General features: G+C 39.6%; 52 protein-coding genes, 2 tRNA genes, 1 other RNA gene and 3 pseudogenes (2 of these 58 running past the window's edge). 16 read left to right on the forward strand and 42 right to left on the reverse strand.

Annotated elements, in window-relative coordinates:
- The 5 genes and pseudogenes from MR181_RS00565 to MR181_RS00585 all read right to left on the reverse strand — a co-directional run.
- Nucleotides 1-683 carry the start of an ABC transporter ATP-binding protein gene (locus MR181_RS00565; RefSeq protein WP_242333671.1) on the reverse strand. 1147 nt of this gene lie to the left of the window's left edge, so 683 of the gene's 1830 nt are visible here — the first part of the coding sequence; the start codon lies at nucleotides 681-683; the stop codon falls past the left edge of the window.
- Entirely contained in the window at nucleotides 676-2418 is a 1743-nt protein-coding gene (locus MR181_RS00570; protein ID WP_242333977.1) for an ABC transporter ATP-binding protein, read from the reverse strand. The genes MR181_RS00565 and MR181_RS00570 overlap by 8 nt, the downstream gene beginning before the upstream one ends.
- On the reverse strand, nucleotides 2402-2884 hold the full coding sequence (locus MR181_RS00575) for a MarR family winged helix-turn-helix transcriptional regulator (protein WP_242333674.1): 483 nt from the start codon (nucleotides 2882-2884) through the stop codon (nucleotides 2402-2404). Before MR181_RS00575 ends, MR181_RS00570 begins: the two co-directional genes overlap by 17 nt.
- Before the next feature lie 168 nt (nucleotides 2885-3052).
- Nucleotides 3053-3877 carry a hypothetical protein gene (locus MR181_RS00580; RefSeq protein ID WP_191911201.1) on the reverse strand — a complete coding sequence of 275 codons (825 nt, stop codon included), beginning with the start codon at nucleotides 3875-3877 and terminating at the stop codon, nucleotides 3053-3055.
- 258 nt (nucleotides 3878-4135) lie between these two features.
- A pseudogene (locus tag MR181_RS00585) lies at nucleotides 4136-5224 on the reverse strand (tyrosine-type recombinase/integrase).
- 195 nt (nucleotides 5225-5419) lie between these two features.
- On the opposite strand from MR181_RS00585, the gene MR181_RS08825 reads away from it, so the two are divergent.
- The 5 genes from MR181_RS08825 (at nucleotide 5420) to MR181_RS00605 (ending at nucleotide 10419) form a co-directional block, all read left to right on the forward strand.
- Entirely contained in the window at nucleotides 5420-5800 is a 381-nt protein-coding gene (locus MR181_RS08825) for a DUF669 domain-containing protein (RefSeq protein WP_304421356.1), read from the forward strand.
- Nucleotides 5801-5802: 2 nt separating this feature from the next.
- On the forward strand, nucleotides 5803-8244 hold the full coding sequence (locus MR181_RS00590) for a phage/plasmid primase, P4 family (RefSeq protein ID WP_242333677.1): 2442 nt from the start codon (nucleotides 5803-5805) through the stop codon (nucleotides 8242-8244).
- Nucleotides 8234-8722: a hypothetical protein gene (locus tag MR181_RS00595; RefSeq protein WP_242333679.1), complete on the forward strand. Its 489-nt coding sequence runs from the start codon at nucleotides 8234-8236 to the stop codon at nucleotides 8720-8722. The genes MR181_RS00590 and MR181_RS00595 overlap by 11 nt, the downstream gene beginning before the upstream one ends.
- Nucleotides 8723-8935: 213 nt before the next feature.
- A complete protein-coding gene (locus MR181_RS00600) occupies nucleotides 8936-9844 on the forward strand; it encodes an IS982 family transposase (protein ID WP_242333682.1) in 909 nt (302 codons plus the stop codon).
- Nucleotides 9845-9921: 77 nt separating this feature from the next.
- The gene (locus MR181_RS00605) at nucleotides 9922-10419 is read left to right on the forward strand and encodes a GNAT family N-acetyltransferase (protein WP_098045105.1); all 498 of its coding nucleotides are present in this window, start codon (nucleotides 9922-9924) and stop codon (nucleotides 10417-10419) included.
- Nucleotides 10420-10455: 36 nt separating this feature from the next.
- Here the strand turns inward: MR181_RS00605 and MR181_RS00610 are convergent.
- Together MR181_RS00610 and MR181_RS00615 are read right to left on the reverse strand one after the other, a co-directional pair.
- Nucleotides 10456-11138 (reverse strand): annotated as a pseudogene (locus MR181_RS00610) (PHP domain-containing protein).
- 237 nt (nucleotides 11139-11375) lie between these two features.
- Complete coding sequence (locus MR181_RS00615) at nucleotides 11376-12479, reverse strand: hypothetical protein (protein WP_242333685.1); 1104 nt, start codon at nucleotides 12477-12479, stop codon at nucleotides 11376-11378.
- 730 nt (nucleotides 12480-13209) lie between these two features.
- Between MR181_RS00615 and MR181_RS00620 the strand changes: the two genes are divergently transcribed.
- A complete protein-coding gene (locus tag MR181_RS00620; RefSeq protein WP_242333688.1) occupies nucleotides 13210-14622 on the forward strand; it encodes an arylsulfotransferase family protein in 1413 nt (470 codons plus the stop codon).
- A gap of 106 nt (nucleotides 14623-14728) precedes the next feature.
- On the opposite strand, the pseudogene ltrA reads toward MR181_RS00620, so the two are convergent.
- From ltrA to MR181_RS00645, 5 genes and pseudogenes are all read right to left on the reverse strand, one after another.
- Nucleotides 14729-16103, reverse strand: a pseudogene (ltrA, locus tag MR181_RS00625) (group II intron reverse transcriptase/maturase).
- A 635-nt stretch (nucleotides 16104-16738) separates the two neighbouring features.
- A tRNA-Glu gene (locus MR181_RS00630) sits at nucleotides 16739-16811 on the reverse strand.
- 147 nt (nucleotides 16812-16958) lie between these two features.
- Entirely contained in the window at nucleotides 16959-17288 is a 330-nt protein-coding gene (locus MR181_RS00635; protein WP_242333691.1) for a hypothetical protein, read from the reverse strand.
- A 100-nt stretch (nucleotides 17289-17388) separates the two neighbouring features.
- Nucleotides 17389-17461: transfer RNA gene (locus MR181_RS00640), tRNA-Gln, on the reverse strand.
- Nucleotides 17462-17539: 78 nt separating this feature from the next.
- A complete protein-coding gene (locus MR181_RS00645) occupies nucleotides 17540-17995 on the reverse strand; it encodes a DUF7679 family protein (protein WP_242333694.1) in 456 nt (151 codons plus the stop codon).
- Nucleotides 17996-18138: 143 nt separating this feature from the next.
- On the opposite strand from MR181_RS00645, the gene MR181_RS00650 reads away from it, so the two are divergent.
- The 3 genes from MR181_RS00650 to MR181_RS00660 all read left to right on the forward strand — a co-directional run bounded on the left by MR181_RS00650 (nucleotide 18139) and on the right by MR181_RS00660 (nucleotide 20244).
- Nucleotides 18139-18873 (forward strand): matrixin family metalloprotease, encoded by a 735-nt coding sequence (locus MR181_RS00650; RefSeq protein WP_242333697.1) that lies wholly within the window; start codon nucleotides 18139-18141, stop codon nucleotides 18871-18873.
- A gap of 83 nt (nucleotides 18874-18956) precedes the next feature.
- Nucleotides 18957-19874: an EamA family transporter gene (locus tag MR181_RS00655; protein WP_242333700.1), complete on the forward strand. Its 918-nt coding sequence runs from the start codon at nucleotides 18957-18959 to the stop codon at nucleotides 19872-19874.
- Between the two features lie 19 nt (nucleotides 19875-19893).
- Nucleotides 19894-20244, forward strand: coding sequence for a hypothetical protein (locus tag MR181_RS00660; protein WP_242333704.1), 351 nt, complete (start codon nucleotides 19894-19896; stop codon nucleotides 20242-20244).
- Nucleotides 20245-20390: 146 nt separating this feature from the next.
- Here the strand turns inward: MR181_RS00660 and arcC are convergent, their stop codons facing one another.
- Complete coding sequence (arcC, locus tag MR181_RS00665; RefSeq protein WP_102168037.1) at nucleotides 20391-21323, reverse strand: carbamate kinase; 933 nt, start codon at nucleotides 21321-21323, stop codon at nucleotides 20391-20393.
- Nucleotides 21324-21336: 13 nt separating this feature from the next.
- Complete coding sequence (gene argF, locus MR181_RS00670) at nucleotides 21337-22344, reverse strand: ornithine carbamoyltransferase (RefSeq protein ID WP_102168036.1); 1008 nt, start codon at nucleotides 22342-22344, stop codon at nucleotides 21337-21339.
- A 301-nt stretch (nucleotides 22345-22645) separates the two neighbouring features.
- Between argF and MR181_RS00675 the strand changes: the two genes are divergently transcribed.
- Complete coding sequence (locus MR181_RS00675) at nucleotides 22646-23488, forward strand: DNA-binding domain-containing protein (protein ID WP_242333707.1); 843 nt, start codon at nucleotides 22646-22648, stop codon at nucleotides 23486-23488.
- Between the two features lie 58 nt (nucleotides 23489-23546).
- On the opposite strand, the gene MR181_RS00680 is transcribed toward MR181_RS00675, so the two are convergent.
- Together MR181_RS00680 and MR181_RS00685 are read right to left on the reverse strand one after the other, a co-directional pair.
- Nucleotides 23547-23750, reverse strand: a complete 204-nt coding sequence (locus MR181_RS00680) for a hypothetical protein (protein WP_242333710.1) — start codon at nucleotides 23748-23750, stop codon at nucleotides 23547-23549.
- Nucleotides 23751-25109 carry a glucose-6-phosphate isomerase gene (locus MR181_RS00685; protein ID WP_242333713.1) on the reverse strand — a complete coding sequence of 453 codons (1359 nt, stop codon included), beginning with the start codon at nucleotides 25107-25109 and terminating at the stop codon, nucleotides 23751-23753.
- A 168-nt stretch (nucleotides 25110-25277) separates the two neighbouring features.
- Here MR181_RS00685 and MR181_RS00690 point away from each other — a divergent pair, with 168 nt between their 5' ends.
- Nucleotides 25278-26210, forward strand: a complete 933-nt coding sequence (locus MR181_RS00690; RefSeq protein ID WP_242333716.1) for an Rpn family recombination-promoting nuclease/putative transposase — start codon at nucleotides 25278-25280, stop codon at nucleotides 26208-26210.
- Nucleotides 26211-26287: 77 nt separating this feature from the next.
- On the opposite strand, the gene MR181_RS00695 is transcribed toward MR181_RS00690, so the two are convergent.
- The 3 genes from MR181_RS00695 to MR181_RS00705 all read right to left on the reverse strand — a co-directional run bounded on the left by MR181_RS00695 (nucleotide 26288) and on the right by MR181_RS00705 (nucleotide 30768).
- Nucleotides 26288-26914 (reverse strand): hypothetical protein, encoded by a 627-nt coding sequence (locus MR181_RS00695; protein ID WP_242333719.1) that lies wholly within the window; start codon nucleotides 26912-26914, stop codon nucleotides 26288-26290.
- Nucleotides 26915-26938: 24 nt separating this feature from the next.
- On the reverse strand, nucleotides 26939-28342 hold the full coding sequence (locus tag MR181_RS00700; RefSeq protein WP_242333722.1) for an AbiH family protein: 1404 nt from the start codon (nucleotides 28340-28342) through the stop codon (nucleotides 26939-26941).
- Nucleotides 28343-28503: 161 nt separating this feature from the next.
- Entirely contained in the window at nucleotides 28504-30768 is a 2265-nt protein-coding gene (locus MR181_RS00705; RefSeq protein ID WP_242333725.1) for an LPXTG cell wall anchor domain-containing protein, read from the reverse strand.
- Nucleotides 30769-31138: 370 nt separating this feature from the next.
- On the opposite strand from MR181_RS00705, the gene MR181_RS00710 reads away from it, so the two are divergent.
- Nucleotides 31139-31915 (forward strand): LytR/AlgR family response regulator transcription factor, encoded by a 777-nt coding sequence (locus MR181_RS00710; protein ID WP_242333728.1) that lies wholly within the window; start codon nucleotides 31139-31141, stop codon nucleotides 31913-31915.
- Between the two features lie 195 nt (nucleotides 31916-32110).
- Here the strand turns inward: MR181_RS00710 and MR181_RS00715 are convergent, their stop codons facing one another.
- The 13 genes from MR181_RS00715 to cdaA form a co-directional block, all read right to left on the reverse strand.
- On the reverse strand, nucleotides 32111-32971 hold the full coding sequence (locus MR181_RS00715) for a GRP family sugar transporter (RefSeq protein WP_191911174.1): 861 nt from the start codon (nucleotides 32969-32971) through the stop codon (nucleotides 32111-32113).
- Between the two features lie 169 nt (nucleotides 32972-33140).
- Nucleotides 33141-34601: a sensor histidine kinase gene (locus MR181_RS00720; protein ID WP_242333731.1), complete on the reverse strand. Its 1461-nt coding sequence runs from the start codon at nucleotides 34599-34601 to the stop codon at nucleotides 33141-33143.
- On the reverse strand, nucleotides 34601-35317 hold the full coding sequence (locus MR181_RS00725; protein WP_242333734.1) for a response regulator transcription factor: 717 nt from the start codon (nucleotides 35315-35317) through the stop codon (nucleotides 34601-34603). Before MR181_RS00725 ends, MR181_RS00720 begins: the two co-directional genes overlap by 1 nt.
- A 190-nt stretch (nucleotides 35318-35507) precedes the next feature.
- Nucleotides 35508-35881, reverse strand: a transfer-messenger RNA (tmRNA) gene (ssrA, locus tag MR181_RS00730).
- 415 nt (nucleotides 35882-36296) lie between these two features.
- Complete coding sequence (gene apf / locus MR181_RS00735) at nucleotides 36297-36854, reverse strand: aggregation-promoting factor (protein ID WP_191911171.1); 558 nt, start codon at nucleotides 36852-36854, stop codon at nucleotides 36297-36299.
- Between the two features lie 316 nt (nucleotides 36855-37170).
- A complete protein-coding gene (locus tag MR181_RS00740) occupies nucleotides 37171-37977 on the reverse strand; it encodes a Cof-type HAD-IIB family hydrolase (RefSeq protein WP_242333737.1) in 807 nt (268 codons plus the stop codon).
- Entirely contained in the window at nucleotides 37970-38431 is a 462-nt protein-coding gene (locus MR181_RS00745) for a MarR family winged helix-turn-helix transcriptional regulator (RefSeq protein ID WP_242333740.1), read from the reverse strand. Before MR181_RS00745 ends, MR181_RS00740 begins: the two co-directional genes overlap by 8 nt.
- Before the next feature lie 3 nt (nucleotides 38432-38434).
- Nucleotides 38435-40288: an acyltransferase family protein gene (locus MR181_RS00750; RefSeq protein WP_242333742.1), complete on the reverse strand. Its 1854-nt coding sequence runs from the start codon at nucleotides 40286-40288 to the stop codon at nucleotides 38435-38437.
- Between the two features lie 105 nt (nucleotides 40289-40393).
- Nucleotides 40394-40705 (reverse strand): hypothetical protein, encoded by a 312-nt coding sequence (locus tag MR181_RS00755; protein WP_102169171.1) that lies wholly within the window; start codon nucleotides 40703-40705, stop codon nucleotides 40394-40396.
- 275 nt (nucleotides 40706-40980) lie between these two features.
- Complete coding sequence (glmS, locus tag MR181_RS00760) at nucleotides 40981-42801, reverse strand: glutamine--fructose-6-phosphate transaminase (isomerizing) (protein ID WP_191911167.1); 1821 nt, start codon at nucleotides 42799-42801, stop codon at nucleotides 40981-40983.
- A gap of 201 nt (nucleotides 42802-43002) precedes the next feature.
- Nucleotides 43003-44358: a phosphoglucosamine mutase gene (gene glmM, locus MR181_RS00765; RefSeq protein WP_242333745.1), complete on the reverse strand. Its 1356-nt coding sequence runs from the start codon at nucleotides 44356-44358 to the stop codon at nucleotides 43003-43005.
- 24 nt (nucleotides 44359-44382) lie between these two features.
- On the reverse strand, nucleotides 44383-45225 hold the full coding sequence (locus MR181_RS00770) for a CdaR family protein (RefSeq protein WP_242333748.1): 843 nt from the start codon (nucleotides 45223-45225) through the stop codon (nucleotides 44383-44385).
- A complete protein-coding gene (cdaA, locus tag MR181_RS00775; RefSeq protein ID WP_102169175.1) occupies nucleotides 45218-46063 on the reverse strand; it encodes a diadenylate cyclase CdaA in 846 nt (281 codons plus the stop codon). Before cdaA ends, MR181_RS00770 begins: the two co-directional genes overlap by 8 nt.
- Nucleotides 46064-46208: 145 nt before the next feature.
- Here cdaA and MR181_RS00780 point away from each other — a divergent pair, with 145 nt between their 5' ends.
- Nucleotides 46209-46868, forward strand: coding sequence for a DUF1361 domain-containing protein (locus MR181_RS00780; protein ID WP_242333751.1), 660 nt, complete (start codon nucleotides 46209-46211; stop codon nucleotides 46866-46868).
- Between the two features lie 89 nt (nucleotides 46869-46957).
- Here MR181_RS00780 and murB read toward each other — a convergent pair whose 3' ends face one another.
- Entirely contained in the window at nucleotides 46958-47854 is an 897-nt protein-coding gene (gene murB / locus MR181_RS00785) for a UDP-N-acetylmuramate dehydrogenase (protein WP_191911163.1), read from the reverse strand.
- A 131-nt stretch (nucleotides 47855-47985) separates the two neighbouring features.
- Here murB and MR181_RS00790 point away from each other — a divergent pair, with 131 nt between their 5' ends.
- The gene (locus tag MR181_RS00790; RefSeq protein ID WP_191911162.1) at nucleotides 47986-48522 is read left to right on the forward strand and encodes a 3'-5' exonuclease; all 537 of its coding nucleotides are present in this window, start codon (nucleotides 47986-47988) and stop codon (nucleotides 48520-48522) included.
- A gap of 15 nt (nucleotides 48523-48537) precedes the next feature.
- Nucleotides 48538-48969, forward strand: a complete 432-nt coding sequence (locus MR181_RS00795) for a PAS domain-containing protein (RefSeq protein WP_191912225.1) — start codon at nucleotides 48538-48540, stop codon at nucleotides 48967-48969.
- A gap of 46 nt (nucleotides 48970-49015) precedes the next feature.
- Here MR181_RS00795 and MR181_RS00800 read toward each other — a convergent pair whose 3' ends face one another.
- The 4 genes from MR181_RS00800 to MR181_RS00815 form a co-directional block, all read right to left on the reverse strand.
- Complete coding sequence (locus MR181_RS00800) at nucleotides 49016-49504, reverse strand: GNAT family N-acetyltransferase (RefSeq protein WP_242333754.1); 489 nt, start codon at nucleotides 49502-49504, stop codon at nucleotides 49016-49018.
- Nucleotides 49505-49506: 2 nt separating this feature from the next.
- Nucleotides 49507-49959 carry a tRNA (adenosine(37)-N6)-threonylcarbamoyltransferase complex ATPase subunit type 1 TsaE gene (tsaE, locus tag MR181_RS00805; protein ID WP_242333757.1) on the reverse strand — a complete coding sequence of 151 codons (453 nt, stop codon included), beginning with the start codon at nucleotides 49957-49959 and terminating at the stop codon, nucleotides 49507-49509.
- Between the two features lie 131 nt (nucleotides 49960-50090).
- Nucleotides 50091-51065 (reverse strand): phosphate acetyltransferase, encoded by a 975-nt coding sequence (gene pta / locus MR181_RS00810; RefSeq protein WP_242333760.1) that lies wholly within the window; start codon nucleotides 51063-51065, stop codon nucleotides 50091-50093.
- 24 nt (nucleotides 51066-51089) lie between these two features.
- Nucleotides 51090-51788: a uracil-DNA glycosylase gene (locus MR181_RS00815; RefSeq protein ID WP_003717611.1), complete on the reverse strand. Its 699-nt coding sequence runs from the start codon at nucleotides 51786-51788 to the stop codon at nucleotides 51090-51092.
- A gap of 142 nt (nucleotides 51789-51930) precedes the next feature.
- On the opposite strand from MR181_RS00815, the gene MR181_RS00820 reads away from it, so the two are divergent.
- Entirely contained in the window at nucleotides 51931-52506 is a 576-nt protein-coding gene (locus MR181_RS00820; RefSeq protein ID WP_242333763.1) for an LURP-one-related/scramblase family protein, read from the forward strand.
- A 246-nt stretch (nucleotides 52507-52752) separates the two neighbouring features.
- Here MR181_RS00820 and smpB read toward each other — a convergent pair whose 3' ends face one another.
- The 5 genes from smpB to MR181_RS00845 all read right to left on the reverse strand — a co-directional run.
- A complete protein-coding gene (gene smpB, locus MR181_RS00825; RefSeq protein WP_191911156.1) occupies nucleotides 52753-53220 on the reverse strand; it encodes an SsrA-binding protein SmpB in 468 nt (155 codons plus the stop codon).
- Between the two features lie 25 nt (nucleotides 53221-53245).
- Nucleotides 53246-55651, reverse strand: a complete 2406-nt coding sequence (gene rnr / locus MR181_RS00830; protein ID WP_242333766.1) for a ribonuclease R — start codon at nucleotides 55649-55651, stop codon at nucleotides 53246-53248.
- Nucleotide 55652: 1 nt separating this feature from the next.
- A complete protein-coding gene (locus MR181_RS00835; protein ID WP_242333770.1) occupies nucleotides 55653-56408 on the reverse strand; it encodes an alpha/beta hydrolase in 756 nt (251 codons plus the stop codon).
- 62 nt (nucleotides 56409-56470) lie between these two features.
- Entirely contained in the window at nucleotides 56471-56710 is a 240-nt protein-coding gene (gene secG, locus MR181_RS00840) for a preprotein translocase subunit SecG (protein ID WP_040531604.1), read from the reverse strand.
- A 65-nt stretch (nucleotides 56711-56775) separates the two neighbouring features.
- Nucleotides 56776-57671 carry the 3' portion of a ClC family H(+)/Cl(-) exchange transporter gene (locus MR181_RS00845; protein ID WP_191911153.1) on the reverse strand. 649 nt of this gene lie beyond the right edge of the window, so 896 of the gene's 1545 nt are visible here — the last part of the coding sequence; the start codon falls outside the window, past its right edge; its stop codon occupies nucleotides 56776-56778.

Genomic DNA, 57671 nt, shown 5'->3' on the forward strand with positions numbered 1-57671 from the left:
TTAATTTTACCAAGCTCTGCCTGCTGGTTACTAAAAAGTCGTTGGGCAGTTGGTGCTACAAAAGCAACAATTAACGCACTCAGCGGTAACGTAATCAGTGCCACCAGTGTTAGCTTCCAACTAATCGTAATCATCAACGCTAAAACCCCGACAAAGGTAATAATGCTCGTAACAATTTGAATTAGACTTTGCTGAAGAGTCCCCGCAATATTATCCATATCATTAACCATCCGGCTCATAATATCACCGTTACTATGGGTATCGTAAAATTTAACCGGAACCCGTTGCATTTTCTCCTTTAAATCACCCCGAAGATTAAAAACAACTTTCTGGGAAATCCTCGTCATAATAATCTGCTGAGCAAAACTAAATAATCCCGAGAAAACATACAGTAAGATTACAGTTAAACCGATCTGAAAAATCCGGTGAAAGTCAATTGGCAGGCTAGTAAGGTGGACTCCCTGCTTCATTTCCGAATAGCCACGCATTACCCCATTATAAATAATGGTGGTTGCTTCACCAAGAATTTTTGGCGCTAAGATTGATAAAATAACGGAGATGATCGCTAATATTATTGAGATGATTAAGCCAAATCGCCACGGCCTAAGGTAAGCGAACAGCCGCTTTGTCGTTGGCCAAAAGTGTTGCGCCTTTTTCACTCGTCCACGTGGTCCGTTATGCATTCTGGTCATCCCCCTTTGCTATCTGTGAGTAAACAATTTCTTGATATACCGGATTATCCTTCATTAATTGCTCATGGGTTCCCTGGCCGACTACTTTACCATCGTCTAAAACAATAATTAAGTCAGCATTAGCCACTGTCGATACCCGCTGAGCTACAATTACACTAACAGCATTTTGTAATTGCGAATCTTTCTTAAGCGCTTGTCGTAATTCAGCATCTGTCTTGAAATCAAGAGCGGAGAATGAATCATCAAAGATGTAAATTGAAGCCGGCTTAATAATTGTCCGGGCAATTGCTAATCGTTGTCGCTGGCCACCAGAAAAGTTACTTCCCGATTGCTCAACCTTAGCATCTAAGCCACCAGCTTCCTTAACAAAGTCAGCTGCCTTAGCAACTCTTAATGCTGACCACATTTCGTCTTCCGTCGCGTTGGGGTTTCCAAATTGAAGATTTGAACGAATCGTTCCGGTAAAGAGAACCGCTTTTTGCTGGGTAATTGAAATAACCGAGTGGAGTTCCTGCTGGCTTAATTTATCAACCTCAACACCGTTAACCTTGATTTCACCACTCTCAATATTAAAGAGCCGGGGAATTAAGTTAACAAGGGTCGACTTTCCAGAGCCCGTCCCACCGATAATCGCTAGTGTCTGCCCAGCCGTCACTTTAAAATTAAGGTTTTCCAATGCTAGGCGTTCAGCACCTGTATACCGAAAATTAACGTGATCAAAACTTAATGAAGCTGAAGTCTCTTCTGTAAGATGTTCCTGGTCTGCCACAGGAAGATCTTTAACACTTGGCTGATGTTCAAGAACTGCATTAACCCGCGCTGCTGAAGCAGATGCCCGAGGGACAAAAACGAAGACCATGGATAACATCATGAAACTAATCATAATCTGCGTAGCGTAGGTCATAAATGCAATTAAGTTTCCGACCTGCATCGTCATATTTGCGATCAAATGACTTCCTAAAAGGATAATCCCAACATTTGTCAGGCTTAGAATTAAAGTCATTACGGGGAATAAGAACGAGACTAGTGTATATGCTTTAATTGCCGTATCTGTATAATCGCCATTAGCCGCTTTAAATCGCTTTTGTTCACGCTGATCCTGACGAAATGCCCGAATTACCCGTACACCTGTCAGTCCTTCCCGAAAAATCAAGTTAATTCGGTCAGTTTTAAACTGAATGCTTTTAAACAGAGGAACTGCAAAGTACATTACAATGCCAATAACGATTGCCAAAATCGGTAAACTGATTAAAAATACCTTAGTCAGTCGCGGCTCACGAATATAGGCTAAGACACAAGCGGCCACCAGCATAATCGGTGATTGCAGCATCATTCGCAAGACCTGCATCATAACGTTTTGAATTTGCACAATATCGTTGGTCGACCGGGTAATTAGTGACGAGTCGCCAAACTTACTCATATCGCGACTAGAAAACTTCATTACGTGGCTAAATACCTGTTTACGAAGCTTTTCACCAACCTGCATTGATTGAGTAGCCGCAAAATAAACATTTCCTGCCGCCGCAACGACACCAATCCCGGCAACAATTAGCATTAACCCACCGGCATGCCAAATATAACCTAAATTTTGCTTCACGATCCCATTGTTTACTAGATCGGATGTGATTGTTGGCAAGTATAAGTCACAAGCAACCTGGACTAATAAGAACAGCACCGCCAAGGTTGTCGCCCATTTAGCAAGGTTATCTCTAGCAATTTTGATCAAACCGTTCACCTTTCCCTTCTCTTGGTAACCGATCACCGTAATAACGATGAAGGTTCTTTTCCATCATATTGACTACCTTAACAAAACGCACTAGATCCTCCTGATCAATTTCTTCTAAAAGGTGACTGCCAAATTCATGCCGCTCTTCTACAATCTTTTGGTAAGCCTTTCGTCCCTTCGCTGTCAACCGAACGTGGATTACTCGGCGATCATTGGCAAGTCGTTCCCGCTTTATAAGGTTGTCTCGTTCTAATCGCTCAAGAACTTCCGTTAAAGAACCCGGCTTAATATTTGCCATATCCGCTAATTCTCGTTGTGATAACGGCTGATCCCGCATTGCTAGAATATGAATTATTCGTCCTCGCCCAAGGAACATCCCCGAATGCTTAATGTTTCTTTTGGAGAGATTATGCATTTGCCTAATTAAACTAAACAACCGAGGAAATACTTCATCATCAGTGATCATTCTTCCATCTCCTATCGTTAGGTGCATAATTGTTAGGTACATAACTATTATATAATAACCACGTTTTCCATAAAAAGCAACGCTCATGGATGAATTTTAAAAATAAAGACTCAGGTCTCACCTAAAGTGAAATACCTGAGTCTTTAATAATCTCAATAAAAAACGTAATTATTGGTTACCAATAGTTGGCTGGGTACTAATTGTCGGTTGATTACTAATGGTACTACCGCCACCAGTATGGCCACCACCATTATAAGAGTGGGATGGTGTATAGCCGCCACCTGTATTACCACGGTAACTACTACCGCCGCCATTATAAGATGCTCCGGAATTATTATTTCCACCAGCATTATTGTTCCCGCTATTATTGGAATTACTGCTTGAAGAATGAGATGAGCTATGACTAGAAGACGAGCTGCTAGAAGAGCTAGAACTACTTGCAACGGACGAGGATGAAGAAGATGATGAATCATTCTTTTGTTCCTTAATTGTAATGGTCTTCTTAACCTTCTTATCACCACGAGTTGCGATAATGTCATACTTAGCGGCATATTCAAAGTCATACTTAATCGTTACAGGACCGTCACTCTTTTCCGCCTTGAAGGTCTTGTAAACTTTACCGGTATCATGACCAACGATTTTCACCTTTGTATTTGGTGAAACAATAATTTTCATCGGTGCTACACCATCACTATTCAATCGCGCCTTCTTCTTATCGAAGTTAATATAAACCTGGTCTGCTTCCTCGTCATTATCATTGGTGATTGCCTTAGTTTCTGTTATATCAGAATCCGCCTTTGAGTGGTGATCTGCATAGACAGTCCCACCAATACTACCAATAATAATGAACAACAATAACCAGTTAACAAATGCTCGACCGCGACTAACAAAATTATCGCCTTGGCGCATTCGTCTAACTTGCCCAACATACTGGATAATTAACAAGATTAGTGCAATTACCCCAACAATTATAAGTACATTTTTTAAATTCATAATTAAAACACCATTTATTTTGCAAATTTAAAAATAACACTATCTTAGTGTAACACGTTTCACCATTATTCTTAATCATTTTCATTAAAATAATTGTGAAATTCAAAAAAGCGCTAAAAGAAGTGATTAGCTTGCCTCCCTTGCGCTTTCTCATGGTTAAATATTATTTACCAATACTAATAGTTGAAAATAAAAAATCACCCGCACGGGGATCTTTTATGTTGATACATCAGTAGTTTAGACTGCCCGCGCAACAGTTTAAATCACATCTAAGCATTTAACAATCTGGCTATCGTTCCGATTACGAAATTCATCAATCAAGTAAGAATATGTTTTTAACGTAATTGTTATATTTGAATGACCAAGTCTTCTACTAATTGCGTAAATATCAATACCCTTGCTTAAAAGGTAGGCTACATGCACGTGCCTTAAAGAATGAAAATGAAAATCACGTTTGGATAGGTGGCTATTTGAAAGAATTCTTCGCAAACATTTATTAAGAGCGTTAGATGTGGGAATCGTTAAACGTGAGTTTTGAAAAACCATAGTCGAACTATTAGCTTACAATGCTCTCAAATACCTTAGCAAGCAGGAATTCACCTTAATGGTTCGATTGCTAGATTTAGTTTTAGTCTTTTTAAACGATTTTGTTCGTTCATCCCAAGACTTATTTACGGTAATGGTATTACTAGCAAAGTTAATGTCTTTCCATGTTAACGCTTGGATTTCGCTTTTTCGCATTCCAGTATAAATAGCCGTAAGAATCATGTAGCGGCTAGTATTATTAATATTTAGACCTTCAACTGTACTATGAACTAAATTTTTAAGCTCATTCGTACTTAAATACTCCACTTTCATCGAATTATTTGAATTGTAAGTCAGCTCCGCACGATCAGTAAAATTTTTACGAATCACATCGTCACTAACGGCATAACTAACGCATGTATGGATCACACCCTTTAATTTCCTGGCACTCTCATATCCGTGGTTATCACCATACCAATTCAAAAATCGTTGGTATTCTATCGGACGAATATCTTGCATCTTTTTATCTTTAAAGTAGCGTTGGATCCATTTGCCAATCAACTCATATTGATAACGTCCACTATGACTTGTAACTTTTGGCACTTTGTAAGTCATCCGCCATTTATCGTAATAATCAGCAAATGAAATGTCAGAAAGTGATGGGTCAAGACTATCAATTTTGAGTTGTAATTCCATTGCGGCGCGTTGAGCATCTTTTTTTAATTTAAATAATTTCCCAGCAGTTTTTTGCTTACGCTTACCGTTCCGATAATAAACTGCATAGGCCGCATAACCAGTTTTTCTTTTTCTAACGAATGACATAATTAATATCCCCTTTACGAAATCGTTCAAGATTCCGGCATGGGCATGTTGGGAAAAAGCTAATATTATTACTGAAAATTCAAAAGGAATAGTGTTAAAAATGCATTACAACAAATCACCTTAATGTAGTCAACTTCTAGTTCCCGCTAATTATTAAATATATAGAAGAAAAAGAGTGAGTGTTATGTTAAAAACATTCCTAATGGTGAGTACGAAGTGGAGATCTTCCTTCTCACATTAAATGCTTCGCCACGAGGAGCCGAATTTCTGGATTTCAATCTATTAATTCGCTCCGATGTCCCGCAACCGCAGCAGGGTACTCATGTCCACGTGCCACTTTGGCGCAACCAAAAGAACAACTCTTACGATTTGAACATGATGACTGTGATTGCAGAGGCCTGTGGCATTCCCGACAACCTAGTTTTCGCGAATCTCGATGAAGTCATTCGAGCATTTCAGGGACGCTACGTCCGAGTGAAGCTAATAACAAAAAGGCATCTTTACCACGATAAATGGTATTCCAACATTGACGTGGTTAAGTGGCTACCTACTGAATATCCCAAAGGAGAAAATTAATCATGACTAAAAAAGAAACGTATCAAAAGAATCTACCAGACTGGCTCCAAAGCCAGCGCTGCTTCGGCCTATTCGGCAGCAGGTGGAACGACACTAAAGGCAAGTATGATAAGTGGCCAATTAACGCCAAAACTGGAAAGAACGCAAGTGTCAGCGATCCCACGACTTGGTCAACCTTTGCCAAAGCACTGACAGGGCTTCACAAATATCATGTTGCTGGTATTGGCATCTTCCTAACCCTCGATTTAGGGATTACCTGTTTAGACGTGGATCATGTACTTGACCGACAAACGGGCCAACCACTGCCAAACTTCCAGGATCAGGTAAAAGACATTCTTGAACATTCTGAAAACACTTATTTAGAGCGATCAATGAGCGGTAATGGTTTCCACCTGCTATTCAAAGGACGAATTCCTGGTCAACGAAAGCGGCACAACAATTGTGAGATGTATTCCGATAGACGGTTCATTTCATTAACTACTGATGTGATTGACGACCGTAATGAAACTAAAACCTTGAGTGAAGAGAATGTTGACTATCTTTATCAGCACTACATTGAACCGAATCAGCCTAAACAAGCTAATCAAGCATTCGTAGATGAAGGCCAGCTAACCTTATCCGACCAGGATTTGGTTGCTAAAGCTAAAACTAGTCACAACGGCGAAAAATTTGATCAACTGATGGCTGGAAAATGGCATACAGCAGGCTTTCAGAGCCAGTCAGAAGCTGACCTGAGTTTGTGCTCATTGCTAGCCTTCTGGACCAATGGAAATGCTAAGCAGATAGATCGAATTTTCCGGCAATCTGGATTGATGCGAGAAAAATGGGACGAACAGCACGGTGAGCAGACGTATGGTCAGATGACCATCAGCCGCGCACTGGAAGCAGTCACTGATCGCTATAACCCAGACCTGGAGGATCTATCGTGGACAGATCAAGGCGTGCGTAACCGCTTTTTGAAGCGGTTCGGTAAGTTAGTCAAGTACAGTTACCAGCAGCAAGCCTTCCTGTATTTTGATGGAAAGGTTTGGATTGTGGACACGACTGGTCAAGTCAACCATTGGTTAGACAATGTTGTCAATGAACTAAAAAAAGAGCTTCCTGATTATCTTTCTCAAGAAGCTCATCTAGACAACTGCCTTGAATCCAATGGTAATGAAGCTTCTTCTGACAGCGATCGCCAAAAAGCCAGTGAAGAAGCTCAAAAGAACTTTGAAAAGTTCGTTCACCATTATCAAAACACAGCTGGTAAAACAGCCGTGTTGAAACAAGTCAAGGCTTATTGTACCTCTGATGATAGCATTTTCGACAGGAAAGCGAAAGTGATTAATTGTGACAGTACGCTATATAACCTCGAAGATGGCACACAACGTCCAGTAGTAGCTAGTGACAACATTACTCGTTTAATTTCGGCCACCCCACAAGATGCTACAACTCCTGTCTTCAATCAATTTATGCAAACTGTTTTTAAGGCCCATCCAGAGTTGATTAAGTTCGTGCTGAAAGTGTTTGGCTACGCCTTGACTGGTACCAACCAAGAACAGACCATGCTTATCCTCTATGGGCCAGGGTCGAATGGGAAGAGCGTCCTGTTAAGTTTGATGTCGCGAATTTTCGGGGACTATGCCACGCAAATCAGTCCAGCAGTAGTCTCCCATAACGGCTTCTCTCGGCAAGACAATACCTACAATGACCAGCTGGCAAGGGTTGAAAATGCCCGCATGGTCACTACTTCCGAGCTGGAAAAGGGAGCATTCCTGGCTGAAGCAACGGTTAAGCAGCTAACAGGTGGGGAGCGGATCGTTGCTCGCCCACTACGGGAGCGTTCTCGGGAGTTCATGCCAAAAGCGGTTTTGTTTATGACTACCAATTATTTGCCAACGGTTACTGGATCAGACAACGGTATTTGGCGGCGGATCGTGCCAATTCCGATGACCACAGTAATCAAGGATAACGAAACAGACCCGGCTATCGGTGATAAGCTTTTCGCTGAACGCAACGGCATCCTCTACCAGCTAATCCAGGCGGCAAAGGACTACCAGCAGCATGTTTTACAAATCCCAACCGTCTGCGAAAATGCCCGGCAACAATACCGCTCCGAAATGGACACAGTCAAACAGTTCCTTGATGATGTAGCAGACATTACCAACAATCCTGACGATAAAGTGTCTAACCGCGACCTCTATAATGCCTTCGATCGCTGGAATGCTGATGTGGAGACCCACTTAACCCACCCAGGATTGAGCAAGGAATTACAGCGACGGGGATTCGGCAAGTGCAAAAGTAACGGCAAGCACGGCCGGCGGGGCTTAAAACTAAAGCCTGAGTACCAGCCCAAAGACTACTCAAATAGTTTCAAGAATGTCCCAGAGATTGGAACCAAACCGTTAACGATGGAAATGTTTGGCATCAAGTATACCGGAGGTAATAATAATGAACGATAAGATTTTCTATAACAACATTAGTGACGCTTGTCGAAATGGGCATGAAAAAGACTGGGTGCAACGATATGAAGAACGCCTTAATCTGACTGACGAGCTAAACGTGACCAACGCAATGGGCGCTGAGCCAACCGTTGCTGACCTAACCGCAGTCCCTAAAGCAGCTCTTGATACCTTCAAAGCTCATCACGCAGGGATCATTCTTTTGCATATTACACAGACCCAGCGAGAAGTTGATTTTATCTTTACGGAACGCGCAACTAGTGCTGATCCATTTGATCAGTTAGAAGTAGATCACGATAATAAACACTTCTTAACTTGGCGTGATCCTAAGTTTCCATCGCTCAGGCGTGTTCAAGCTCTTCGATATGACGTTGACCAAAATGGTTATGAGATTGCTCCGATCAACGTTAACATTTATGGAAAGGATAAACTTGGACTAATCGACCCTTGGTTCGGCTACGAGCCATTCCTAATTTAACCTAACTAAAAGACGGCAGAAATTTTCTGTCGCCTTTTTTGCGTATAATAACTTAAAACGATTTTGTCAACAAACGTTTTAATATAATTATCAAATCAATCAACCCGTGGTGCTAGTTAATTTTTTCTAGAGGAAAATGTCTAAACATGTTAGTAAATCAACAAAAAAACGCATATAGTAGTTTCAAAACTCCCAAGAAATGAGGACTACTATATGCGTTCATCAAAATATACTGAACATTATACAGATACTTTTATAACATTCAAGAAAATTATGAGAACTGTTTCTAACATATACCACAATTGTGTACCAGATAAGATTAAAAACCGAAGAAATACTGATCAACTGAAGCAACGCGATACAGTGATTATTGCTTGTGTTATATGGGGCATAATTAATGGCTATACTAGCCAAAGAGCCACGTATAGAGCGGTTTGTTCCGTCTTATTTCCTAATGGTGACTTTCCTAGTAGGAGGCGATTCACTCGCTTAAGTTCAAACTTAGCTTACATTATCAAGATTATTCGATACTTTTTCATCAAGAAGCTCACCAAAGGTGAACTAGTCGGAATTATAGATAGTTTTCCTAGTCCATTATGTAAACCAGTTAGAAATAGACAAGTAAAACTATTGAATCAAATAGCCAAAGTTGGCTATAACTCAACAAAAAAATCTTATTTTTATGGTCTTAAAATTCATATGATCGTTACTAAGACTGGCTTTCCGATTACTTACTCAATCACGAATCCAGGTGTCCATGACGTGAAAGTGTTAGAGACTTTATCGGAAGAAGCGAATCTTCCCAATATCCTAGGGGACAAAGGATATATTAGCCATAAAATCCATGAAAAGCTTGCCCTTAAGGGCATTACTATATCCCTTCCGCCACGTAAAAACATGGATAAATCAGAAAAACTAGACCACAGCTTACTTGGAAAACAAAGAAAAACAGTTGAGACTGTTTTTTCTTCCTTAGAAAAATTAGGTTGTCAAAATTTCAACTCACGTTCTGTTAAAGGGCTAGAGAGTAGATTTGAAAGCATATTACTGGTTTACAGTGCTCTATTAAGTCGAGTACAACGACGTTTTGAAGGAACTTTGAGATATTCTTTAGGATATTAAAATTAACTAGCACCACGGAATTAACTAGCACCACGGGTGGGTGATTTATAGTATACTATGTCAAAAGGAGGAGTTAGATGAACAATCAAATCACACTAGCGTATTTAGATTATGATGATCTAGATGCTTTACAAGTTGTAAGTGTTGTCAGTTTTTATGAATCGTTTATCGATGGCGCAGATCCACTTGATATGCAAGAATATTTACAGACACAATTGACAACTGAAATATTGGCAGTAGAATTGGCACAGTCAACCAGTAAATTTATTGGTATCAAGGATCATCAAATACTCATTGGTTATATGAAAGTCAATGATGAAAAAGATGCTATAGAGATTCAACGGATCTATCTGCTCAAAGATTATCAAAACAAAGGATTAGGGCAACGGTTACTCGATGAAGCGAATCGTTATGCTAAAACGAAACAAAAACGTTATTTACGTTTGGCTGTTTATGAAAAAAATCATGCAGCTATTCGTTTTTATGAACGTTATGGATTTAAAAAAATCGGGATCAAACATTTTCTTTTAGGAAAACAAGATCGTATTTGTCCGATTTTAGAAAAAGAAATCTAAAAAAACGTCCTCAGCATCAAAAGTGAGGACGTTTTTTTAGACTGGTAATGGAACCATAATTCGCTTTCCTTTTTGATAAAACGCTAATTCCGTCACACCTTTTGCTTTTAACAGAGCAAAAGATCATCGAAATGGAAACGGAAATGTCCAAGGTAATGCCCATCTGATCCAACACTAAACAAGGTACCACCACGTGAAAGATATAAATCGATGACATATTCATATAGCGCTAAATTGTCATACAAGTAAGCGCTCTTAGCATTTAATTCGAATGCCAATTTATTTTTGATTACTTGATCTAGAATCGGTAAAAACTGCACTTCATATTGTTTAAATTCAGCAACGGATAGACCAAATACCCGAAAACTATAGTCAAAATGAGCAAAGACATCTGCTTCTATAACAACTAGTGCTTCTGAAAGTTGTGCAAAATACTGAGGAATCACAATAGCAGGATCCATATCTTTGACTTCGTCATCTAAATAATCAAATTGACCATTATGATGCACACTGAGTAATTTTAAATTGTAATCTTTATCGGCTAAATAGTCGATGATCCGATCTTTTTCAGAAGCGATGTAACCGATTTCGATGCCTTTTAAAACACGATTGCCAAAACGCTTATTTAAGCTATCGATTGTTTGACTGTACATTTCATAATCGGGGATATCATCGACTTTAGTAACAGGATTGGCTAAGTCAAAATGTTCAGTTGTCACGACGTAACCCATCGTAGTTTGTTAAATAGTCCTCATTTCTTGGGAGTTTTGAGACTACTATATGCGTTCTTTGTTGATTTACCAACATATTTAGACATTTTCCTCTAGGAAAAAATTAACTAGCACCACGGGTAAAGTTGTCTACTTTTAGGATTCATATCAGTCATAAGTCACTGCAATTTAGAATTTTTTAATAACTAAAACGATGTAATTAGCACCATGCGTATAATAAGATAATTACACAGTTCTAATTCTAATCCAAATTCGGTGAATCAAATATACTGACAAGTAAGATAGAATCCAAGTACAAATCCAAATAATTATAATTCCTATATAAATATTGTATTGAACAAAGTGCTTAAAGTTAAAGATATTCCATAAAATTCGATCCCAAAACACATTAGCTAAAAATGCTCGATAAGCGTAAAATGCTAGAAAATGTATAGTTTTAAGGCATCGATTCATATTAAAAACTTTTTGAGCAATACAGATTAAATAAATTAAGAAAATTACTGTTAAAGCATAAATTGCCATTGAAGGTAGATAATAACTATCACTGGTTAAATTAGTAATTTTTGAGTGAGTAATAAAAATATTACGTGTCCAAAAATAAGTAAACAAATAAATCCCTACTACAGCCCACCAATAATTCATCAAAAAGTTTTGAATTTCTTCATGAAAATTCCAGCTTAAGCCTCCATAAAGTCCAAAAATTAGAAAGCTAAAAAAAACTCTATCTAAAAGATACCAATGTTGGGTATAAGGCCCATTTAGAATGAAATGGTCGTAAAAAATTAACCAACTAAAATAAATAATTGCAGAAATTATGACTGTAAAAATTAATTTGAAATAAGAATGTTTAACCCAGACACAGATGGCTTTAATAGCAGGCATAATAATTAAAAACTGAAGCATCATGACACTATACCAAAGATGAGGAGCAGCGTTGCCACTAAAAAATTGCCAAATAAAAGTTGGAATGTTACGAAAATGTCCGTGTTGTTGTAGATTTGGCATTAAAATTAAGTAGGCTAATGTCCAGGCGAAGGTTGGGAAAAAATTATTGCTCCATTGATTAAGAAAATAAGATTTAATAGGTAATTTATAAGTCTTATCATTAGTGCGAATTATGGTAAAGACAATTCCAAAAATAAAAGCTGGAGAGGTAAATTTTACAAAATTATATAAAGAAGCTAAGAAAAGTTGTTTTTTAAAGTCTAATGGTAAAGTTAAAAATAAAGCAATGATTGGTTGCAGCATTACGCATCCATTGGCAATGACTTTTAAATAGTCACCAATATCTGCAAGCCACCAATTCTTTTTGTAGTCATTAATTTGCATGTTATAAATTCCTTAATTAAAGTTTTGAAAAGAAGTCTCTTTAACTTTATCAAAATCTATCTGTTTTTTACACTAAGGTTTATTAATGAAACAGCTAAATTTATAAATTTGTTTCTTTTTCTCTAGTAGTGAATCTTTTCAAAATATAAGTTTTTGAACTAGGAGATTTAATTTAATTGATATTTAGGATGCTGAAGATTTAAAGACGAAACGATACTAAAAAATATAAAAAAGACTGATGATCTTCGTTAAGTACTGCCCTCGGAAATCTGTGTCCGAATTTTGGAGGGGGTCACAACATTTCATCAGTCTTTTTTGGACTAAGAATCTTTTTTTCTTAGACACGTTTCTGAGAAATAGCGACGGATTGGATGATTTAAGTAAGTGTAAAGTAGTTAGGGGATAAAATAATTGTAATATGCAATAGCCATAATGGCTTTTGTAGAAGTCCGCAACTATTTTCATAGGAGATAAGCATGAAATCAAGTAAAAAGTGATTAAGCAATTGACAATCCTTCGCTTTGCAAAATTATTGATTATAATATTTATTTGGTCAATAATGTAAGCGATATCTGGAAACTGTTAAGAACGGATCCTGTTAAAAGCACCAGATTATTTCGTGATTACTGGTCTAAATACCACAGAATCTGCTATCTTCGCAACAGTAAAAAATCTCTCTAACTTGCATTTACTACTTTCTAAGTTTTGAATAATCAAAGGAGTGGAAAAAATGGGACAATCAATATTTCCAACCGGAGTTACTAACTTCAAACCTAGTAAAACTTGGTCGGGTTATACACTATTTAATGCTAAAAATGAAGGTACAATCTTAATCGATATGAACGGAAAAGTTGTTCACGAATGGAAAGATTTACAGGGCTTCCCTAATAAAATGATTAATGGTGGTAAAGTTTTCGGCTCTTTACGCTGTCGAAAAAGCAGTGACGCTTATCAAGACTATGCCGATTTAACCGAAATTGATTGGGACGGTAATATTCGATGGTCATTTACCCACAATGAAGAAGTTACCGATCAAGGAATAGGAAAAACATGGGTTGCAAGAGTCCACCACGATTATCAACTTGAAGGAAATCCGGTGGGGTATTTCGTACCTGGGCAAGAAACAAAAGATGACTTTAAAAAAGTTTTACTTCTTACTCACCATGATCGAAAAATTGATCCAATATCACCCTATCCCCTTCTTGATCATGTCTTATTAGAAATTGACCGCGATGGTAACAAGCTTTGGTCTTGGAGTACACTAGATCATTTTAATGATTTTCCATTAACTGATGAACAAAAAAATGCAATCTTTAAGAACCCCAACTTTCAATCTACTAGTAATGAAGGGGACGTATTTCATATTAATTATGCTAGTTATCTTGGACCAAATAAATGGTTTGATCAAGGTGACCAGCGATTCAAACCGAATAACATTCTAATGGGATCGCGTGAAGCAATGATGAGTTGGATTGTTGACCACGATACTGGGAAAATCGTTTGGCTATTAGGTCCTGACTTTACTAAGAGTTTTGCTTTACGTAAATTAGGACCTCTAGTAGGGATGCATAATGTGCATTTAATTCCTAAAGGTTTACCTGGCGCTGGAAATATTCTTGCTCTCAACAATGGAGGCTGGGCTGGCTATGGCGCACCTAACCAAACCTCGTCAACCGGAATGAAAACAACACGCATTGATGGATCAGAGGTTATTGAATTTAACCCAATTACCTTAGAAAAGAAATGGAACTTTTCTGCAAAAGATATGGGCTATAAAGCAGCAGCCCACGCTAATTACTTTTACTCTCCATTACAAGGTAGCGTCCAACGGCTTCCAAATGGAAATACATTAATTGACGAAGGTGCCGGCGGACGTTTCTTAGAGGTTACGCCAAGCCATGAAATAGTTTGGGAATATATTTATCCATATATTGCTGATCATCTAATTTATCGTGCTTATCGAATCCCTTATGATTGGATCCCCCAATTATCTCATTCAACAGAAGTAGCAGTAACTCCGCCAGCTAATAGTGAGTTTCACCTACCAGGAGCTGCTGATCCGAGCCTCAATCCAAACAATACGGTTTCAGTCCCTGGAACTTATGGCTATAATAAACCATCACCAGCCAAAAATAATAATTAAATTCTCTCAATATTAACAATCGAGTAGGAGGTAATTGATTAGTTCAATTACCGACCTCTCACACCACCGTACGTACGGTTCCGTATACGGCGGTTCGACAATTTAATCACTTTTGAATTGACTGGAGCGTCTTGGACATATTTATTAGTCCAAGGTGTTCCAGTTTTCTGTTTGTTAGAGAATAATTTAGTGTCTTACTGTGTGCAGTCCGCCAGTAACCCTTCCGGGTACTAGCGAAGATAAACGCATCACGATAGGACAGACCTAACTTCTGTAAGTTAGTAACCTTAGTTTTGAACTTCTTCCATTGCTTTCAAATATATTGCCTTATTCGCGCCCTTAACCACTGGTCAAGTCGTTGGATAAAGCTAGTCAGTTTCCCAATTGAGTAGTATTGAAGCCAACCTCGCATTTTGCGATGAATTTCCTCAAACATTTTAATCAGGGAAACTCCTCGATTACGTTTGGTTAAAAGCTTTAATGCTTGTTTTACTCGTTGTTGTGATTGCTTGGCCGGTCGGGCATAGGCACCATTCTGATCTACCCCTAACGAAAAGCCAAGAAATTTCAGGCGCAATGGACTACCTACTTTGGTTTTATCTGGATTAACTTTAACCTTCAATCGCTTTTCAAGAAACTGGGTAATACTTCGCATTACTCTTTCTCCAGCCCGTTGATTTTTAACGTAAATGTTACAGTCGTCCGCATAGCGCACAAAATGATGACCACGTCTGGTCAACTCTTTATCCAACTCATTTAGATAAACATTTGCTAGTAATGGTGATAATGGTCCACCTTGCGGAGTTCCTTTATCGCTCCTAGCGAAAAGCCCATGGTCTAAGACTCCACTCGTTAGAAATTTACGAATAAGTCTTAATGTCCATGGGTCATCAATATATTGTTGGAGGTATTTAATCATTAGATCATGATTGACATTGTCAAAGTAGGCCTTTAAGTCTAAGTCAACTACTCGTCGGTAACCCTGATTATATAGATTAACTACCTTGGCGATTGCGTCTTGGGCGCCACGATGAGGGCGAAAGCCAAAACTATTATCAGAGAAAACCCGTTCAAAGATAGGCGTGAGGACCTGGGCAACTACTTGTTGGACCATTCGGTCCACTACCGATCCCTAACTTCCTTACGCCACCATTGGGCTTTAGAATTTCTACTCGTTTGACTGGTGCTGGCTTATAATTACCATCACGTAAACTGGTAATTAATACCGTTTTGTTTTCCCTAGGGTATGGCAAGAGGTCATCGACAGTCATGTCATCGATGCCCGCTGCCCCTTTATTTTTCTTTACCCGCAAATATGCCTGATTAAGATTATTGCGGTCCAAGACTAAGTCTTGGATAGTGACACTCATACCTTTACCTTCACCATAATCGGTACTACGCGCCCTTGTGTACTTTCGGTTTTCCAAACCTGTCCTCGACAAGCGGTCAGCTTGTTGTTCTGTTTTCTGCGGTCGTCGCACCTGATTATACCTCCGATATAATTTATGAGTTATTGTCGTTCAGTCCTTCATCTGATTAATCAGACTACTATGACCTCGGCTGACTTCTGACTTACCCAACGCCACATCACTGCATCGCTTGTTTCTGTGGAATTTCATTCATTCCTCTTGTCGGAAACGTGTAAGTCAGGCCTCCCCGGGTAAGAATATTAGCTTTCGTACCATGTCACCGGTAGCTTTACTGAAAGTAATCTCGAGTAGTATTGGACTTTAGTTTGTAAAGCAACCTTAATCCAGTTACCCTCAGACTTATAGCTACTTCTTGTTCATCGGTGCAGTATTTTGCCTTAGACTTCCTTCAGATTCCACCTCGCAGTGGACACCCTTATACTTAGCTCATGATTCCGACCACTACGGCCCATAGCGGACTTTCACCGCCTAGCTAATACCCATGCCGGGCGCACTTTAAAAACGTCCTTAGTAAGTAACTAAGGACGCATCATGCCGGAACCAAATATTAAAATTATTTGCAAGTTGCGCGCAACACACGCGCAACAATTTTATGAAAAAATAGCTTTCAATAGGTTTTATCAAAAATAAAAATGTTGATATATCAACGTTTTGAAGCCTATTGAAAGCTATTAAAACTAAAAAAATCACCCGCACGGGGATCGAACCCGTAACTCCGCCTTGAGAGGGCGACGTCTTAACCAATTTGACCAGCGGGCAATAAACAATACAAGAGAAGTATACAGATTTTCTCACATATTGTCAAACACTAATTAATTTACTACCTGGATCAATCAGGATTACCTCAAAAGGCCTGCTAAAGCGGCCCCACTGTTTCCAAGAATCTTTAAAATAATAAAGATAAAATCATTCGAACGATAGCTCTAATAAATAAACCCTCATCTTCTTGACATGAGCGGTTGTCACCCAAACATCGTGATAATTTTTCTTCTCTTGATGTGTCTTAACAAAAAAACTTTCTAGTAAATCACCGTTTTTAGCTACAAAGTCATTTGATAGCCGATTTACCATTAGGCGATCATCCGGAAAGTAGAAAGAAGCATCCGCAATTTTCAATGAATCCTTAATAAAAACGGAAATTGTGTTAGTATACTGTACTTTTTCACTAGTTATTAGTTCTGGATGATGCTTAATCTTGGTTAATACGTAATAAATTGAATCAGAATTACTTGCCATTTTCTCTTCTCCTCAATGTCTAAAAGTATTTTACCAAGAAACAAATCACACATAAAGTTTCAATAAAAAAAGGCTCCGAATAATACGGAACCTTAACTAGTTGGGCATACTGGTCTCGAACCAGTAAATTATGGATTCAGAGTCCACTGCCTTACCAGTTTGGCGAATGCCCAATAAGATAACAATAATAATATACACGGTGAATTTTAATTAGTCAACCATTTTCTTCCGATTAATTTTAATCAAATTCACTAGTGACGATGTTTTTGTAACCAACTTCGCCACTTCGTTACCATATTAATCCATGGATGCCTAGTGCCACTATTCCAATAGTTAACATCTGCCTTAATTTGCCGTTGTGACCACCGTGAGTAATCATGATGCATAAAATTGTAATCCTGCGCATCAGACTGGTTTTCCCAGACAGCAGCCATTATAAATTGACTCCGTGTCCGTTGTAACTTTGGATCGACTTGGTCTACCGCGGTGACATCCAACACTTTAGCAGTCGCAATTGGCGGAACTACCCGATTTTCTTTAATGTATGGGCCAACCGGAACATTAATCAAAGCATTCTTCATTACCTCTTGCCAATTCTCTCGTGTTTGATAACGATGCTCTAAGCCTGGCTCCACATCGTTTGCTAATAGGTAATCTCTCTTTTCGCCCCAACTAAGTTCAACATGGAGTTTAAATGCTGCAACCATGATCGATTTCCCCCTCGCAACCTTGTTATTACTATTTTACCGCAAAACTTTTCTCATTAGCGACTTACATAGGTAAAAATCCATTCTAAATAATAGACAAGCTGTGAGAAGTTCATTAGAATGCACTTTATGGGGGCAATCCAATGAAGAAGTATTCGAAATTCTTTCTCCCGCTAATCTATAGTATAATTTTTATCACTGCAATCTGGTCTTATCAGAACATTGAAACAGTAAACTCTAACGTTAATATTCTCATTCATGAAGTCCAGATTCACACTCAAAACGTTATTAACCGGGTTACAGGAAAAAAGAAACAAAAACCAAAATTAACAAAAGACAACTCGCAAAAAACAGAAAAGAAAACTACTTACTCGAAACCTGTCGGTAAGTGGCCGACAAATTCTGCCACTATTTTTATTAATATTAAAGATCCAGTTTTACGAAGCGCTGCCAAATCGGCGATCAAAGCATGGAATGATACTGGCTCCTTTACTTTCCACGTGGTTAAAAAACAAAAAAATGCTAACATCCTTTTTACAACAATTGACGACGATAAGGATGGCGCAGCTGGTTTAACAGAGGCAAATATTAATTCTGGCAATGGTAACTTCATCTACGTAAGAGTTGAACTCAACTCTGCATATCTGCTAAATCCAGTCTATGGTTATTCACAACGACGCATCGTCAATACAGCTGAACACGAACTTGGTCATGCAATTGGTCTTCATCATACAGATGATATTTCAGTAATGCAGCCAAGTGGTTCTAATTACCCAATTCAATCAGTAGATATTCAAAACGTTAAGCTCCTCTATTCAAAGAAAAATGCCCCATCAACTGTCCCCCAAGCTCAAACTAATACTACTAATAATAACTAGATTCCTTCTTAAAATTTAAAATCCACCAGCTGATTCATGGTAAAATGGCATCGTGTGTATTTTTAAGAAAGGTTATCGTTTCAATGAATTCAAATAAAAAAGCTCTTGGCCTTGCAATGGTAATCACCGCAACCACTTTTTGGGGAATTTCTGGTCTGTTTGCTAAGGCCCTTTTTAATATTAGCCCAGCCATCACTTCATTATGGCTAACTCAATGGCGATTAATTTTTGGTGGTGTGATTATGATTATCATCAGCAAACTAATGGGCAACCATCCATTTGCAATTTTCCATAATTTACATGACACCTGGGTTATTTTTGCCTATGGTGTAATTGGCCTGGTCCCCGTCCAGTTTGCTTACTTTATGGCAGTTCAGGAAGGGAATGCATCCATCGCCACTATTCTTCAATTTGTTGGCCCATTCTTCATTATCGCTTATCTAGCCGTCTTTCGCCATGAGCCGCCACGACGAATTGAAATCATTTGCGCAATCATCGCTTTCCTTGGTGTTTTTATCATTGCCACTCACGGTCGCTTCAACCACTTAGCCGTTACACCTGCAGTCCTCTTTTGGGGCTTTATTTCAGCGGTTGGGGTTGCAACTAATACCTTGATTCCGCAGAAGATGTTGCAAACCGGTCGCGTGCCATCGTTAGACGTAACTGCATGGGGACTACTGTTCGCTGGAATCGTCCTTCTAGCAATTCATCCCCAACAGCCATCAATCCCAAACGTTCCCAGTGTTTGGATTGACTGTGCAAGCATTCTAATTATCGGAACAATTATTCCGTTCTACCTGGCAAATACCTCACTCAAGTATATTGATGCAACAACATTTAGCCTAATGGATGCCTTTGAACCACTTTCCGCAACTATTGGTTCCGTTTTAATTTTCCACCTCTACCTAACCGGTGCCGATATTCTTGGTTCCATTCTGGTTATCGTTGCGGTATGTGCAATCAATATTCGCCCACATCACAAGAAGAGTACTAATAACTAAACAAGAAGGAGAATACAATATGGCAGAAGATGGTTATAAATATGATGAAAATGGTTTTCGTGAGGATCTTAAAAATGATCCCAACGTTCTTCACCAGCCTGACGCTGATAGGACAAGCTGGAAATTAAAGATCCTTTCCTATGATGAAACAATTGATGTTCTTAACGGTGATACTAAGGTCCAGCCCGAATTTAAGTTCTCTGATGAAGTCTTAGATCAAATTATTAAGGAAAAGCCTGAGCTGAAACCTGATGAGGATATTAAAAATCTCATTAAAGATAAGGACCAGCAAATTCTTCTTGCAAGGTATAACGAAGATCAAGCAAAAAATTATACAATTAGTGCAGACAGCAAAAAGGATAATAACTAAAGTATCGGTGTAAGAAATAATTAGCCCCAGGCCTGAATCTTGAATTCGGGTCTGGGGCCTTGTTTAGTTAAAAAAAGCTTAATACTTGGAACCAAAAAAGACTATCCAGAATTACCCGGATAGTCTTACGAGAGATAGACTTATGATTAGTTATCGCTAATAACAGTACCCACCTTACCAGCAAGGGCATCGTCCAAGCCGTTAAGTGAGGTAATCAAAGCTTTCCGCTCTGGGTGACCTTCAACGAAGGATAAGCAGGCTTCAATCTTAGGAAGCATACTACCAGCAGCAAATTGCTTTTCATCCATGTACTTTTGGGCTTCAGCAACATTTAATGTCTTCAAAGCCTTTTCATCTGGCTTACCGTAATTTACAAATACGTAATCAACAGCAGTTAAGATGATTAAAGTATCAGCATCAATCTTATCAGCAAGTAATGCGCTAGAACGATCCTTGTCGATAACTGCTGGAACACCTTGTAAGCCATCGTCAGTCATGATAACGGGAACACCGCCACCACCACCAGCAATAACAAGATCGCCAGCTTCAATCAAGGTCTTGATGCTGTTCAATTCCATAATCTTCTGTGGAAGTGGAGAAGGAACAACTTGACGGTAGCCACGACCAGCATCTTCTTTGAAGGTGTAGCCTTTTTCCTTTTCAATCTGTTCAGCTTGTTCTTTAGTGTAGAAGTCACCAACAGGCTTAGAAGGGTTTTGGAATGCAGGGTCTTCTGGATCAACAGCAATTTGAGTAACAACAGTTGCTACATTCTTGTTCATCCAACGACGGTGCAATTCATTTTGAAGACTTTGTTGTAAGTGGTAACCAATGTAACCCTGACTCATTGCACCACATTCTGGGAATGGGAAGGCAGCTGTCTTCCCATTTTCAGCGGCAAAGTTCATACCAAGATTAATTGCACCAACTTGTGGACCATTACCGTGGCTGATGACAACTTGGTTACCAGCATCAATTAACCCGATTAATGATGAAGCAGTATTCTTAACTAACTTCAATTGTTCTTCGGGAGACTTACCGAGGGCGTTACCACCCAAGGCAACAACTACTTTAGCCATTTAGGAGTCCTCCTTAGTTGTGTTCACCTAAGGTTGCAACCATAACAGCCTTGATAGTGTGCATCCGGTTTTCAGCTTCACGGAATACAACTGAGTTCTTGCTTTCGAAGACTTCATCAGTAACTTCCATTTCCTTAAGACCGAACTTCTTGTAGATTTCCTTACCTACTTCAGTGTCAAGGTTGTGGAATGCTGGAAGGCAGTGTTCGAAGATAGCGTTAGGGTTTTCAGTAGCGTCCATAACTTCCTTAGTAACTTGGTAAGGCTTGAGAAGCTTGATCCGCTTTTCCCACATGTCATCTGATTCACCCATTGATACCCAAACATCGGCGTAGATAACATCCATGCCCTTAACGCCTTCCTTAACGTCGTTAGAAACAACGATCTTAGCGCCAGTTTCAGCAGCAATAGCGTTAGCCTTGTCAAGAACTTCCTTAGTTGGGTTCAATTCCTTAGGAGTTACAACGTGGTATTCCATACCCATAACAGCAGCACCTAACATCAAAGCGTTAGATACGTTGTCTTGACCGTCACCAACAAAGGCAAACTTGATTTGTTCGTAAGGCTTCTTCAATACTTCATGAGCAGTTAAGAAGTCAGCCAATACTTGTGTTGGGTGGTCTTCATCAGTTAAACCGTTCCAAACTGGAACACCTGAGTACTTAGCCAAAGTTTCAACATTCCGTTGTGAGAAACCACGGTATTCAATACCATCAAACATACCACCAAGAACACGGGCAGTATCCTTAACAGATTCCTTGTGACCAATGTGTGAGCCTGATGGGCCAAGGTAAGTTACGTGAGCACCTTCATCCTTAGCACCAACTTCGAATGAGCAACGAGTACGAGTTGAGCTCTTTTCGAAGATTAAGGCAATGTTCTTGCCTTCAAGGTTCTTACCTTCAGTACCAGCGTACTTAGCCTTCTTTAAATCTTCAGCAAGGTCAAGCATGTATTCCATTTCACGCTTGTTAAAGTCTGAAAGTGTCAAAAAACTACGATTACGTAAATTGAATGCCATAATTAAATTTCCTCCTTGAAATTCTTTACGATTTATATAATAGTAAGCACTTTCAAAAAAAATCATTTTGCTTCAAAATGATCCATCAAAAACTTTAAATTTATTTTCACAATGATCAAAAATATACATTTAAAGAAAGCGGAACCATCACTATTCATACATTATTCAGACCAATAATATACATTTCACAAGTATTTTATTAATCAGTATGCTTAATATTCAATATCTAATGAATTATTATTGACTTTCACTCTTGCTTCAAATAAACTCAAAATGACTCAATTTGATTCGAGGTATTAAAATGAACTTCTACATTGTTGATAATGATAACAACGCTACATCTCTCCTTAAAGATATTATTGAAAATGACTTTAATAATTCAGTTGTTGGTACAACCTTCAATGCTGAGCAGGCATTTGAGGACGTTATTCGCCTAAGTATTGATGTTATGTTTGTTAACCCGTCCCTGTCCCAAATTAACGGAATTGAACTAATTAAACGAATTCAGCAAAGCAACCACCACCCCCACTTTATAATGGTTAGTCAGGCATTTGATCCTGCTGGAAGGACAAATGCTTACCAGGCCGGAGTTGACTTTTGCATCGAAAAACCCTTGAACGTTGCTGAAGTAAAAACTGTCATTAAATTAATTGGCGAAAACATCAACATGTCAAACCGAATGTTGCAGATCCTTGATCTGGTCAGTGGAGCTGCTAACCAGAACACAACCAATATTAACTTCAAGAGTAAAGAAAAGGAAAATGTGAAGTCAATTCTTCGTTTTCTCGGGATTACAAATGGTTCTGGCGCCCAAGACATTACCCGGATTATCAATGTCATGATTGAACAAGGAATTACGTTTGATAACATTAACTTTCATGAAATTTTCCGCTGTGACGATCACGGTAAAAAAATTATTCTTCAGCGAATTCGTCGTGACCTTAAGACAGGGCTAAATAACCTCGCCCACATGTGTATTGATTATCCAGAAAACGATATTATTTTAGAATATGCTAATAACCTTTTTGAATACAAGAATGTTCATAATGAAATGAAAATTATTAACGGTACTTCCTCACGTGGTGGTCAAGTTTCAGTCAAGCACTTTTTCAACGGTTTGGTTCAGGAAAGTGCTCAAAGTTAAATGATTATTAAAAATAGAAGAACCATTCAGAAACTAGCAAAGTTTCTGAACGGTTCTTCTATTTTTTCATCAGTTGGATCGTCAAATAAACCCAAATAATAATCAAAATAAAGGTATATAGTGCTGCGATCCACATAACCCACTGCAAGAATGGGATTAGTTTGAACGTATTTAAAATCGTAAAGCAAATTGTCAAAACACACCAAACAGCAATTCGCATCTGCAGCTGATGACGTTGCTTATTGAGTTGCTGACGAGTCATTTACTTATTCTCGTCCATTTCAGCCCGCAGCTTCTTGCCGATCTCTTCGTAACCTGGCTTGCCTAACAGGCCAAACATGTTAACCTTGTATGCTTCCACGCCTGGTTGGTTGAATGGGTTGATCCCATTAAGGTAGCCGGAGATTCCCATCGCCACTTCAAAGAAGTAGATTAGGTAACCAAGGGTGTATTCATCTTCCTTTGGAATGTGAACAGTCATTACCGGTACACCACCAGCGGTATGGGCAGCGACAACCGCTTCGTATGCCTTGGTATTGGCAAAGTCCATCGTCTTGCCTTCCAAGTAGCCTAAGCCATCGAGGTTATCCGGTTCGCTTGGGATTTCCATATCGTGGTTGGGCTGGTCTAACTTAACAACGGTTTCCATCAAGAACCGGCGACCTTCTTGGATGTATTGACCAAGGGAGTGAAGGTCAGTGGTGAAGTTAGCACTGGATGGGTAAATACCCTTGTGATCCTTTCCTTCAGATTCACCAGCTAATTGCTTCCACCATTCGGCAAACATCGTCATGTTTGGTTCGTAGTTTTCCAGCAATTCGGTTTCAAAGCCCTTCCGGTAAAGAATGTTCCGGTAAGCAGCGTATTGGTAAGCTTCGTTGTTTTCTAATTTTGGATCCGTGTAATCCTTTTCGGCTTGGGCAGCCCCGGCCATTAACTGGTCAATATTACCGCCAGAAACAGCAATTGGTAAGAGACCAACTGGGGAAAGGACGGAGTAACGACCACCAATGCCGTCTTGAATGACAAAGCTTTCGTAGCCGTGGGCATCGGCTTCGGTCTTTAAAGCCCCCTTAGCCTTATCAGTGGTAGCGTAGATCCGCTTGTTAGCTTCATCCTCGCCATACTTCTTAATCAAGAGGTTCTTGAAGATCCGGAAAGCAATTGATGGTTCAGTTGTGGTTCCTGACTTGGAAACAACGTTAACGGAGAAGTCCTTGTCACCAATCAATTCAATCAAGTCATGAAGATAAGTTGAACTTAAGGAGTTCCCGGCAAAGAGTACTAATGGGTACTTCCGATCCTCGGCCTTTTGGGCTTGGTAGAAGGTGTTGTGCAAGAAGTCAACTGCCATCCGGGCACCAAGGTAAGAACCACCAATCCCGATGACCACTAAGATGTCTGAATCTGATTGGATCTTCTTGGCAGCGGCCTTAATCCGCGCAAACTCATCCTTGTCGTATTCCGTTGGCAAGTGAAGCCAGTCACGGAAGTCCGCCCCAGCACCAGTACCGTTGCGTAATTCGTCATCCGCCGCATTTACCATTGCTTGCATTTCGCCTAATTCGTTATCGTTAACAAATTTCTTTAAGCCTGTTTGATCAAATGAAATATGAGCCATTTTCAGAACTTCTTTCTTAATATTAATATTTACACCCCTAATCATACCGAACCATGAAGCCGTTTTCAATTAGAAGAAACAACAAAAATAATTTAGTGATTTTTTCCATTATTCTTCGTTCTATTAATTTGAGAGGTCTTCTCAAAATTCATATAAAAGGAGTAGAAAATGGAACAAACAGGTTCAAGGAAAAGCTGGGAAGAGGCTGGTCTGACTGATGATTTCATCTTTAGCAAGACCTTTCTCGATCTCAAAATCACATTAGAGTTATTACGGCGAATCTTTCCAACAATGACAATTAAAGGAATTAAGATTCTCAATAGTCAGCAGGAAATCAAAGCCACCCATGATGCCAAAAGTTCCCGTTTTGATATTTATGTCAAAGATTATGATAACCGTCACTATGATTTGGAGATGCAAGTCGAAAATAATCATAATTTGCCACAACGGGCCCGCTTTTACCAATCAAGTCTCGCAACGGCTGCGTATATAAAAGGGAAAAACTACATCAAAGCTAATAAATCATTTGTGATCTTCTTCTGTTGCTTTGATCCCTTTGGCCTCGGTGAACAGCAATACGATGTTAAGCGGATTATTGAGAATTATCCTAACTATACATACCAGGATCACGAAAAATCAGTTTTTTTCGATATTACTAGTCACCGAAAAACGGTTGGCCCAAAGTTGCAAAACGTACTGGATTTAATAGCCAATCGAAAGCTTGATGAAGAAGACGACCTCATTATAAAATTAAAGAAAAGAATATCGTTTGTAAAACAGAACCAGGAATGGAGGAGAGAATATATGCTACGGACATTATACGAAATGGATATCGAAAACAAACTAAAAGAAGGCCTAAAGCAAGGACACGAAGAAAGTCTAAAACAAGGGCACGAAGAAGGTCTAAAACAAGGTATCGAGCAAGGCATTGAACAAGGTATTGAGCAAGGATTAGTTAAAGAGCGCCTCTCCTTAATTACCGACTTAATCAAAAGTGGCCAAACTAAGGAACAAGTTGAAAACTTCTTAATCAATATTCGCCAAATTGATCCTGCAGAAGCCGCTAAGGACTACCAGGAAGCACTGGATAAAATGAAATAATCCTTGACCCATTAGAACTAACAAAAAGCACTTCATAATCTTAGCGACTATGGAGTGCTTTTCTAATGAAACAAATATTACTCACTAGTACGACTACCAACAGCGTTCAATACAGCTTCAGTAATCTCTACAGCATTCTGATCATGCTCTTCTGCACCCTTTTCAATTACCGATGCTAAATAGAGTTCAGGCTTTTGAATGAACTTATCATCCCTGTAAACATATTCCAACTTACCCTGAGCATTATAAACCCCAACGGTCCAACTCTTGCCATACTTCTTCACAAAGGTCTTATTAGAAGCAATCGCGTAGCAAACCGGTTGAACTTGTGTACCAGTGATCCTCAAATTACCTTGAGGGTCGGAATCCTGTTCCGGATCACCAAACAACCGATTAATCGTTGAAACATGATCGTCCACATACGCTTTGATGTTTGATTCAAGCGCATTACTTAGTTCCTCATTCATTTGAAACTTAACGATCTTCTTATGGGCATTAACGTCCATAATTTGAAAATCACTGGTTATTCCTTCAAGTGACGCTGTACTTTTACATACCTTTTCAATTGCCGCCTTGGCCTGTGCGTCTTGCTGACGTTGGTAGATATGATAACCACTAATAATCAATATAACCGCAGCTACTACCCCAATAATAGTCCAAATCAATTTCTTATACTTTTGAACTATATTCTTAAGACTTACCATTTATTACTCCCCATTCACTTATACTTAACCTTGCCTATTACCCTCCGGAAAAGTAAAGGCAACTTTCTTGTAATTATTATCATAACTAACTACAAAGATCTTATCTTTTACATACTCGTATTCCGAATCAACTTCTGATGGTTCAACTACACAAGTATTATAAGAAAGTGCCTCTCTAACGAACCGTTTTTTAACATCTTCTGAAATACCTTCTAGTGCTGCCTTGTTTCCATCTTTTAAGGCATCAATTCCTACCTCATTTTCCGTAGGCTCTAGATAATTATAAATAATCAATTCAGGTTGGTGGCCTGTCTCATCAACATTTTTCTTTAATTGCTCTAATATATGATTCCACCACCAAGCATCCGATTCACCAATTGAGGCCCCATAAACGATAAATAGATCTGCTTCGCCAAATAATGGCTCATACTTAAGTTTACTTACTGACCAAAGTGGTTTAATAAATTCCTTGATTAACTTTTCTATATTATTATTTTGCGGTTGCACTTTTAACTGCTGCACACTACTAAAGCCAAAAAGCATCGAATCTGGAACCCATTCTTTACCATGAGGATGGATAATATTTGACATTAAGTAAGATGAAAATTTGATTTTATTTGATCTTATGTAACCTTCTCCACCATTTATTGTTCTTGTCACCAATAATCGATCATACATTTGTTTCCAAGCCGGGTAAAAAGAAATATTAGTCATACTTGATTTATTTCGAAAAGGATCAAAAAAGCGTTTATTAAAGTCAAAACAATTATCAAAAATTGAAGTATAATTCAAATTTACAAAAAGCCAATTATAAAGAGTGTAATATCCTAACGCCCCTTCTTCGTTACTAAGAGACTGACTTTCATGCCTAGTTTGATATTTCTTAAATTTTAATTTTCTATAATCATCTGGAGTAAGATCACCTAAAAATTTTGCTACCGCATTAACAGGATAGTTACTCTCTTTATTTTCATTTTGTTCTAGTTCCTTACCATCATGCGGATTCGCATTTTCAACAACTTGCGAGTTAATTTCAGGAGTAACCTGTTTACGTAAAAACTTTGCAAAGGTTGTTTTAATGTTTTTAAGATCATTCTTTAATTTTATTAATCCCTTTTCAAAGTCTTCTTCATTAGTTTTTGATAATTGTTCTTCAATAATTGTCTTAATATCTGATTCTAAGTCAGACCATTTTTTATCTTCCTTACCTTTCTTTAATTTCTGGTATAAATTATTGTTAGTTTTATAATCATCACTTTCATTTTCCTCTATATAATCAACAAAATCGCTATAACGTGTCCCCGGTTTATTCAGGAAGTGAAGTACATCAATATCAAAACCATTACCAACAATCATCATAATATTTCGCTGATTGCCTTTATATTTTCCATCATCGATATCTTTTTCCGTAATTTTACTAAAATGCATAATTTCCCCTCACGATTATTAATACCTTCAATTTAATTACTGAAAATTTATATAGTCTGCTCATACATCTACTAAAAGAGACCCCGAAGGCGATGTGTACCCCCAGAGTTAGAAATTAACTCTGGGGGTACACATCACTTCAGATCTCTCGATCGAACCTATTAATACCGTTTCTTAGCTAAACCAAAGCCAAACATTGCAGAAACAATACCTAATGCCATTACTGCAACGGAACTACTATTACCAGTCTGAGGCAACGTAGCTTCACTTACTGCAGAATGACTACTACTCTTAGTAGGGAAACTTACTGCTTGACCGTTAGCGGTCATGTAGGAACCTGAACCATTGATAGCACTCTTAACACTAGCTTGTGCTTGTGGGAATAATTCATTATGCAGTGCCTGGTAAGTTTGTACGTCCTTAACCTTTAAAGCATTGAGCTTAGCGTCAAGTTGAGCCTTGTAAGCAGCAATCTTCGCAACAGCATCGTTATTAATTTGGGCTAACTTAGCTTCATGCGCCTTCTTCATGTCAGCTAAGTGAGCTACTTGTTGAGCTTTCAGTTCGTCAACGTTGGTTGGGAGCTTCTTAATGTTATCCAACTTAGCTTGGTAGTCGGCGTTGAGCTTGTTCATCGCCGTGTTGTAGGCATCATTTTCCTTTTGCATAGCCGCATCACGAGTCTTTGCCAGGTCATTTAACTTAGCTTGGAGAGCTTGATCCGTAGCGGAAGTGCCTTGGGACTTTTGTAAGTCAGCAAGTTTGGCTTGGGCGGTAGCTAAGGCAGCCTTTGCTTGGGCTAAATCTTTAGCAGAGGATTGGGCAGCCGTATAAGCATTGTCGTAAGCCGTTTGCGCAGCTTGAAGAGTCTTAGCGGAGTCAGAACTAGACTTGCCAGGGTTAGGCTGAATAGCATTTGCAGAAACATCAAGATCTTGGGCTTGATCAGCGGTGTTTGGGCGAACGTAGAAGATCATGATTTGGCAGTTACCGTCATTATCGGTGTTTACCGCTAAGTATGGGACGTATGGACCGTCGACACTGTCGGTGACCCCTAAAAGCGATCGAGCATGACCAAAATGTTCAGTGGAATCGTTTAAAAGTAGATCATTTAGAGAGGATGCAATTGCTTGATCTCCCCCATTTAGATTGATTCGGAGCTGGTGAACCGTTTGACCATTAATGGTGACGGTTTTATCTGAACCACCTAATCCAATTCCATTAATTGTTCCACCGATCCAAATGATGTTATGAGTTTTGGCAAAGTCTTGAAAACCTTCGGCATCATGATCCATGTTATCCATTTCATCACCGGTCATGTCTTGATTATAGATGTGCATTAGTTGGTAACCATAATCAAGATACTTTTGGTTGACGTGAACTAATGGATAACCAGCTTGTGCACGAAGTTGGTTAATAAGGTAAGCGGCATATACAGTCAATTTCTTTGATGATTCAGGAATTAAGGCTCCTTGGTCGTCTTGGTAAATTGGGGTGTAGTATTGGTTAGAACCAGAGAAATCGGTTGTATACTTTTCCAAATTTTCTAGATCTGTATCATAATTCTGCTTTTCTGCTTCTTCAGCGGTTGGTGTTTCAATAATTGCGGTATTATTGCTAATTTCTTTACCAAATCCTGGTGCAAATGTTGGGTCAGGATATTGACTTGTATCTTTTAACGTGCTGATATACAACGGTGACATATGAAACTTTTTGTGAGAATTTAAATAAAGGAATGAGTCCTTAGATGATTCATCATTTGTTGTGCTATTCACTTCATCCAGCTCATTCTTCGCATTAGTCAATTCAGTTTGCTTCTGGTTGTTCAATTGGGTTAAGTTGTTGACCTTGTTTTGGGCATCGCTAACCGCCTTAGTAGCATCTTGAACTTCTTGAGTGTGTTGTTGTTCAGCTGTAGTTTGATTAGCCTTGGCATCATCAGTAGTCTTCTTTACAGCAGCATCATAGTCAGCCTTAATTTGATTGCTCTTGGCTGAATGTTGGGCATCCAAATCAGCTTTGCTCTTATCGTAAGCAATTTTTGCTGCGGATTCTTGTTGGGCCTTTTGTGCAGGTGTCACAATGTGTTGGGCAGCATTGGCGAGTTCCTTTTGGTTAGCAGCGCTTTGACTAGCTACAGCTGAACTATAAGCGGCATTTTCCTTATTTGCTGCTTCACTAGCTTGTTGCTCGATAGTTGCTGTTTGTGACTTTAATGTAGCCTGATTTTGATCAGCTAAACTCTGTTCGGCTTTTGCTTGACTAGCTTGCAGGTTAGACAATTGTTGATCAGCTGATGGTGCTTGGCTAACGGCAGTATTACTAGTGGCTGGCGTTGTGTCAGCATGAGCCGTGGTAGCGATCGTACCGGTTGCGGTAACGGCACCGATAGTGGCTACCGCTTGTAGAATCTTTTTCTTACTCATAATATAATAGTTCCTCCCTCGTAACTAAACCATTAATTCTATCATTGTGATCCGAATTAATACTTTTTCGTTTGTACAACCATTAAGTTACGTCAATCCAATTAAAAGAAAAAGGAAGATTCCTAATAAAATCTTTTTACCCAAGCTTTCACTGAAAAGTAACTACCAAAAAGTGAAAAAGCTAACTAACTGCCCATAAATTTTTCACCTTAACTTAAAAATACAACAACTAGCTAATTCCTAACCCTGAAAAAGCTTCTATTCTTTTTTCAGGCTTCTTTTACTTCTTAGTGAAAACTCAAATAGAACGCTGGAATCTCCCCCCCCCACTTAATTTATATTAGATATGTAATCTGGGGAGGGGTTATTAATGCTAAAGATATTTATTATGGAGGATAATTCACAACAACTTCACAATTTGCAAGCTGTTGTGAAAACTATTCTTTTAAAATTACAGGTAACTGACTCGTTAGCATTACCTTTCAGTTCTACGACTAGCTTAAATAAGGCACTACCAGAACCAAGTGCAGATAACGTTTTTATCCTTGATCTACAAATCAATCATAATAAGCGCGCAGGACTACAATTAAGCCAATTAATCCGGCAAAAAGATCCAGAAGCTTCCATTATCTTCATTACCGTTCACGATGAGTTACTTTATACCACTTACAAATACCGGGTTCAGGCACTGGACTTTATTTCAAAAGATCAAGATAATATTGAGCAAGAATTAATGAAGGACTTTCGTCTAATTACTCGTCAGCACCAAAAAAAGGCAGAAAATCTTTTTCACTACACCAGCTATAATCAGGATCAGACCATTTTACTCGATGATATTTGCTTCTTCAAGTCCAACAAGAATAATACCCATTCGGCCACCATTTTCACCAATGACAATCAAGCAATCGAGATTCATCAGAACCTCACCACGATTGCCAACAATGATTCTCGTTTTATTCGGGTCCACCGGAGTTATCTGGTAAACCCCCATACCGTGAAAAACGTGGACTTCTATCATCGTCAAATTGAATTTTACAATGGTATGACCTGTCCGATTGCTCGTCGCAAAGCTAAAAGTTTCTTTGCCTTAGTTCGTCAATATAAACACCCTGCTGACGAAAAGATGCCTCAACAAGAACGCGGCTAAACTTAGGAAAGCATGGAATCACAAATAAGGCTCCAATGTTCGGTTTTATCGAGCACTGGAGCCATTTTATATCACAATTTTAGCTTTCTTACGCGTCTTCATTTCAACATTCTCATGTTTAATAAAAGGAAAAGGAACGACACATATTCTTTGCCGTTCCTCTATTAGATATTTTCTTCAGTCAACTGCTTTATTCTATGCAAAAGCAGTAGCAATACTACCAACAACAATCAAAACAATTCCCCAAATAGTGTAGGTCATTTCACGGTGACTCTTGTGTTCGTGAAGAAGCCAAATTCCACCAAAGGTTGCAATAATAACATTCAGTTGGGTAAAGATGAATGCTTCGGTAACACCAAGGGCCTTAGCAGAAAAGATATAAGCAAAGGCGGCAATTCCCCATGAAAGACCACCAAGGATGTTTAAGTACTGTTCCTTTTGCTTGAATGAAGAAGCATTACCAGAACAGAGAGCATAAATTACAGAACCAAGCAAGATTCCCAGCATTTCTGGAAGGAAAATTCCTTGAGCACTTTCATTAGCAACGATCGGAATCTTTGGGAATGCTGAATATACCCAGTAACCAATAGTAGTTACCAGCAAGAAGATAAAGTTACTAGCAGTAACCTTCTTATCCGAATTACTATCAGAAACTGATGTCATCAAGGCACCAACAATAACGATTGCCAATGCAACAAAACCGATTGTAAGTGCCCGAGCACTATGCCATTCACCAAAGATAATAACCCCAATTAATGAGTTACCAACTAATTGTAAAACAGTAGAAAGTGGCATGGTGTTTGAGACACCCATCCGTTTAAAAGAAACGAATTGTCCAACCTGACCAATCGTCCATAAAGCACCACATAATACGGAAAACCAGAAAGCGGCTGTACTAACAGTCGGTTGAGTAACCGCATAGGCAATTAATCCAATGATTGTGGCACCAGCACCGATACCAAACATTTGATTAACAGCAGAACCACCAATCTTACCAGTGATTAATGGCATAAGCCCCCAACCAAGCGCTGGAATTAATGCAAGTAAATAAACCATCTTTATTTCTCTCCTATCAAATGAATAATTGATTACGAGATAGTATTATAACTGGTTGCAAACGTTTACACAAGTATTTTCACAAAATAAATAGATGGTATAAATATACTAAAGGCTTGTATTCTTTATAAGAAAGCGTTTAATAAATTATTGGTATAAATGTGAAATGTTAATTCTGACTATTCCTGTGCGGTGCGTGTTGAGGATCCGGAAGAAAGATAGTAAAGGTTGTCCCCTTTTTTGGTTTACTTTCAACCGTTACTTTCCCGCCATGAAGATTTACTAATTCATGAACGATCGGGAGGCCAAGTCCCGACTCACCATATTGATTACTTCGTGACTGATCAGCCTTATAGAATCGCTCCCAAATGTTCTTCACCTGATCATTTGTCATTCCAATTCCATTATCGCTAATCTTAAACTCGCATCCCTGTTCAACACGACGCGCCGAAATTTTAATTAGTCCCTTATTAGTAAACTGAATGGCATTCTGAATAACATTGAACATAATTTGAACGAAGCGATCATAGTCAGCATACACCAAGAGACCGTCAGGAACATCTAGTTGAATGCGATCTTCTTTCTCCACTGCACGCTTATTCAATTGTTCCTTAAGATTATTCAAGACGGCAGAACAATCAAATAGTTTCCGGTCCATTGAAATTTGATTAGTACGGATTTTCTCATAGTCCAAATTATCGTTAACCAACCGGATCAAGCGCTGGGTATCATTCTGCATTAATTCAATACTATGGTTCCAGTCTTCTTTAGGAATAACATCATACCGAAGCCCTTCTAGCAATCCATTAATTGTTGTTAACGGAGTCCGCATTTCGTGTGCAGCATCGGCCAAAAACTTCCGCCGTCGTTCTTCTTGTCGCCGAATCTCTTGATCAGACTCACGAAGGGCGGTTGTCATCTGGTTAAAGCTTCGAGCAAGGTCATCAACTTCATCCTTACCGTTAACTGGTACCTTTACATGGTAATTTCCCTTAGCAACCTGACGGGTAGCAGTCCGAAGCTGATCAATTTTTTTAGTAATTGATCGGGCAAGAAGATAACTAATTAAAAGTGCGGCTAAAGTAGCAATAAGAAAGGCGATCGCTAGGTTAATTTTCAGTTGATGCATATTTTCTTCTACCACCGAAACAAAAGTAGCAATCGAAACGACAGCGATCATTTTCTTGTGATAGAAATACGGGCGAATTACTTCTGTCATTGCTGACTGGTGAGCTTTTTGAGTATTAATCTGTGGCCGAGTAAGCCGCAGATAAATGGTCTTGCCCTTTTTTAATTTTTTCCAATCTTCCTTACTTATTTGGGGAGCAAAGCCATTACTAGCAAACGTCTGTCGCTGTGTCACATCAAAAATTGCAAAATGAACGTGCTGGTTAGACAGTAGTGCCGCATTACTCAACAAGGCCTGATTCTCAAAGCCCTTAAAAGTATGATCAACCGTATCATAACGAATTGCATCTTGAACCAAGCTATCAGAATAAGTTTTCAACTGATTCCAGGTATTCCTATACATTGTCTCATTAGTCACATTAATGAAGGCCAGACTTAAAACCGTCATCAGCGTAATAATTACCGTAAAGAAAGCAATCATTAATCGATATAATAGCTTCATTATTCGTTTCCTTCATCATCAAACTTGTAGCCAACACCCCAGACAGTTTGAATTACCTGTGGGCCAACCGCTTCAAGCTTTTGGCGAAGTTTTTTAATATGGGCATCAACCGTTCGCTCATCGCCATAGTATTCATAGTCCCAAACTAGCTGAAGCAATTGCGAACGGGTGAAAACCTGACGGGGCTTGCTAGCCAGCGTCTTCAATAGATCAAATTCCTTTGGAGTTAGATCCCTTACCGGCTTACCATACATATATACCTCACGGGTCTTAGTATCCATCTTAAAATGCCTAGTTTTAATGTCAAAGCGATCCTGATCAGGATGCTGTCCTCCATGCGCTGCACTTAATTGAGAGCGTCGCTGAAGAGCCTTAATTCGAGCAATTAACGTAATCGGACTAAATGGCTTAGTTACGTAATCATCCGCGCCAATTTCTAATCCAAGCACTTGATCACTTTCAGAATCACGTGCAGTCAGCATGATTAACGGTACTGTGGTTGATAGCCGACGAATATCCGCCGCCACCTGCATACCGTCCTTCTTCGGTAAATTCAAATCTAAAAGAATTACATCCCACTCATGCGGGGCAGCACTAAATTTTTCTTCTGCGGCGACCCCATCATAAGCGAACTCATATTGCCACCCCTCTTTTTTGAAAAACATTGCCATCATTTCGCATACTGAGTGGTTATCCTCAATCATCAAAATTTTCATTCTACAATTCTCCCTCACTAATTATAAAAATCAATTCACTATTTCCCGGGAAATAACTTCCTCCGCCAACGATAAAGTATGCTAATAATATTCTATCTTTAAGTTTTCAGCTATTAACCTACCTTAATAAATAATATTTACAAATAAAAAGGCTGAGAAAAACAAAAGCTTTTTCTCAGCCTCCCTTCTGCAATGGAGATGACGGGAGTCGAACCCGTGTCCAGGCATATCGCCATTCCAACCTCTACGTTCATATCTCAACTATTTAGCATTCATTAATCAAAACGCCGTTGATCAGGGCAACCATGATTAACTAGCTTGGTAATCTCTTCTTAATACTTCAAGCGTGAGTGTTAAGCGTAATCCACTAATATATGAAACCCATCACTGCATCATGGACGAACCCAGGATGGATTTACGCGCGCTACTTGTTAGGCAGCGTATGCGTAAGAGTTTGAATTATTGTTTGCAGTTATAATTTAAAACTGAGCGTTTTTACGAAGACGCAACCTTCGAAACGCAATTGAAACTCGACCTATACCTGTCGAATCCAAAAACATCCCCAAAATACAGTACTAATTGTAACATTGATAAAACAACAATGCATCATTTATGCATTAATTTTCCTAAGTAAAAAAACGGTAATGGTATTACTCACCACTACCGAGAAAATCGATTTATTCTTTCTAGACTATATAGTTAAGTCCTGTTTGCCAGAAGCTTGCTAGAGCTGTTTCTTTCTACTGCGTCATAGTCTAAACGCGCTCACCCTAAATTCACTCGAGATAACGAACTCCCGACAGCGGTGTAAAACACCACTGCCGGGAGGAATCGATTTAGTCCTTCTAGGCTACACAGACTAAACGCGCTCGCAGGAAAGTCCTTAAAGACAACAAACTCCCTCCCAGATGCTTTCAGCATCCAGTCGGGAGAAATTGTTGTCTTACAGGACTTTTTAACCCTGCTCACGCTCTTATTCTTAATACCAACCATTTGCCATCCAGTGTTGCTGAGCAGCAGTCCAAGAACCGTAACGACTAGCTACATATTGATCCGCAACTCGTTCTTGGTTGGCTGCTGAGTAGTCACCATTGAGGTATGATGCTGAAAGTTGGTACTTTCCGATGTATTGTCCATTAGTAGCACCATAATTTCCACCAGATTCGCGATTAGCAATCCAAGCCTTTGCGGCTGCTTCTGAGCCACTTACAGTACTTGTTGACGCCTGTTGACTAGTAGTATTGTTACTATTTTGGGTAGTTGTTTGAGATGATGCTGGCTGAATTTCACCATCGCTCTTGATAATTAAGCGTTGGCCAACATAGATCTTGTTAATATCTTTAATACTGTTCTTTTGAGCAATTTCATTAACAAGGCTATTGTTCTTATTAAACTTATAAGAAATGCTTGAAAGCGTGTCACCACTCTTAACAGTGTAAACTGTATCGGCATTAACAGCAGCTTGAGTAGCTGCAACACCGAAGACAATTGCACCAACAGAAGCAGTTAATTTTGCAAGCTTTTTCTTAGAAACCATAAATTCAATACCATCCTTTTTTATTATTCCGATTCAACGCTTCCTATACTACACGATGAATATTACTACCAGATAACAGCGATTTATCGTTTAACAGATTATTGCGAAGTGTTTGTAAAGCTGCTGAAATATTAATTGTAAATAATCGCACATTTATAAAAATTGACGTGCTAAAGACTATCATAATGGGATTTAATGATTTCTTTGGTTGTCCTAACTTCTTTATATGACAATAAAAAAAGTTGTTAAATTAAGGGCAATTTCCACTAAAATCGTCTAATTTAACAACTTTATTGACTAATTTTCTGTTTTTTTATTACAGTAATGTTGCAAAATATTGCTCACAGTAGCTTGCAACCCCATCTTCATCATTCGAATCCGTGATTGCTGTAGCAGCCCGCTTAACTTCAGGAAGACCATTTGCCATGACAATTCCTTGGGCAGCTGCTTGAATCATTTCCAGATCATTATCAGCATCACCAAAACTCATCAAGTTACTAAAGTCTAAGTTAAAGTGCTGTAAAAGCGCCTGTAAGCCAACCATTTTATTGACCTTTGGGGGCAAAAATTCCATAATCATTGGCTGAGATTGAACTGCATGATACTTCTCCTTAAGTTCAGCAGGAAGATTCTGAATGATCGGAGTTAATTTCTCAGCGGGAATCGCCATAACCGCCTTGCTGTAAGTTGTTTCTTCCAGTTCGGTACTCTTCGTATCACGAAATTCAATGTTCTTTAAGACTGTCTTATAAATTGAACGAGGTTGGTCGCTTAGTTCATAAACGCGATCATAGTCTAAAATATCAAGGGGAATGTTTTCCTGCTTAACAAACTTTAGCAGTGGTTGAAGATCATTTCTAGTCATCCCTAATTCAAAAAGGTGTTCCTTAGAGACATTGTTAATCACTAATCCGCCATTAAAGGTAATTGTATAATCATCCGGTTTTGTCAAGCCAAGCTGTTCAATCAGTGGCCAAATAGCATTAATTGGTCGACCAGTACATAAAACAACATGAATTCCTTGAGAATGAAGCCTTTTGAGAACCCGTTCATTACGAACACTAATTTCCTTATTACTATTTAACAAAGTATTATCTAAGTCTAACGCAATTACTTTAATCATTTTTCTCCTCGCTATAATTTGCCTGAACAATTTGCTTATTAAAATCTTCCAAAAGCTCTAACAGCTTAGCGCCCCGATCCTTTCCGTAAACATCAATCCAGTTTGAAAAACGTTTTAGTACAAGTGAACCAATATGTTGTTCGACCTGTTTTCCTCTAACGGTACTGATTAAGAACAACCGACGACGATCTTCAGGATCGGCCTCTTGTTGGATATAATTATGATTCAAGAGGGGCCGAAGTTGTCGTGAAATTGCACTTCTGGTTACTCCACGTTCATCAGCGATGTCCATTAATTTGATCTTTGGGTTATGAACAATCTTTTTTAAAATTAAATACTGTTCAAATGAGAGGGAATATTCTGCAGAAGGTTCTGAAATAAACGAGTCAAGGCCTTTCAACCCGGTCAAATATAGATCGATCGCCTTATCTAGTAACTTCTTATTATCATTCATTAACTATTCACCCCGTTGATCCTTCAAAATAGTTTTCGTAATTAATTTTGCATAATGGTTATTTCCCTGCTTATTCATGTGAACGCCATCTTTTGCAAACCAACCGGATTGACCATTGCTTGCGGTATACCAATCAACTAGGTGAACGTTATGGTGATCCTTTGCAATCTGCTGGATTTGGCTATTAACCTGTTGCTGCCAACTCTTTGATGGGATATGGGGAGTTACCCAGTAAACCTGCCGATCCTTCCCAATTGTCTTTAGAATATCGTCAATCGTTTTTTGATCCATGGCACCATTATTCCCTAAGTTCAAAATAACGATCTGGTTAAGGTGCCCACTCTCCTTTAACTGGCTAAGGACTTTAGGTGTTTGTGAACCCTGACGCCCCACCTTAGCATCAACATAGGCGTGTGGCATTAATTGTTGAAGACTATTAGAAGCATCAAGCATTACTGAATCACCAACCGCAGTGACCTTCAGTTTTTGTGCCTGCTCAATTTCAGTTTTACTTAGCTGGTACTCTTTTTGCACAGTGCTAATCTTAGCTGTTTCAACATTTTTTCCCTTACTAAGTTGCTTATTATGCTTTTCAGTTAATTGATCATTCTTTTCAATTTGTTTCTGAACCGTCGTCTTTTTTGGTTGAACATTAGGCTGACAGAGTCCGTAACCTGCTGTACCAGCAATTAACAAAACAATAATTGCCGTTACTGCCTGTTTCCAATTATTAAACTTGATCTTTTGCCAATTAAAATCACTTAATCGACGCTTAGCAAGCGGTTGTTCAATCAACCGGTATGAACATTCACTAATAATCACAATTAACGCTAATTCCTCTATCCCACTAACAATTGGGTGTACGCCAACATTAATTGCACGCTCATAAAATATAAGAACAGGATACTGATAGACGTAAATTCCGTATGAACGCTGACCACACCAACTAAAGAACGGGTTAGTTAGCCACCGATTCATCTGACTCCCTGGGTGAAGGATCGTTGCTAGTAAAATAGTCCCGATTACACTATAAAGGAACATCCCCCCATGGTAAGTAAATGAGGATTGCCCATCTAGAGTTATAAAGCCATATAGGGTAATAACCAAAGTAGCGATTCCTAAACCATTTAATATCCGTGAATCAGCTGCAGCAACCTTTGTACTCAACTGGTCAAGAGGCCAAACCAGGCCAAGCCATGAACCAAGCAAAAGGGAAAACGCCCGCGTATCGGTTCCATAGTAAACCCGATTGAGTGTCTCCGGATGATACAAGACAGCCATTTCAATTGCTGACAAGACTGCCAACGCTAAAACAAGGTACTGAACGATTGAACGTTTCTTGAACACCTTAAACAAGAGAAAAATAATAATCGGCCAAAGAACATAAAATTGTGCTTCAACTCCCAATGTCCACAGATGAGTAAATGGTGACTGATTGGCGAATTGATCAAAATATGATTGCCCATGGTAAATCTCCCACCAATTGTAAACCCACAAAATATTAGTAACAAAAATTTGCCGAATGTTATACAATAATTCATGAGCAAATAGTGTAATGTACGCGATTGTTAATACTAACATCGTAATTAAAACTGGATAAAGGCGGTAAAAGCGTTTAGCATAAAAATGCCTTAACCCAAGTCCAGCACCACGTTCAAACTTTTTACTGAACTGGTAAGTAATAAAGTAGCCTGAAATTAATAGGAATAGTGGAACACCGAGGAAGCCACCCTTTAGCTGAGTTGGCAGTAGGTGGTAAATAATTACTCCCAAAACTGCAATTGTTCGTAACCCATCGATTCCTGTAACGTGGTGTGGCTGAGCTCGACTGCTCACTAGGCCTTCTTTTTTGTTCATTAACAGAACCCCCAAGAAATATCTTTTCTAATTATAGTGTCTTGGCAAATTGCTGTATAGCCTCTTTTAAAAGAAAATTTATTGAATAATAGTACCCTTAACTTTTTAGCCAATATGGTTTTCTTCCAATATATCATGAACAATTTTATCTGCTTCTGGCGTCCGTTTCCATTCATCCCAGTGATCCATCGACTCATCCTGCATTTGGTAATGAGTGTTGATGAAGTGTTCATACTTAATTACGTTTTGGGAATGAGGAATATTTAACTGCAGGATCCGAACCTCCTTGATAAAGCCACGTTCAGCAGCTAATTCAGCTCGCCCGTTTTGGACCATATTACCAATTTCATAGTAGCTAGTCCCATCATTCCGTGTAATTTGTTCAATCAAATCCAAGACTTCATGTTGTTCTTCCACAATCCTAACTCCCTTCATAATCTCCAATTTATTATAACGAGAAGCACAAAAAAAATCATCGTCAAAATTGGCGATGATTGGCATAAGAGAGAAAGAGAATTGATTAGAAGGTAATTACTTAAATACCTTACAGTTATTATGATAGCGGTTTCATACATCGCTGTCAACAACTTTTTAGCGATTTTACTAAAAAGTGTCAAAGTATTTCTCCCCTAATACACAAAAAATCGCCAGTTGCTAACGTCTCTCACGTGCAACTGACGATTATTGATTAATTATTGAACAGTAACAGACTTTGCCAAGTTCCGTGGCTTATCAACATCCAGTCCCTTACCAAGACTAGTGTAGTATGCCAATAGTTGCGCTGGAACAACACTTAGAAGCGGACTAAGCAACTCATCAACATCTGGCAGAATAATATTATCATTATCCTTTGCCAAATGACGTGATACGATTGTCAGAGTATTAGCACCCCGCGCTTCAGTTTCTTCAAGGTTACTCCGCGTTAATCCAGCAGTCCGGTCTTGGGTAATGATCCCAATAACTGGTGTTCCCTTTTCAATCAGAGCAATTGTCCCGTGCTTTAATTCACCTGAGGCAAATCCTTCAGCTTGGACATACGAAATTTCCTTTAGCTTAAGAGCTGCTTCAAGTGAAACTGACCAGTCGATTCCCCGACCAATGTAGAAAGCATTCCGTGGCTTTGAAAGGTACTTATCTGAAAGGTCCTTCAAGATACTCTTACTATCAGTAATTGATTGCATTCCGTTGGCAACCAAACCTAATTGGTGCTTAACATCAAAAGCACCAGCAACCGGCTTATTCATGTATTCACCAAGAGCCTTAGCCAAAATTGCTTCAACGGCAATTTGTGCTGTGTAAGCCTTAGTTGAGGCAACAGCAATTTCTGGACCGGCATAAAGCAATTCGGTAAAGGTTGCTTCACGAGAAAGAGTTGACTTATCCACGTTGGTAATTGTAAGACTTGGCCAATTATTCTTATTAACGTTAACCAATACTTCACGACTATCAGCCGTTTCACCACTTTGACTCAAGAAGATAAAGAATGGCTTCTTAGAGAGTAATGGTTGCTCATAAGCAAATTCTGATGAAATGTGAACAGAGGTTGGGATCCCAACCAACTTTTCAAAAATCCGTGCGCCAATCAACCCGGCATGGTAACTGGTCCCAGCCCCAACAATGTACAGGTGATCGGCTTCAGACATTGACTTTAATAGTTCTTCATCAATTGTTGGCTTGCCATCTTCATCAAAGTACTTTTGAACTAACTTCCGCATTACGGCTGGTTGTTCATCAACTTCTTTTAACATGTAGAATGGGTAAGCACCCTTGTCTGCCGCATTTGGATCCATATCAACGGTGAAAGTGTCACGGTGCTTTTCGTTACCGTCAAAGTCTTCGATCTCAATTGAATCCGGCTTAACAATAACTAATTCATGATCATCCAATTCCATAAATTGGTTGGTCTGCTTCAACATTGAAGTAGCGTCTGAACCAACCATATTGTAGCCGTCACCGATCCCAACCAGTAATGGACTCTTATTTTTAGCAACATAAAGGGTATCTGGTTCTTCCTTATCCATTAATACAAATGCGTATGAAGAATCAGGACTGATTAACTTCAAAACCTTTAGTAATGCATCCTTAGTTGAAAGCTGATCTTCAACAACAAACTTATCCACTAATTGAACAATTACTTCGGTATCAGTTTGGCTCTTAAAGTCAACGTCTGCCAAGTAATCTGCCTTTAATTGAGCATAGTTTTCGATTACCCCGTTGTGAACAAGGTAGAAGCGCTCGTCACTTGAATATTGAGGGTGAGCATTAGCTTCATTTGGTTCACCATGAGTAGCCCACCGAGTATGACCAATTCCTGACATTCCATGAACATCATCAGTCAATGCCTCTTCAAGGTTGCTAATCCGACCAGCGCGCTTAACTAAATAATCATGGCCTTCGTTATCGTTAACGTAGACCCCGGCTGAATCATAGCCACGATATTCAAGGCGCTTCAAGCCATTAATTAAAATTGATAGACTATCTTGACTCCCAGTCACTCCAACAATTCCACACATATTTAATACCATCCTTTTTAAAATTGGTATAGACACATGCAATGTGTCAAATCCATTAAATACACTTAGTATCATAATGCTTTCAGCGGGCATTGTCAAACTAGTTAATTCCGATTGGTCTAGGTAGAGTATTTGATAAGATAATCAAAAACAACCTAAGATTAGTTCAGAACTAATCTTAGGTTGTTTTCAATCATTTTTTTATTTAACTTCTAATTCCTTACGAGCAACATCAGCAATCCGTTCAACATATTGGTGAACTAATTCTGGTGTAGCTGCTTCTGCCATAATCCGAAGCAATGGCTCTGTTCCACTAGGGCGAACAAGAACTCGTCCATCACCGTTCATTTCACCTTCGACTTCTTCAATAATCGCCCGAAGCTTTTCGTTCTTCATTGCAGCAGCCTTATCAGCAACCTTAATGTTAACTAGCTCTTGCGGGTAATTTGTAACGTCGCTTGCTAACTCCTTCAGTGACTTTCCCGTTTCCTTGATTACTGAAAGAAGCTGTAAAGCAGTCAGCATCCCATCACCAGTTGTATTGTAGTCCAAGAAGATAATGTGCCCCGACTGTTCACCGCCCAGGTTATAGCCGTTCTTTAACATTTCCTCAACAACATACCGGTCACCGACCTTCGTCTTCACACTGGTCATATTATGATTCTCAAGCGCCTTGTACATCCCCAAGTTGCTCATTACGGTAGTGACAATTGTATCCTTCTTCAATAGACCTTTATCATCCATGTATTTTCCACAAATGTACATAATCTTGTCACCATTAACAATGTTTCCTTCATTATCAACGGCAATACAACGGTCACCATCGCCATCAAAAGCAATCCCAAGGTCAGCTTTATTTTCGACAACAGCTTTTTGCAGCCCTTCAGGATGGGTTGAACCACAATTAAGATTAGTGTTCAGGCCATTTGGTTGAGCGTTAATTGGAACAAAGTCAACGTTCATGTCGGCAAAAAGGTTAGAAACAAATCCTGAAGTTGCACCATTAGCGGCATCAACAACTACCTTTAACCCTGAAAGATCAGTTGAAACTGTTTGTTCAAGGAATGAAGTATATTTCAAAGCACCTTCATGGTAGTCAGCAACAGTTCCTAATCCTTCATCAGATGGTCGTGGCAATGTATCTTCCTCAGCATCTAATAGCTGCTCAATTTCATATTCCAAATCATCTGATAGTTTAAAGCCGTCTCCACCAAAATATTTAATACCGTTATACTTGATCGGATTATGGCTTGCGGTAATCATTACACCGGCATCAGCTTCTTGAGCACGAACAAGATAAGCAACCCCTGGAGTAGTAACAACCCCTAATCGTAAAACTTCAATTCCAACCGAGAGCAACCCGGCAACCAACGCATTTTCTAACATTTGACCAGAAATTCGGGTGTCGCGTGAAACAAGAACTTGCGGTTGCTTTCGTTCAGAGTGCCGAGTAAGGACGTATCCACCAGCACGACCAACCCGAAAGGCCAATTCAGGACTTAAATCTTGGTTTGCAACACCACGAACACCATCAGTACCAAAATATTTTAACTTCATTATTTTTCTCCTCTTAACTAAAATCTACTCATTTGAACTTACTTGTGCGCTACTACTCGATGAACTACTTTCACTTGAACTTACACGACTAGAACGATTACTACTTGAACTTGACTGCGCATTATCATTATCGCTTGCTGAGCTGCTAGTATTACCGCCTTCACCATGAATTGGAATCGTCACGTTAGTTGTGTTTGGTTCAATTACAACGTTAAGGGTTTGCCCATTTTTATCCACTGCTTGTAAGGTTACTAACCGATGAATATCGGAAGTTGCCTTGGTCGGCATTGCAACAAATGCAAGAACCCGATCAACCTTGTTGACTTCTTCGCGGGAGCCAGATATTTGGACATGATCAATATCAGTCCGTGGCGTTCCTACCTGATAATCATTGCTTAATGAATGAGAACTTAGCCGGACAGTAATCTTTTTAGTAATTGTCTTCCGCGGTTGAATATTAACCGTTACATACTGTGGCTTTACCGTTGCGTGAAGCTCAGAGTTCAAGCCGCTAGTTTTAACCTTCACCCGGTGTTTTCCTACCCCAACGTTAGTCAGGTCAATATAAGCCTTAAAGTTTTGCGTATTTGAAGTTGTTGTTACCAACGCTGAAGGACCATTTACGGTTACCCGAACGGTCTTAGGATAACCGCTAACAACGTAATTATTATCGGTTGTAATGTCAAGTGGCATCTTAATAACCGCAGTTTTATTAGACATCAAAGCGCTTGTCTGGTCATGCTGTCTTGTATTCTGTCTTAAAAAACCATTACTACCATTATTAACGTAAAAAAAGAGGAAGAGGGCCAGAACAAGAGAAGTAATCCGCAAGAACCACTTGTTATTAAAAAATTCCCAGTTATTCATTGCTGCCACCTCCCCGACGACCGAAGAAGGAGAATAGTTTTGTAAAGAAGTTATTATCCTTCCCGGTTGTTTGGCTGTATAGTTGGGCCCGCAAGAACTTCAAGTAATCATTTCGTGACATATTACGAATTAACTCATTATCCTTCGTAATTGAAACCTCACCAGTTTCTTCAGAAATAACGATTGTTAATGCATCGGTAACTTCACTAATTCCAACGGCAGCCCGGTGTCTGGTTCCTAATTCTTTAGGAATCAATTTACTGTCAGATAGGGGTAAATATGCCGCCGCAACTGAGATTCGATTATTTTTAATGATTACCGCGCCATCATGAAGCGGTGTATTAGGAATGAACGTGTTAATTAGCAATGCACCCGAAATATCTGCATCTAACGGAATCCCGGTTTCAATGTATTCTTCCAAGCCCGTCTTCATTTCAATACTAATCAGAGCTCCGATCCGTCGTTTTGACATATATTGGATTGCCTGATCTAATTGCTTAATCGTCTCTTCTTCAGTTTCGTTAGCCGTTTGATTGTGGGTAAAAAACGTCCCTCGTCCTAGGTGTTCCAGTCCCCGACGAATTTCTGGCTGGAAAATGATCACAATGGCGATTACACCCCAATTAATGATCTGATCCATTACCCAAGAAACCGTACTTAAACCAATGTACCAACTGACTACCTTCACCAGAATAATAATCAGAATTCCCCGGAATAATTGAACAGCCCGAGTACCACGAATTAATAATAATAATTCGTAGATTAAAAACCAAATTACTAAGATATCAATTAGATGGATCAGGTTTTGCCAAGTAAACAGCGCCGAAATAAACTGCATAACTTTTCTCACCATCCTCTAAATTACCATAACATTATATCATTTTATCCCAGAAAGAACTGTACTTCATTAAAATTCTGGTATCTACGATAAAGTCTGGTATTCTGAACTATGAAATACTTATTTACGGAAGGAACCCGATTAGATGTTTAAATTAACTAAGCAATGGCAAATTCGTTTTTTCTTCTGGATTGCAATTGCCCTCCTGAAAATTTTTATGCCAAAGCCGTTTAATTTTATGGCTTTTAACGTTTTCTTGGCTTATATTCCAGTTGAAATTGGCTTTCAACTCCCCCGTTTTAATGATCGACGGGCGTTAGCTTTCTGGGGGTGCCTCATTATTTGGCTACTGTTTTACCCAAATACCCCTTACGTCATGACTGACCTTTTTCATCTCTCCTGGCTTAGCCCCCATACTAGCATCAACGGGCTCCTAAAATCGGATCCCCATATCTGGTTAATTTTTGCCATAATGGTTCTGTGTGCAATCAGCTGTCTCTTCTTCGGCCTTTTGTCATTGGATCAAGTTAGTCACCAACTCACTGAATTAATTTGCCCCCATCATCCCAAAATCAAATTTTGGTGGATCATTTTCTTCTCATTCATCTCAAGCATTGGAATTTACATTGGTCGTTTTCTTCGTCTCCATTCCATCTATCTTTTCTTTACCCCCAGCTGGTTTTTCCGTCAGTTATTGTCTATCTGGTCCATCAATATGCTTAAATTCACTCTAATCCTTACCTGTTTGCAGATTCTTTCCTACTGGATCCTTAAAACAGTTCAAAACACAAAATACAAGGGGTAATAGTTTAGTTATACAAAAAGGGTAAGCGGATAAGAAAACCAAGAGAAGTTTTCTTATCCGCTTACCTTTTTACTTCTAATCCTAACAAACTAATCCCGACCAATAATCCGGACTTCTGTTTCTAATGAAACGCCAAATTTATCCTTAACGACTTTTTGAACGTGATGAATAACATTTAGGTAATCAGTGGCCGTTCCATTATCAATATTAACAATAAAGCCAGCATGTTTCTTTGATACTTGTGCACCACCGGAAGTATACCCCTGTAAGCCAGCATCATGAATTAGTTTTCCAGCAAAATATCCTGTTGGGCGCTTGAAGACACTTCCGCAAGACGGCAACTCCAACGGTTGTTTAGCGGCACGTCGAGCATTCAGTTCATCCATTTGAGCGGTGATCTTTTCCTTGTCACCAGGCTTTAGCTCAAACGTTGCTTCAAGAACGATCCCATGATTATCTTGAACGCTACTATGACGATAACCAAAGTCGAGTTCCTCATTGGTTAATTCCTTAATTTCGCCAGTTGGTAGCATAATGGTAGCTGATTTAACCGCAAATTTGGTTTCTCCGCCATATGCACCAGCATTCATAAAGACTGCACCACCGATGCTTCCAGGAATTCCGGCAGCAAATTCCAAACCAGTTAAACTATGATCTCGCGCAACTTGAGTGGTCTTAATATAGGTTGCCCCTGCTTGAGCCATCACGTTATTACCTTCAACTTTAATTTGGTTCATGCCAGTCACAATTACTACTAACCCCGCAATTCCGCCATCACGAACAATTAAGTTACTGGCATTGCCAATTACGGTTAATGGCATATCATTTTTCTTAACAAACTTTACCAATTGCTGAACTTGTTCAACATTTTCTGGAAAAGCCAACCAATCTGCTTCTCCTCCAGTATGAGTAAAAGTATACTTGGATAGTGGTTCCTGCTTTTTAATATTGATTTCGGGAAATTCTTGAATTAAATTAACTACCATAGTCTTGTCGTCCTTTATTTTAATCTAAGTATTATTGTACCATGTTTAATCACTAATCTTTTGGCAGAGGAAACGAATTACTGGTAAAATTGAAGTCATTAACCATCCCTGACGAAAGGAGGTCTCGCTTCATGAACTTTGTTGCAATGGACTTTGAAACAGCAAACGGTAAACGATACAGCGCCTGTTCTCTAGCACTGACAATTGTTCGGGATAACAAGATTGCTGATGAATTTTATACTTTAATTAATCCCCAAACTGATTTTTTCTGGCGGAACGTGCAGATCCACGGAATTCATGAAGAGGATGTTCAAGATGCGCCAACATTCCCCGAGGTTTGGCAACACATTAAACAGTTCTACCGACCAGAACAACTTGTAATTGCCCATAATAATAGTTTTGATAATAGTGTCCTGAAGAATACCCTTCTTCATTATGGTATTCAACCACCGACCTTCCAAACTCTTGACACCGTGAAAAGCAGTCGCCAACTAATCCCCGGGCTTGACAATTATCGGTTAAATACTGTTTGTGATGCCTTACAGATTGATTTACATCACCATCACAATGCTCTTGATGATGCTCAAGCCTGTGCCAACATTCTTTTATATGAAGCCCAACACTTTGGCGGAGAACAGCTTCGCCCATTTATCAACTTTTATAATTAAAGGAGAACTCAATTTATGGATAACGAAACAGTCAAGCTACTAGGCGGTAGTTTAACCCTAACCCAATTAAACGCCATTTTTCAAACCATTCCCGAAGAATTTGACTTTATTGATGAACATGACATTGTTCGCTGGTCTTCAGCAAATAAGCACCGGCTCTTCAAGAGAACTGATGACGATCTTGGGAAGCACGTCTTAGAGGTTCATCCTGGCCATAGCCAAGAACGGGTAAAACAAGTCTTACAGCAAATGCACGATGGCAAACGTGGTGTTTTAAGCCTGATCATTCACTATCACGATAAGCCAATTAACATTGCCTTCTATTCACTTCATGATAATAACGGTAAATATATCGGCTGTGTTGAAGTGACCCAGGATGTTTCAGGACATCAAGAAAAGGGTGCCTGGTTACATAACATTAAACAAGTCCTATTCAAACATAAATAATCAACAACGGCTCCTGACATTCGTAACTCCGAATGCCAGGAGCCGTTTATTCTTGTCGATAATCCATCTGGAGTGCCTTTCGTCCCGAGATCAATCGATGTTCACGAACAACAAAGTTCATCTTACGATACAGGTTAATTGCCGGAACATTATCCTCAAAAACATCTAAGGTGAGTTGAGACAAACTACTATAATTAGCGAACCAATATTCAGCTTCGTCCACTAATAACTGACCAATTCCATGATGCCAGTATTTTCTGGCTACAATAACTCCTAACTCACCCATCTGAGGCTCGTTGGGTAACCGCATTATTGTTACCATCCCCACGATCTCTTTTTCAAACATTGCTAGCAGCATTATACAATCGTCTGCATCGTTAATTATTTGAATATTTTCGCGTTCTTCCTTTGAAGTTACTTTTTCTAAATGCGGAATTGTGACGGCATCACTTTCCGTTACTGCGCGTCGAAGGAAGCCAAGAATAGCAGCGGCATCCTCAGGTTCAGCTAACTTAATTTCAACAGTCTCTGACATTATTACAACTCCGTAACTACCTGTTCAAAATGATGACCATGCGGTTCGAACTGAAGGAGACGGGTATTTTCGTCATCCGTTCGCTTAAAGTGAATTGCCAAAAATTCAGCAGGTAATTCATCTTCAACGAATTGGGCCCACTCCACAACACTCACTCCGTCACTATCAAAGTATTCCTCTAATCCCAAGTCTTCTGCTCCACCATTTTCAAGACGGTATGCATCCATATGGTAAAGCGGTAAGCGACCATCATGGTACTCACGGATAATGGTAAAGGTTGGGCTCTTAATCAAGTCTGGAATATCTAATCCCTTAGCTAATCCCTTAGTAAAGGTTGTCTTTCCAGCACCAAGATCACCATCCAAGACTAAAACATCCCCAGCTTTTAATCGCTGTCCTACCCTTTCGCCAAGCTCAATTGTTTTTTCTCGATCCGTTAGCTTTACTTCTTTCATCCGACTTCGCTCCTCATTTTTTCTACAGTTATTGTAGCCGATACCTAAGCTTAAAAGCAACAAAAGAGAGAAGAGCCTGGGTTGCTTCCCAGTTTCTTCCCTCAATAGTTTTTAAACTTATTATATTCTATTTATAATGCCTGAGCAGCTGTAATAATTGCCACCTTGTAAGCATCATCCTCACTGCATCCTCGTGAAAGGTCAGCAATTGGTGCATTCAACCCTTGGAGAATTGGACCTACAGCAGTAAAGCCACCAAATCGTTGAGCAATCTTGTAGCCAATATTTCCGGCTTCAAGGCTTGGGAAAATAAAGACATTTGCATGCCCAGCAACCTTAGATCCTGGAGCCTTTAACTCACCAACTGAAGGAACAACAGCAGCATCAAATTGCATTTCACCATCAGCGGGAAGCTCTGGTTCCATTTCGTGAACCTTTTCTGTAGCTTCGGCAACCTTGGTAACCATCTCTCCTTTAGCAGAGCCCTTAGTAGAGAAGCTAAGAAGAGCAACCTTAGGATCAATTCCAAAAAGCTTAGCAGTTTCGGCACTTTGAACCGCAACTTCGGCCATGGTATCTGCATCCAACTCAATATTGATCGCACAATCAGCAAAAATATACCGCTGATCGTCTTTTTGCATCAAGAAGGCACCACTAATCCGGTGAGCATTTGGCTTTGTCTTAATGATTTGTAATGCTGGACGAACAGTCGAACCAGTTGAGTGAACTGCTCCAGAAACCATTCCATCTGCCTTTCCCATGTAAACTAGCATGGTCCCAAAGTAACTAACATCCTCCAGCATCTTCTCAACTTGTTCAGGAGTATTCTTTCCTTTTCGACGTTCTAGAAGCGCATCAAACATAGCCTTCTTGTCTGCTTCTGGATAAGTTGCTGGATCGATAATTTGTAAACCAGTAATATCAAAGTTATTTTCATTAGCCGTTGCTTCAATTTCACTCTTTGTCCCAAGCAAAATTGGTTCTACCAAGCCATCATTCTTTAGGCGAACAGCAGCACCTAAAATTCGTTTGTCAGCACCTTCAGGGAAGACAATGGTTTTGTCTTGTCCCTTTACCTTTGCAGCAATTTCATCAAATAAATCCATCTACAAGAACCTCCTTATTGGTTATCAAGCCTTACCGTCAACTATCGGTTGATCCGGTAATTGCCAATCAATTGGCTCCTCTCCCATTGCGCGAAGTGCTTCATTTGTCTTTGAAAATGGTTTTGAACCGAAAAATCCACGGTTAGCTGAAAGCGGACTTGGGTGCGCTGACTCCAAGATAATATTCGTCTTGAGGTTAATCAGCTTTTTCTTATCCCGCGCCGCTCTTCCCCACAGAATAAAGACAACTGGTTGAGGGCGTTCAGACAATGCATGAATTGCAGCGTCCGTCAATTGTTCCCAACCATGCCCCTTGTGAGAAAAGGCTTGGCCTGCACGAACTGTTAAGACCGAATTCAAAAGCAAAACACCTTGATCAGCCCATTTTTTTAGGTAACCATGTTGAACCGGATGACAACCGACATCACTCTGCAGTTCCTTATAAATATTTTGCAATGATGGCGGAACAGGGATTCCAGGTAAAACCGAAAAGCTGCATCCATGAGCCTGATGAGGGCCATGGTACGGATCTTGACCTAAAATGACAACTTTGACTTTACTAAAGGGAGTCCATTCAAAAGCCTCAAAAATATGATGCATCTCCGGATAGATTGTCCGGTGGCTGTACTCTTCTTTTAAGAAATTATGTAGCTGCGCATAATATGCACTTTCAAATTGGGGTTTTAAAACGTCCCACCAATCATTATGAATAAGTTGTTTCACGATTCTAGCACCTCAACTAATATTTTAGCATAAGTGACGATGAGCGGAAATGAAATTTGAAACCGCTTTGTAAAGTTATCATTTTTATAAGCAAACTGGTACAATAATGGTAATTAATCTGTCTTTAAGGAGCGGTGATTGGATGCGGCAACTTTATCTACGCGATCATGATACAGACCTCCACGGAACTACCGTTATTCGTAACTATCAAGGACGATCACTATATCTCTTGGTAGGTAAATGGGGGGCTCTTCATGACGTTTTATCTTTATATTCGATTTCTGGTGACTTACTTGCCGAAGTTAAGCAACTCAGTTTTGGAATAATTCCAAAGTTTGCCTTATTTAAGGATCGCCAAAAAGTGGGAACAGTTAGTAAGTCTCTTGGTTTCGTTCGTGAAGTTATTTATATTAAGGGACTTAGCTGGGTTGTCGTTGGCTCACCATTCTCGGGAAAATACCGCGTTTTTAAAAAGAACCACCTTGTCTTTTCGATCCAACCCGTTGCTTTTACTGGCGATTATTACCACGAATTAAAGGTGAAAAATGAAGAAGACGAACCACTCGCCATTCTCGTTGCAAGTGTTCTCCAACATTGGGCTCGTCGCAAGCAATCATCTCCTCTCCGCGTCCACTGGGGAAGTGTTGCTACAGGCAATGATGCTTGTCTTGGCTACCAAATTGAACCGTCACAATTAAAAAACAAAAATAACGATTAAAAATGCTTAAACAAATAAGCGACTGACAAAATTGTCAGTCGCTTATTTTGTATATGATTGCATCGGCAACATAGTCAAATGTGCTTGCCATGACCGCAACCTCCGCCTAGGGTTCTAGGCAACATAGTCAAGAACTGCTCGCCAGGAACTTGCTAGAGCCAGCAACCTCCTTCCTAGGCGCGAGGCGCCTTCGTCAGGAGAAATTGCTGGCTTTCCGCAAGTTCTTTGCTGGCTCGCACTCTACCTCTAATAATGCTTCATTACCCGTTCCATCTCACGGTTAGCTTCACGACGCTTAATGGATTCACGTTTATCATATTCGTGTTTTCCCTTAGCGAGGCCAAGAAGAACCTTTGCATAGCCATGCTTAATGTACATTTTTAATGGAATAAGAGTAACACCCTTATCCTGGAGAGCACCAGTCAATTTTTGAATCTCTTTTTTGTGGAGCAGCAGTTTGCGATTACGAAGCGGATCCTGATTGAAGAAAGTTCCATTATCGTATTCACTAATATGAACATTCATTAGCCATGCTTCACCATTACGAATTTGCGCAAAGCCATCTTTTAAATTAACCCGGTGTGCTCGTACAGACTTAATCTCCGTTCCCGTTAAAACTAGTCCTGCTTCATAGGTGTCAGTCACAAAATAATCATGACGGGCCTTTTTATTTTGAGCGATTAAATTATCGTTGTTTTCATGCTTTTTGGCCATGGAATCCCCCCATCAGGTCAAAATATTAATGTCGGCGTCGACGCTGTCCTTCAAAATCACGAGAATTATTATGGTGACGGGCTTGTCCACGATTTATTTGCCGGTTATTCCGATTACCATTCTCACGACCATCGTGTTTCCACTTTCCCTGTGTATTTCGGAAGTGGCCGTCATTTCGCTTGTGACTACCATTACTGTGACCGTGCCGATTATTTCCCCGACGACCGCCACGACGATCATCATTATGTGGAACCCGAATCTTAGTTGTTGGCGCTTCTTCAGGGTTAACTAATTGGAAATCGACTTCACGTAGATCCTTGTCAACCCGAACTAATTTAACCTTGATCGGCTGACCAATTTGGAAGATCCGGTGGTGACTACGACCGATTAAAGCCAGATGCTTTTCTGAATATTCATAGTAGTCATCATTCATGACACTGATATGGACGAGTCCCTCAACGGTATTCTCTAATTCAACAAATAATCCGAACTTCATCACTGAACTAACGACTGCATCAAAAGTCTCTCCAACATGGTCCTCCATGTATTCAGCCTTCTTCATGCTATCAACATCACGTTCAGTATCAATTCCCCGCCGTTCTGTAAATGACGTATGCTCAGCAATTTCTGGCAAACGATCACGCCAGGCAGCCTTGGCATCTTCTCCCTTACCATGCTTCTCATACCACTTGATTAAACGGTGAACCGTATCATCAGGGTACCGCCGAATTGGTGAAGTAAAGTGTGTGTAATACTTTGCACCCAAGCCAAAGTGACCGACCTCTTCATCATCATACTTTGCCTGTTGCATACTCCGCAACATCATTACTTGAACCATTTGTTCTTCCGGCTTTCCAGCAACCTGTTTCAAAACGTTTTGGAGCATTTTCGGCTTAACATTATTAATATCACCATGGGCATTAATCCCGAAAACACTTAGGAATTCAAAGAAAGACTTTATTTTTTCATTATCAGGTTGTTCATGGATCCGATAAAGGAACGGAACGTGCTCCTTGTAATAATGTTCAGCAACGGTCTCGTTAGCAGCAAGCATAAATGATTCGATCATCCGCTCCGCTAATCCCCGTTCCCGAAGTTGAATATCGGTTGGATGGCCCTGATCATCGACAATGATCTTTGCTTCTGGTGCCTCAAAGTCAATTGCTCCCCGACGTTTTCGTGCATTTAATAAGATCTTATGGATGTCGCGCATGGTTTCAAACATTGGAACTAAATCCTTGTATTCAGCCATTGTCTTAGCATCATGGGATTCTAGGATCCGATTAACTGCCTTATAGGTCATTCGCGCGTGGGAACGCATTACACTTGGGAAAATCCGGTGTTTAACAATCCGTCCCTGCTCATCAATCTCCATTTCACAACTCATTGAAAGCCGTTCTTCACCTGGATTGAGTGAACAAATACCATTAGAAAGCCGTTTAGGAAGCATTGGTACTACCCGGTCAGTTAAGTAAACTGAAGTTCCGCGCTTAAACGCTTCCTTATCAAGGGCAGATCCCGGCTTAACATAGTGACTAACATCAGCAATATGAACTCCAAGATGATAGTGACCGTTATCCATCTTCCACGCAACAACCGCATCGTCCAGATCCTTGGACTCAATTGCGTCAATTGTTACTAATGGCTGATCAGTAATATCTTCCCGTCCCTTCTTTTCTTCAGGAAGAACTTTCAACGGAATTTTATTAGCTTCATCCATTACCTCTTGAGGAAATTCGTGGGGGACATCATGAGCATAGATCACTGAAAGAATATCAATTCCCGGCTCGTCCTTATTACCAATCACTTCGTTAACTGCACCAGTCATTACTTGCGGCGCCTCATCATCCGGATAGGTCGCAACGGTAGCAGTAACTACTTGACCATCCATTGGTTTTAGGCCCTGATCATTAACGAAGAAGCGGTAATTGGAAAGCTTTTTATCCTTTAGAAGAATTTCACCAATATAATCACCAACAGTTTCCTGCTTAAACTCGCCAACGATTTGATCGTAGTTATGTTCAACAATTTTAACTACTTGCCCTTCAGGACCCTGGTCACTTCCTGGCTTAGCGGGACGAAGGATCTTTACCTCAACCTGATCACCATTTAAAGCATGCATTGTGTGATCGGGATTAATATACATATCCGGCAAGTCAGGATCATAGTCAACAAAGCCAAACCCCTTATCATTAGCGTGGAACGTCCCGATAATTGCTTGGGGCTTAATCACTGCCTTAAATTCTCCACGCTCAGTCACTGTCACTTTCTTTTCACGTTCAAGCTCAGCTAATGCTTGGACAATTGGCGTAAATGAATCAGCGTCAGCCATCTTTAATGCCCGACCTAATTTTTCAGCCGAAAAACTAACATTAGCATTTTCCTTTAAATAATCTAATATCTGATCTTTTAATTTCGTTTTTGTTGTCATATTACACCTCAAATGTTTTTTGTAGGAAGTCAGTAACGTCAGCGAATAACTGTCGATGGGCATTGTTAACGGTAAGAACGTGACCAGCTTGCGGATAATAATGATAGTCAACCGGAGTTCCTTGGGCTAATAGCTTTTCTGCTAATTCTTTTCCGGAATGAGGATTAATCATTTCATCCCGACCACCTTGACCAACAAAAAATGGCTGGTGAATTTGCTCCAGGTGCTGATCTATTTCCCATGTCATTTCGCTAATAGCGGTTAATTGTTTTGGTAACAATTGATTAATTTTTACAATTCGTTCGTTAATTTCCCGGGAATTCAATCCTGCTTTCTTATAATAAGCAGTTGCTAATTGCGGGAAAAATTGCGGAACATTTGATTGTCCCCAAGTAGTAACGGGAGAGGCAAAAACACCCCCGCCTGCTAAGGTTGAATCATTCTCGAGTGCCTTGGTAGCTAGTAATCCTCCTAATGACAAACCGAGGATCACGATCTTCTCCATGCCCATATCCTTTAATCGTCGAATTACAAATTGCGTATCGGTCCACCAGTCTTTTGGACCGCTTTTTTCTAAGACAGTCAGTGGATCGCTCCCATGCCCAGTGAATACCGGAGCATAAATCGTATAATTCTGCCGCTCCAGGTGCCGTGCAAGCATTCGCATATCAGCACTACTACTCGTATATGAATGTAATAGAATAACCCCAAAACGACCGTGAGGAAATAAAAAGGGCTTCCCCGAACTAACTTCCATTATTTCTTACTCCTTAAAATAAAAAAGCCTCCTGAATACATGATACAGGAGGCAGCGCCGCTTTAGTGTGATGAAACGAAAACCAAGGCCAAAGCTAAGATAAAGAAGATCGCCCCACAAATCGTAGTAACAACCTGCATTACGGCTTCAAATCCACGAGCCTTACGCCGTGAGAATAAATCTCCAGCTCCACCTGTTAAAGCAGACATTGCATCATTATCGTTCTTTGCTGGTTGCATCATTACACATGCAATCAGAACTACACAATCTATTAAAAATAAAGTCATTAATGTGTTATACAAGGATTTTTCCTCCTAATAATTGCCCACTATATCTAGTACAGAATAACATACTCTTCATCTAATTTCTACATTTTTGGCGTGTGAGATGACCGTTCCAAAATTTCTTGGAGTTTATTTTTATCGGAAATATTCGCCTGGATAAGCAGGGTATCACCAGCTAGGAGAATTGTTTTCCCGTTTGGAATAATTTTATCTTCTCCACGATAAATAAGAGAAACAATGCAATCAGCTGGCCATGAATAATCCGCAATTTGACAACCATCAAGTTCAGAGCCCGGATAAATTGTTACCGAAAGTGTCTCTTGGTGAAGTGGCTTTTTCTCAGCGCGCAGCCCGATAAAGTTCTCAAACATTGCGGTATAAACAGGCCTCCCATGTAAAGCATCAACCACAAGATAGGCAATGATCGAAACCATTGCTAATGGCATCAAGTGGGCTAACGAACCCACCATTTCGGTAATGAGCAGGATCGCGGTAAATGGTGCCTTACTGATACAAGCGAAGTACCCTGCCATTGCGTAAATAATGAAATTTGGTAGGTACCGTGCAGGTAAGATGCCTACCTTAACCATTAACGTACAATAAACTGCCCCCAAGACTGCTCCTAAAGTCAAGATTGGCAGAAAGATTCCCCCAGGTAATTGACTTCCATAACTAATCATTGAAAAGACAAACCGAAGAACAAACAAGCCAATAAAAAGAGTTAGGGAGAATGGTAATAACCTTAACTCAGCAATTAACTGGTTTCCGCCACCAAGAGTATAAGGAAGGTACCAAGCAACCGGGATAACTAAAAGGAATGGGATGACAGGATATACTGAAGGTTTAAGCCATGTTAGCTTTCCCGACCAATGATCAAGTCGCAAGATAACGATTTGATAAAGGCGGCCAAGGAACCCAAGAGCAATTCCCAAGATAATTAAATGCCAATACAAGCTAACCGGCAATTCATATTGATATG

Origin of the sequence: Limosilactobacillus urinaemulieris (assembly GCF_932750685.1) — a bacterium.
Lineage (GTDB): Bacteria > Bacillota > Bacilli > Lactobacillales > Lactobacillaceae > Limosilactobacillus > Limosilactobacillus urinaemulieris.

Excerpts from the sequence above, each read along its gene's own strand:
- MR181_RS00575 (WP_242333674.1), bottom strand. The coding sequence starts at position 2,884 with ATGATCACTGATGATGAAGTATTTCCTCGGTTGTTTAGTTTAATTAGG.
- MR181_RS00580 (WP_191911201.1), bottom strand. The coding sequence starts at position 3,877 with ATGAATTTAAAAAATGTACTTATAATTGTTGGGGTAATTGCACTAATC.
- MR181_RS00590 (WP_242333677.1), top strand. The coding sequence starts at position 5,803 with ATGACTAAAAAAGAAACGTATCAAAAGAATCTACCAGACTGGCTCCAA.
- MR181_RS00595 (WP_242333679.1), top strand. The coding sequence starts at position 8,234 with ATGAACGATAAGATTTTCTATAACAACATTAGTGACGCTTGTCGAAAT.
- MR181_RS00600 (WP_242333682.1), top strand. The coding sequence starts at position 8,936 with ATGCGTTCATCAAAATATACTGAACATTATACAGATACTTTTATAACA.
- MR181_RS00605 (WP_098045105.1), top strand. The coding sequence starts at position 9,922 with ATGAACAATCAAATCACACTAGCGTATTTAGATTATGATGATCTAGAT.
- MR181_RS00615 (WP_242333685.1), bottom strand. The coding sequence starts at position 12,479 with ATGCAAATTAATGACTACAAAAAGAATTGGTGGCTTGCAGATATTGGT.
- MR181_RS00620 (WP_242333688.1), top strand. The coding sequence starts at position 13,210 with ATGGGACAATCAATATTTCCAACCGGAGTTACTAACTTCAAACCTAGT.
- MR181_RS00635 (WP_242333691.1), bottom strand. The coding sequence starts at position 17,288 with ATGGCAAGTAATTCTGATTCAATTTATTACGTATTAACCAAGATTAAG.
- MR181_RS00645 (WP_242333694.1), bottom strand. The coding sequence starts at position 17,995 with ATGGTTGCAGCATTTAAACTCCATGTTGAACTTAGTTGGGGCGAAAAG.
- MR181_RS00650 (WP_242333697.1), top strand. The coding sequence starts at position 18,139 with ATGAAGAAGTATTCGAAATTCTTTCTCCCGCTAATCTATAGTATAATT.
- MR181_RS00655 (WP_242333700.1), top strand. The coding sequence starts at position 18,957 with ATGAATTCAAATAAAAAAGCTCTTGGCCTTGCAATGGTAATCACCGCA.
- MR181_RS00660 (WP_242333704.1), top strand. The coding sequence starts at position 19,894 with ATGGCAGAAGATGGTTATAAATATGATGAAAATGGTTTTCGTGAGGAT.
- arcC (WP_102168037.1), bottom strand. The coding sequence starts at position 21,323 with ATGGCTAAAGTAGTTGTTGCCTTGGGTGGTAACGCCCTCGGTAAGTCT.
- argF (WP_102168036.1), bottom strand. The coding sequence starts at position 22,344 with ATGGCATTCAATTTACGTAATCGTAGTTTTTTGACACTTTCAGACTTT.
- MR181_RS00675 (WP_242333707.1), top strand. The coding sequence starts at position 22,646 with ATGAACTTCTACATTGTTGATAATGATAACAACGCTACATCTCTCCTT.
- MR181_RS00680 (WP_242333710.1), bottom strand. The coding sequence starts at position 23,750 with ATGACTCGTCAGCAACTCAATAAGCAACGTCATCAGCTGCAGATGCGA.
- MR181_RS00685 (WP_242333713.1), bottom strand. The coding sequence starts at position 25,109 with ATGGCTCATATTTCATTTGATCAAACAGGCTTAAAGAAATTTGTTAAC.
- MR181_RS00690 (WP_242333716.1), top strand. The coding sequence starts at position 25,278 with ATGGAACAAACAGGTTCAAGGAAAAGCTGGGAAGAGGCTGGTCTGACT.
- MR181_RS00695 (WP_242333719.1), bottom strand. The coding sequence starts at position 26,914 with ATGGTAAGTCTTAAGAATATAGTTCAAAAGTATAAGAAATTGATTTGG.
- MR181_RS00700 (WP_242333722.1), bottom strand. The coding sequence starts at position 28,342 with ATGCATTTTAGTAAAATTACGGAAAAAGATATCGATGATGGAAAATAT.
- MR181_RS00705 (WP_242333725.1), bottom strand. The coding sequence starts at position 30,768 with ATGAGTAAGAAAAAGATTCTACAAGCGGTAGCCACTATCGGTGCCGTT.
- MR181_RS00710 (WP_242333728.1), top strand. The coding sequence starts at position 31,139 with ATGCTAAAGATATTTATTATGGAGGATAATTCACAACAACTTCACAAT.
- MR181_RS00715 (WP_191911174.1), bottom strand. The coding sequence starts at position 32,971 with ATGGTTTATTTACTTGCATTAATTCCAGCGCTTGGTTGGGGGCTTATG.
- MR181_RS00720 (WP_242333731.1), bottom strand. The coding sequence starts at position 34,601 with ATGAAGCTATTATATCGATTAATGATTGCTTTCTTTACGGTAATTATT.
- MR181_RS00725 (WP_242333734.1), bottom strand. The coding sequence starts at position 35,317 with ATGAAAATTTTGATGATTGAGGATAACCACTCAGTATGCGAAATGATG.
- apf (WP_191911171.1), bottom strand. The coding sequence starts at position 36,854 with ATGGTTTCTAAGAAAAAGCTTGCAAAATTAACTGCTTCTGTTGGTGCA.
- MR181_RS00740 (WP_242333737.1), bottom strand. The coding sequence starts at position 37,977 with ATGATTAAAGTAATTGCGTTAGACTTAGATAATACTTTGTTAAATAGT.
- MR181_RS00745 (WP_242333740.1), bottom strand. The coding sequence starts at position 38,431 with ATGAATGATAATAAGAAGTTACTAGATAAGGCGATCGATCTATATTTG.
- MR181_RS00750 (WP_242333742.1), bottom strand. The coding sequence starts at position 40,288 with ATGAACAAAAAAGAAGGCCTAGTGAGCAGTCGAGCTCAGCCACACCAC.
- glmS (WP_191911167.1), bottom strand. The coding sequence starts at position 42,801 with ATGTGTGGAATTGTTGGAGTGACTGGGAGTCAAGATAGTCTATCAATT.
- glmM (WP_242333745.1), bottom strand. The coding sequence starts at position 44,358 with ATGAAGTTAAAATATTTTGGTACTGATGGTGTTCGTGGTGTTGCAAAC.
- MR181_RS00770 (WP_242333748.1), bottom strand. The coding sequence starts at position 45,225 with ATGAATAACTGGGAATTTTTTAATAACAAGTGGTTCTTGCGGATTACT.
- cdaA (WP_102169175.1), bottom strand. The coding sequence starts at position 46,063 with ATGCAGTTTATTTCGGCGCTGTTTACTTGGCAAAACCTGATCCATCTA.
- MR181_RS00780 (WP_242333751.1), top strand. The coding sequence starts at position 46,209 with ATGTTTAAATTAACTAAGCAATGGCAAATTCGTTTTTTCTTCTGGATT.
- murB (WP_191911163.1), bottom strand. The coding sequence starts at position 47,854 with ATGGTAGTTAATTTAATTCAAGAATTTCCCGAAATCAATATTAAAAAG.
- MR181_RS00790 (WP_191911162.1), top strand. The coding sequence starts at position 47,986 with ATGAACTTTGTTGCAATGGACTTTGAAACAGCAAACGGTAAACGATAC.
- MR181_RS00795 (WP_191912225.1), top strand. The coding sequence starts at position 48,538 with ATGGATAACGAAACAGTCAAGCTACTAGGCGGTAGTTTAACCCTAACC.
- MR181_RS00800 (WP_242333754.1), bottom strand. The coding sequence starts at position 49,504 with ATGTCAGAGACTGTTGAAATTAAGTTAGCTGAACCTGAGGATGCCGCT.
- tsaE (WP_242333757.1), bottom strand. The coding sequence starts at position 49,959 with ATGAAAGAAGTAAAGCTAACGGATCGAGAAAAAACAATTGAGCTTGGC.
- pta (WP_242333760.1), bottom strand. The coding sequence starts at position 51,065 with ATGGATTTATTTGATGAAATTGCTGCAAAGGTAAAGGGACAAGACAAA.
- MR181_RS00820 (WP_242333763.1), top strand. The coding sequence starts at position 51,931 with ATGCGGCAACTTTATCTACGCGATCATGATACAGACCTCCACGGAACT.
- smpB (WP_191911156.1), bottom strand. The coding sequence starts at position 53,220 with ATGGCCAAAAAGCATGAAAACAACGATAATTTAATCGCTCAAAATAAA.
- rnr (WP_242333766.1), bottom strand. The coding sequence starts at position 55,651 with ATGACAACAAAAACGAAATTAAAAGATCAGATATTAGATTATTTAAAG.
- MR181_RS00835 (WP_242333770.1), bottom strand. The coding sequence starts at position 56,408 with ATGGAAGTTAGTTCGGGGAAGCCCTTTTTATTTCCTCACGGTCGTTTT.